Raw genomic sequence first — 57,671 nt, forward strand, 5'->3', positions numbered from 1 at the left:
GCGGCGACATTGGCCTATCGATCACCCCGCGTCCGGATCATGCCTGCTACCTCGCCAACTGGCTCAAGGTGCTCAAGGGCGACAACCGGGCAATCTTCACCGCCGCCAGCGCGGCGGCGAAGGCGGCGGAGTGGTTAGATGAAATATCTAAATAACAGATACTTGCTGGGGCGCGTTTGGGTGCGATGGGCGGCTCGTCCGCTAGCGGCAGCGAGGCTGGCAATGCCGGTATACGTGCCATCAAGATTATGATTAAAGGCCGCCATGCCCTCTCCGCCTTCAAAATCGATCATTAAGGCTCTCCCTAAAGACCTGCGCGACAAGCTGGCGATATGCCATGAGCACCCTGAGCAGGTTCTATTCCTTGATATCGAGACAACTGGCTTGAGCCATTTCTACGACGAGATCACCCTAGTCGGCTGGGCAAAAGGCGGAAGGTCAGGAACATTCATCAAGGGACAAGACCCAAGTGAATTGTTTGATGTCACCCGCGACGCCATGGCCGTTGTGACATTCAATGGCATTCGCTTCGACCAAAAATTTTTGAAGCAGGAGTTTCCTGAAGCCCAACTTCCGGCAGCGCATATCGACTTGATGTACCTGTGCCGTCGTGTGGGCTTAACGGGAGGTCAGAAAGCTATCGAGAATGAGTTGGGCTTGAATTTCCGTGAAGATTTGGACGGAGTCGACGGTTTCGCCGCAGTTTTGCTCTGGCACAAATATCTTCGCGGCGATGTTGATTCTTTGCGGCGCCTCATTTCATATAATCGCGCTGACATTGCTGCCATGGGCGGACTGTTCGATCATGCTCTAGCTCGTTTGGGCTATGAGCATGACTTGATCGGGCAGCCTGTGAAATTCGTTGAATGGTCGGCTCCGGCAGATCGCCATAAGCTACCCTTAGGTCTTAAGAAGCCGGACCCAGGACTGTCTCGCGCCCCAACCTTCCGCGAATTGTTTGGTGGTCTGAAAGCTGAGAAATCCAGAATCGTTGGCATCGACTTGACCGGATCAGAGGCGCGCCCAACGGGATGGTGTTTGCTGGACGGTTCGAGAGCGGAGACCGAAACAATTTCCACTGATGACGATCTCATTCGGCGCACAATCGATGCGTCACCTGATCTCGTGTCAATTGACTCGCCACTTTGTCTTCCGTTTGGTCGCCAAACAGTTTTTGATGATGATCCGACGCGCGACGAATTCGGCATCATGCGATTTTGCGAACGAGAGCTCAAGCGGCGGGGCGTGAACGTCTATCCAAGCCTTTTGCCGAGCATGCAAAAATTGACGGCACGAGGCATTCGTTTGGCCGGAATTTTTAGGTCACATGGATTGCCTGTGATCGAGAGTTACCCTGGTGCCGCCCAGGATGTCATGCGAATTCCTCGGAAGGGCGCGGGCGAAGAGTGGCTGAAACTTGGATTGAAGAATTTCGGTGTTCGCGGGAAGTTTGCGACGGCAAAAGTTACGCATGATGAGCTGGATGCGATCACTTCCGCTCTGGTCGGCACTTTTCATCTGGCGGAGCTATCTGAAGAACTGGGAACGACAAATGAACCGCCACTCATCATTCCACGCCTTGAGGTGAACCGAACGCCGTTTGTCGTGGGCGTGAGCGGACCCATCGCTGCTGGTAAAACGACCCTAGCGGAAATTTTGCAGTCGAGGGGCTATGCCTATACCAGATTCAGCTTGGTAATTGATGACCTGCTTCGTGAGCGAGGGCTGCCATTGGATCGACACCATCGCCAGCTAGTTGGTGCCGAGATCAACAGGGACGGTCGCCAGCGCGAGCTTGCCGAACGAACCCTCTCGCGTGTGTCTGGTGCACGCACCATTGTCGTCGACGGCCTTCGTTTTCCCGACGACCATGCGTTTCTCAAGGAGAAGTTCGGCTTCCGCTTTGTCCATTTATATGTCTCCGCACCTATGGACATCCGGCGAGAGCGCTACGCTGACCGATTGGGCCTAAAGCCTTCGGAAGTGAGCCAAGCGTTCGACGAAGCGATCACGTCTGAAGTCGAGCGGATGGTGCCGACATTAGAGCGCCTTGCCGATCAAACCTTCTTCAACAACGGGTCAAAGGAGGATATGGCTACCTCGCTCATGAGTCTTGCGGCTAAGTGGGAGAGGGAGAGCTAATGCCCGTATCAATCGTTGTGGGGGGTCAGTTCGGCTCGGAGGGCAAGGGTAAGGTTTCTCTCGAGCTTGTGAGAATGGCAACCGAGCGCCGGATTGCGGTGGTACGCGTCGGGGGGCCAAACTCTGGCCACACAGCCTATGATCGCGCGGGTCAAAAATTTGCCCTCAGGCAATTGCCCGCTGGCGCGGTTGATCGCAATGTCGATGTCGTTTTCCCTGCAGGATCGTTCATTGATGTCGACGTCTTGCAAAGCGAGATAGAACTGCTCAATTATCCGCGTGACCGGATATTTATCAGCCCATACGCGAACGTCATTACGCCTGAGCAAAAGGCATGGGAGCGAGAGGCGGGGCTCGTCTCTGGCATTGGTTCGACGGGAAGCGGTGTCGGCGCAGCCGTGATGGCAACCGTCGCTCGTGAAGCTTCGAACTTCCCCTTGCACCGCCATGATGCTGCGCACTGCGAGCCGCTCGAGCGCTATTTGTGTGATACCACGTTGTTAATGCGACGATGGCTGGACGCTTACGCACGGATTATTATCGAGGGAACCCAGGGATATGGATTATCCCTATCGGATGGTGGATTCTGGCCCAAGGCCACCTCACGAGCGACAACGGCCGCTGCGGCTTTGGCGGAAACGGGCCTAAGCCCAATGGACGTCGACAACGTTGTGCTTGTCATCCGCTCCTATCCGATCCGCGTTGCGGGAAATTCCGGACCACTGCCCGGTGAGACTTCTTGGGAGGCAATCTCGGATTGTATCGATACCAGAGCTGATCTTCGCGAATTCACAACCGTAACCAAGAAGCTACGGCGAGTTGGTCAATTCGATGCTTCATTGGTCCAGTCCGCGATCGCTTCCAACAATCCGACCATGCTTGTGCTGAATCATCTTGATTATATTGGAGTCGAGACTGATTTAAATGATGGCACCAGCAGACTTAGTCAGTTCGTTCAAGAAGTCTCGGAAGCCATCAGCTGTCCAATAACCCATTTCGGTTTCTCTGATCGCGGCATGATTCCCAACTTGAAGCCATCGACTCAATTTCTTGGGTCCTAAGCCAATGTTTCAACTCAACGACTCAGCTGCGTTGGCGCTCGCCGAGCCATTTAAAATGTCGGGGCAGACCCCCGCTGCCGACCCATTCCCAAGAATCCGATCAGCACTCTTGTCTGCAGATCACATCATTAAGTATGTTCAAAAGACAGGGATGATAGCTCCATTCAATGGTGGTGGAGGAGAAAAATCACCCCTCAAAGCTGCTTCATACGAATGCAAAATTGGAAGCGAAGCATTCGTATACAAGAAGGGAATAAACCACCCTCAAAAGATTTATGATGGATCTCAAGAATATTTAACGATTCCAGCCAACTCAATAGTATTTGTAGAATCAGAAATTTACTTTCGGCTACCTCCGTTTATTGCTGTTCGCTTTAATCTTCAGATTAATCACGTCCATCGGGGATTGCTTTTAGGAACAGGGCCTCTTGTCGATCCGGGTTTCTGGGGGAGACTTTGCATCCCTCTGCATAATCTGACGAACCAAGATTATCACATTTCAAAGGACGACGGTCTGATTTGGATCGAGTTCACAAAGACATCGTCAAGCCCCACCCATGGGCGACCGCCGTCAAATACAGATTTCCCAAACATCAAAAAGTTCATCGAAAAGGCAGCAAAACCTATTTTTGAGGATGCAGCGCCAATCGAAATTCTTAGCTCGATCCCTGACATGGTCAGCGAAGCGAACGCGAAGGCCCAAATCGCAGCAGACCTAGCGCAAAAATCCGAGAAGTCAGCGAAGTCGCTTCGCAATTGGAGCGTTGGTGGTATTATTGTAGGTGCGTTATCTGCCGTTGGCCTCACTGCTACCGTCGCTGGCCTGTCATGGCAGTACTATGACGATAATCAGACCGACATTGGCGGGATAAAAGACAAAACAACCAATCTAGAAAAATCGATTGATCAGCATATTCGCGACGTTGATCGATATGGCTCAACCCCAATCGAAGCTCGGGCATCATTGTACGTGCTGAGGGGAACGGTCGAGCAACAGCAAGGGAAAATCAAAAAACTTTCTGACCAAGTTGCAGAATTGAAAGCCGAACTGGACCGGATCAAACCCAAGCCCTGCGATACCAAGCAGACGGTCTGTTAGATATCCAGCGCGGCCCCATTAACCCTAAGCCATTCCTTCCGTTCGCGGTATCGTGGTAGCACCTTGTCTACCTCGTTCCAAAACGCGTCTGAATGGTCGCGGTGGCGCAGGTGGCACAGCTCATGGACAACGATGTAATCAATCACGGTTTGCGGGGCCATCAAGGTCTTCCAATGGAAGTTCATTGCGCCGCCCGTACCGCATGAGGCCCAGTGATATCCCAGCTCTTTAACAGCCACTTCACCAGGCTTGACGCCGACCAGTGGCGCGAGTTGCCTGAGGCGTTCGCTGAAAATCTGCATGCCTTTGGCAATATAGTAGTCGCGGAATGCCTTGCGTGCGGCAGCCTCGCCATCGCGGGCCACGAAGTCTTCCGATAGTTCCCAGCGACCGTTCTTCAAACGCAGTGGCACGTCACTATCCGGCACAAACTTCAGACGATAGGACCGCCCGAGATAGGCAAAGCCTTGCCCCTGAACCAAGGGACGGTGCCTTCGGCTAGCGTTCAGGTCTTCCCACTCCGCCAGCGAGCGATGCACCCATAGTGCCCGGTCAGCCACGACTTCACGAATCTTCTCGTCCTCAATACCAACCGGCGCACGCACGATGACATCGCCAGATCGTTCGATCACGATATCGGCCGTTTTCCGCTCGCTACGGATTAGCGTGAATTCGATATCTTGCGCGCACATCTTCATGGCCGCAGCAACTCCACATGGCGCTTTTCGGCCAGTTTGGTCAGTTCTACGGCTATCCGCTGATGGTGATCCTGAACAGCGCTGATGCCAGAGACCATCAATTCTGTGTCAATATTGGCCCGTAAACGTCGTACTTGATCCGGCTTGCGCCAGAAATCGACAATGGCAATGGCATCACGAATAAGGCTGACAAGACGAGACGACAGAGCATCCAGCATCGCTGCATCTTCAAGCGATAGGGTCGCGCTGTCTCCGATTAGGGCGAACAGATTGTCCTTGAACACAGCCACCTCGGCAGGTTGTTCGGCATCCCCTTTGCCGCGACCCGCCCGGATATCTGCGCGCAGGCCCTCATATGCTTCGGCCAAAAGCTTCCAGTCATCGCCATGCTTGGCGATCAGCGTGTCGAGCTTTTCGCTCATCCGTTTGAAGAAGGCCGGGTCTTCGTCGAAGTGGATGGTGCAGTGCTTGCGGATGGCGTGCTCCATCTCGCTAGCCTTGGCGCGGGTGCTGCCTTGGGCATGGCCCGTAACCTGCTCAACGAAATCGGGATCGAGCAGTTCGACGGGCGGTATCTGCGGATCGACGCCGAGTTCGATCAGATGCTTGTTGATCAGTGCAGCGACCTTTTGGCCCACCCCGGCAAAATCAATGGAATCGTCCTTGAACCGTTCCTTGGCCATGCGCATCAGATAGCCAAGCCGACGCGCTGGGCCGCGATAGCGGTGGGCTGCGGCACCAGGCAGGATCAGATCGAGGCTCATTAGGAATTTCTTGAGATAAACTTCAAAATCCGCCCGCGCCTTGATCCTTTCCAGCGCATCAACGGCCTTGTGGACCACGCGCACGTCATCCTCAGGAGAGGCCAACGTGCCTGTCAGGAACGCCTCGATGTCATGCACACCCAGCCCCTGAAAATGCTGAAGCAGCCGGCGGTAGCGTTCTTCAAGGATCGGAAGTTCGGACGTAAGGTTTTGGAACCCCGCCTTTAGGTCCTCTGGTTCCTGATCGGCATAGATTTTGAGCGCGGCGGTCAGATGTCCGGCAAAGCCGATATAGTCGACAATGAAACCGCGCTGTTTGCCGTGGGTCACTCTGTTTACGCGGGCGATGGCCTGAAGCAGGTTGTGCTCTTTCAGCCGCTTGTCGATATACATCACCTGCTCGATCGGGGCATCGAAGCCGGTCAACAGCATGTCGCATACGACGAGGAAGGCGATGCCCGTGTTGGCCTGATCGTAGTCATCCAGATTGAACGGCTTGCAGAAATTCTCGACTGCGTTCGATTCCCGCGCCTCCCGCCGGGCGGCAGTGATTTCGGCGGATTCGTTGGTGGCGTCAGAAGAAACGACGACCGCCACTTTCAGGAACGCGATGCGCCGCTTTGCTTCGGGATCGGTTTCCCGTTCCAACCGCTCAGCCAATGCTTCCCGCAACGCGCGCTGATACCGCACCGCGGCCAACTTGCTGTGGCACACCACTTGGGCTTTGAACCCATTCGGCAAAATGTTGTCGATGTAGTGCCCCACCAGATCACGGGCGATGGCTCCGATGCGGCTTTCCGCCTCCAAAATATCCCCGGTCGCACCGTATTTCTTTTTGATGGCGAGCAGGTCTTCGGCGGATCGTTCGGCGAACAGATCCTCGAACGCCTGATCAAATTCCGCCTTGTCGCGCAACGCGGTGTTGGCGGTGCGGCCTTCGTAGAGAATTTGCAGCGTCGCGCCGTCGGCCACCGCGTCCATGAGTTTGTATTTGTCGATGTATTCGCCGAACCGCTTCACGGTCTGCCGACCGGCGTGGCGTTCGGTGATCAGCGGTGTGCCGGTAAAGGCAACGCGCGCGGCGTTGGGGAAGGCTTCGAACAGGTTGTCACCCATGTCGCTGCCTTGGGTGCGGTGCGCCTCGTCCACCATGATCAGGATGCGCTCGGACGCGTTGACCACGCCGAAACTTTCCGCGCTGGGCGGGGGGGCATAGCGCCCCAGCTTTTCGCGGAAACTGTCCGGCAGATCGTCCTTCGTTTCCAGAAATTTGTGAACCATCACCATGTTCACGTCAGACGCGGGGGAGGACAGCACATCGCGCACCGCCGCGCGGCTTTCCACGAGGTTGATCTTTCCGCCAATCAGCCGCGCGGTGCCCGTCAATTGGTCTTCCAGATCGGCGCGGTCCACCACCATCAGGATTTTCATGTCGTTCAGATCACGACTGGCGCGCAGCATCCGCCCGACGAAAACCATGGTCAGCGATTTGCCAGAGCCCTGCGTGTGCCAAATCACCCCACTGCGCTCCATCGGGGCTTGCCCCGTGCGCAGCCGCTCGACGATGCGGCGGGCGGCGCGATGTTGCTGATAGCGGGCGAGCACCTTCACCCGTTTGCCGCTGTCGGTATCCTTGAACACGGTGCAGGTGCGCAGGATGTCGAGCAGGCAATGCGGGTTGAGCAGGCCCTGCACCAGTTCCTCTTGCTCCCGAACCACGCCAAGGGGCGGCGTGATCGTGGCATATTGTTCCGGCCAAACATTGCGCCAGCGATAGAAATGTTCGGGGGCGCTGCTGATGCTGCCGAACTCCGCAGCTTCGCCGCAGGTGCGGATCACCATCAGGTTGGGATAGAACAGCTTCGGCTCGCCTTCGCGCAAGCCGGCGCGTGCAGTTTCCGGCCGGGCGTCACGGTAGCGTTGCAACTGCACGAACGCCCCGTGCATCGGATTGGCGGTGTTAGCGTCGCCAATCTTGGCCTCAATCACCACCAGCGGAATGCCGTTCACGAACAACACAACATCGGGGATGATGAATGCCTTGATGCAGCCTGGCGTATCAACGCGGAACTGGTTGATCGCGTGGAAGGTGTTGCGCTCCGGATTGGCGAAGTCGATCAGGCGAACGGTCGGGTCTTTTTCGCCCGTCACTTCGTTGCGGTCCACTTGCGCCTTCATCAGCAGCGCATGCACCGCTTCGTTGGCATCGAGCAGGCCCTTGCCCGGTTGGCGGAATATATCGTCGATCAGCCCAGCGAGCTGCCGCTCGGTTAGCCAGTCCTGCCCGTCAGATGTCTGGTTCAGCGCACGAACGGAGTCGCGGAACACTTGCGGCAGGATCAGATCACGAAAGCTGGAGCGCAGCGATGCCGCCGGACTGTGCGGGATCATCTGGCTCCCTTGATCCACCACTGTCCAGCCCAGCGCGCCAAGCTGCGTCAGCAGCGGCGCTTCGACATGAGCATACTCGCTCATGCGGGCATGCTTTCGAGCAGCGGGGTGACGGGGATTTTGCCGGTGAGCAGGTCTTGCATCAGGCCGGATTTCTGGAGTGCTAGTTTTGCCAGTTCGCGCAGATGATCATCAATCAATCCATCGATCAATTTCATCCGGTCGAAAATCAGTTTCTGCTCCGTGACAGGCGGAAACGCCAATCGCAGTGAGCGAAAGTCAGCCAGTGTGATTTTAGGCCGAGTGACGCCACCCGTGATGGCGCGCACTTGGGCTAGCACCACTTCGCTGTTTAATGCACTAGCGACGAACTCCGGAATGGCTACGTCCCGTCGAGACACCCTCAATCTGATCATGTCAGCGGTTATTATTGCTGCCGGAAAATCCATTGGGTGAATGCAAGCGATACAGGGCGGGAAACCCATTTTTGTCGCGATCACATCGCCCGGTTGAGATTCATGCGCCGCGAGTGATTTAGCTTTGGCCGAGTCCACAAAGACATCGGACTTCCAGATGAAGCGCTCCGGTTTCACGTCACGAACGAAGATGACCGGCACACCAGAATTGCGGTAATCGGAGGCTACAAGGTTGCTGCCAAACGGGCCGATAGTTGCGTCAGAAGATGAGTTCACGCATTTCGTAATTCGATCGACCTCCCACCCCAAAGGCAGCCAGCCGAGTTCGGTTTGATGGTAGAGGTGCGGGGCTTGGTGGCGGGGTGGGCGGAGTTGGCCGTGTTCATCCACCCCGCGCGTGAACAGGTCTTGCATCAACCCGGCCCGCACCCGCTCCTGCTTGGCAATCAACCCCTCCGTCGCCTCAATCTGGGTGTCGAGTGCGTCGAGGATATTGCAGATGGTGTTCTGCTCTGATTCCGCTTCTGGAAAGCGCAGTTCTAGGATGCGGCCCAAGTCCTTGGGGACGTGCGGGACACCGGTTCCTGTCCGACGCGCCTGAATCCATTCAAAGCGATCTCGCAGACAATGCACGAGATAACGCCCCGTCATCTCCGCTTCCGGGCGCAAACGCATAACGGTCGATGAAATCACGCCGGACTTCCCCGGACCCACAAGCCCGCTCCGTTCGCCATCCCAAAGCATCAGGGCGTCACTGGCCACGCAAGAAATGCCGCCGTTTGGTAAAGCGAAACCGTCCTCCCCACCAGTTAGTGAGGACGCGCCAAGGTAAGGCAAAAAGCCGTCTAGCGCTAAATCTGACGTTTCGACTTTCTTGCCCTTTTTGAAGGATACAAGCTTGCCGAGGGGCCTCTCAACCCACTCAGACATAACCCAGCTTCCCCAGATAATCCTCCAGCTTCGCCGCCGCAGCGCTGCGCTGTCGCTCGATATCCCGCACTGTCACCGCATATTTGTCATGAAGGTTTTCGATGGCACTTGTCACCGCGCGGCGGTCTGCATCCAGATAGGCGCGGTAGGTGGCGAACAACTGTTCGCGGAACCGCAGCAGGATCTGCGTCTGCGCCGCAGCCGGTGTGATCTTGGCCCGCGCGGCGGCCACCAGTTCCTCACGCCGTTTTTCTGCTACGCGCAAGTCCGCCTTCAGCGCCTTGGCCTCATCATCCAGCGCCTTGTGCACCGCCAATTGCTTGCCAATGTCCGACAGGCGGGACTCGATATCCTTGCCTTCATCCACCAGCTTTTCGATCGGGATGCGCAGAAAGGGATCAACCTCCGCATCACGGGCGATGCTCAGGGTACGGCTTGCGCCGTCCAGATCAGGCTTTGTCTGCGTGCCGCCAATGCCGAAATCGCCCTTGGTCCAGCAACTAGGCCAAGCATCGCGAGCAATGATATCCGCCTTGATCGTGGTCAGCACCGCTTTGGCTTCCTTGACCAGATGCTTCATCTGGCCGTTCAATGCGGTCTGCTCGGCCTTTAGCGACGACAGCAAGGCCGATGGCAGGACACCGCTTTCGTCCTCGTCTTCATAGCCTTCCTCATCGGCGGCAGCGAAGGCAGCTTGTAATTCATCGATCCGCGCGCGCTTGCTCGCCAGTTCCTCGATCAGCTCGGGAAATTCGCTTTGCAGGATTTCGTCATCGGGGATCAGCTCCGCCCCCCAGCCGCTCGCCGCGATGGATTTCAGATCGATCTTCAGGCTATCGACATAGCGCGCAAGCCCGCCACGAATCTGGAACGGATTGAGCAGCGCCTGATCAGAGAAGGCCTGGGAGATGTCCGCCATTAGACCGCGCCGCAGGGCATAGACATTGTCTGCCTGCCCGTTGCCACGCGCGATCATCTCCATCTGCGGCTGGATGATGTTCCACCAATCCGACAGCCGGCTCATGAACGCCTGATGCGTCGCGATCACGCCGGGGTGCGCCTTCACCAATTCGGCAATGTCGCGTCGGTTGGTGATGGCGGAGGCGAAATCGCAATAGGCGGTATCGCCAGGACGCGGGGTGAAGCAGGCTTCGCGTAAATCCGGATAGTTCATCCAGTGGTGCTCGAGCGCATCCACTTCGGCCACGGGCACCCCGCCATGGATATGCGCGCGCACATCCTGCGGCTCTGGCGGCGGGGCATTGTCGACATAGCGGCGGATGTTGCAGTTATACCCCTCAGTCTCGATTTCCTTGATCGGGACCACGCGGGCATAGCCCGGCACATCCTCGCGACGCCGATAGACATCGACGATCTTGGCCATATCCTCGGGCCGCAGGAAATTCTGCGCCTTGCCCTCGCGGAATTCACGGTCAGCGTTTATGAACAGCACGTCCTCACGGGCTTCTGCGTTTTCCTTGTTCATGACCAGAATGCAGGCCGGAATGCCGGTGCCATAAAACAGGCTGGAGGGCAGGCCGATTACGGCATCCAGCCAGCCCTGTGTGATGAAAAACTCGCGTGCGTCCTTTTCCTCGCCTCCGCGAAACAGCACACCATGGGGCATGACTGTCGCCATGCGGCCATTGGATTTCAGAACCGCCAGCATATGCTGGACGAACATCAGGTCAGCCTTCTTGCCTTTTTCCGGCATCCATTTGGCAAAGCGGCCTTTGAAATCCATCTCCTTGGCGCTGTAGTTCTGGCTGAACGGCGGGTTGGCCAGCACACGGTCAAACCGGGTCAGCTCCCCATTGTCATCGCGGTGCTGCGGCTTGGTCAGCGTATCTTCCTGCTCGATCTTCGCGGATTGGATATCGTGAAGGATCATGTTCATCTTGCAGATCGACCACGTGGTGCCTTGTGATTCCTGGCCCGCCAGCGTCAGGTTGTTGGGGTCGCCGCCATTGTCGCGGATGTAATCGCGCGACTGGATCAGCATGCCGCCAGAACCGACGGTGGGATCGTAGACGCTCATGCCGGGTTGCGGATCGACGATCTCGACCATGGTGCGCACGACATCGGCAGGGGTATAAAACTCGCCTGCCTTCTTGCCCGCCGAGTCCGCGAAATATTTGATCAGATATTCGTAGGCCGCGCCCAGCAGATCGGGAAATTCGAAGTTTTCATCCCTCAGGGGGATTTTCTCGAACACCTGGATGAAGTCCACCAGCGTATCGTCGCTGAGAGTGCGCTGGCCGATTTTCTTGTTGAAATTGATATGTTCCAGCACGTCTTCGAGCTGGTCCTTGTTGTGGCGCTCCAGCTCTCCCAACGCCGCATTCAGGCCGTTGCCTACATCTTCCTTGAGGTGACGAACCGTCTCCCAACGCGATGCTTCGGGCACGTAGAAGGTGTACTGGTCTGGATTTTCCAGCATCGCATTCAGCCGGTCACCATCGAGCCCGCGCCCGCGCAAATCCGTGCGCAACTTTTCGCGCTGCTGATCGAACAAGTCGCTGCACCGCTTCAGGAACAGGACGCCGAAGATGTATTCCTTATACTCCGAGGCATCCATATTGCCGCGAAGCTCATCGCAGGCTTTGAAAAGCAGATTTGTAAGCTGGGATAGGGTCAGTTTGGCCATGATGGCAGATGGCACAAAACGTCTTGATTTGTCGACACACCTGAAGCCGTAGGATTGGAATGAGTTAGGGCTACCCTGCCGGGCGACCTGCTCTATCCGCTGGCGCGGACCGGACCTGTAGTCCCGGCCCATCCGGGTGACGATCATGAGCGGGTGCAAGCGGAGCGAGAGTTTCTGGAGGACGCGCTCTGTCCCGCATGGTCGGTGGCCATGCTCCTGAGGGCGCGGCGTTCCTGAGCTGACCCGCAGGCGCTCTTGCCTCTCTCATTGCCGGACGCCCGCTGGCCCACTTGGCCCGCGCGCAGGGCGTCCTGCGGCTTCGCGCCGTGCAAGGGTGCCGTTATTTGAGCGGATCGCTGCTGCGATCCTTGTGGGGGAACGCCAAGGGCTTTCCTGAGACCGCGATCTAGGTCGTGTTGACAAAAGACTTCAGCCATAGGCGCGAGGCGGCGAGGTTGAGGAAGCTCTCGAACGAGAGAAGTGTCTTGTCGTATCGGGTGGCGATCCGTCGTTGCTGTTTGAGCTTGCCGAACATTCGCTCGACGCGGTTGCGGTCCCGGTAGCGTCGATAGTCGGGATGCTCTGGCACCTTGCGGTTCGAGCGGGGCGGGATGATCGGCAGGATGCCCCGGACGAGCAGGCTGTCGCGGAAGCGATTACCATCATAGCCCTTGTCCGCGAGCAGCGCCTTGGGTGTGGCGACGGGGATCGCCATCAGCGGTTCGGCGGCCGTGTAATCAGAGGCCTCGCCGCCGGTCAGGATGAAGCCGACAGGCAGTCCTTGATTGTCGCAGCGGGCGTGGATCTTGCTCGTAAAGCCGCCGCGTGATCGACCAAGAGCGTTCGCACAAGCCCCCCTTTTCCGCCCGCTGCCGAGACGTGGCCGCGAACGCTGGTGCTGTCGATCATGTGTTGCCAGTCGTCGGTTAGACCCAGATCGACCAGCGTTTGCAGCAAGGCATCCCAGACACCCTGTTCGGCCCAGCGGCGGAAGCGCACATAGACCGAGTTCCATTTGCCGTACCGCTCGTGCATGTCGCGCCAGGGGCAGCCGACCCGCAGCACGTGAAGCATTCCATTGAGGAAGAGCCGGTTATCGCCCGCGGGCCGCGCCCAACGGCCGCGCTCAGGCGGCAGCAGTGGCCCGATCAGTTCCCACTCCGCATCCGACAAATCCCCGCGACCCATGACTGCTCCTCAAAAAGCAGTCTTGAATCAGAAGGAGGCGGGCTTGGGAATCCCTTTTGTCAACACGGCCTAGGCTAATTGGCGGCTTTGCCCGCCCTTAGATCATCGAGATAGTCGCTCCACCATTGCGCCATCTTGACCCGCTCATCCCAATACTGGCCCCGATTGTAGGTCCCGCGAATAGCATTGCTATCGCCGTGCGCCAGCGCACGTTCGATCGCATCGGGGTGCCAGAGACCGCTCTCGTTGAGCAGGGTCGAAGCCGTCGATCGAAATCCGTGCGCTGTCATGTCATCCTTGCTGTAGCCCATGCGGCGAAACGATGAGTTGATCGTGTTCTCGCTCATCGGGCGCAGGCGGGTGTGGAAGGCTGGGAAGATGTAGCCTTGCCCCCCGGTAATCGCTTTCAGCTCCGTGAGCAGTTCAAGCACCTGGCGCGATAGGGGCACGGCATGGGTGCGCCGCGCCTTCATCTTCCCTGCGGGGATTGTCCAAATCGCTTTCTCGAAGTCGATCTCCTGCCACTCGCCGTGCCGCATCTCGCCCGGTCGGACGAAAATGTGCGGGGCCACTTTGAGCGCCAGCTTTGTGATCGGGTAGCATTCGAATGCGTCGATCGCGCGCAGCAGCTCGCCGAGCTTCTCCGGTTCAAGGATCGCCGCATAGTGGCGCGCCTGCGGCGTCAGCAACGCACCCTTGAGGATGGCTGTGGGGTCCGTCGTGCAGCGGCCAGTCGCCGCACCATAGCGGAACACCCGGCTCGCGAAGGAGCGGCACTTCTTCGCGGTCTCCCGATTGCCTCGTGCCTCCAGCTTCTTGAGCGGGGCGAGCATCATCTGCGGGTCGACATCCGAAATCGGCATGTGCCCGATCGCTGGCTTGAGCAGATCAAGGAACCAGCGTGCCTTTAGCAGCGTAGCCTCAGCGCGGCCTTCGCCGACCATCTTGTTCTCGATGTACTCTCGGGCGACCGACTCGAAGGTGTTGGCGGCACTGATTTTTGCCGTCGCCTTGTTCTTCTTTCGCGTCAAAGCAGGGTCTTCGCCCTTGGCAATACGCAACCTGAGTTCATCGCGCTCGAGGCGGGCGGCTTGAAGACTAACTTCGGGCCAGGCACCAAGAGCGATGCGCTTTTCTATGCCGCCTACGTAATACTTCAGCCGCCAGAGTTTGGAGCCGTTGGGGAAGATTTCGAGGTAGAGGCCGCGCTCATCGGCGCGCTTGTAGGCGGTAGCACCGGGCGAAAAAGCTCGGATTTGCGAGGCTGTCAGTGACATTTGGGGGCATGACCTTTCGCCAGAAAGGGGCATGTGGGGGCATATGCCCCGCTCCATGCCCCTGATTGTGGGGGCACGGCCTGAAACAGCGTGAAACACGCGGCATCAAAATCCAGCCAAAAATGGCAGAATTCTGCGGTTTTCTCAAGGTTTTTGATGCCACTCCCGCAGGAGTTTTGGTGCCCAGAAGAGGAACTGAACTGGGCATCAAAGCGGCGGAAATCCGATGCAATCAACAACGAGATACCGCTGAAACCATCATAGAAACCATCACAAAATTTGGCAAGGGCTGGACGATATCGGAAGCCGATTTTTGGTTGCAAATTCGCTCGCGATCGCAGTCGCAGCTTTTCAAGCTCGCCGGCAGAAAAATCGCCGACCGAGTAATCATTTTATGAGCGTCGAATTCGAGCTGGCAACTTGCTAGCTATTGCGGCCCAGTCCTGTTGACGAGGCCAATAAGGTCGAGACCACGCGTTCGAGTTCGGCCAGTGCGGCAATTGCCCCCATTCCCAAGAACGACCGCGCGCGCCCGGCGCTGGCCAACGGGCCGCCTTGCGCCGATCGCCTCAGAGAGTTGCCGCACATCCGCCAAAGGACGACAAATGGAGGCTTTGAGCGTCGATCATAACGGTCGAGTTCGCGCCTCCCGCTGTCGCCCGGGTCGTCTTGCAACTATGTACGGTGCCCTTCCGACCAGGCCAAAACAAATCCCATAGCTCAATCCCAGAGCCCACGCGGGTTCCCCCATCAGAGGCTTTCGTACGCTAAAGCGCCCGAGCCCTTCGCGTTAGGATGTGGATTAGCGCCAGAATGGGGCTCTGACTCACTTTTGGTGCAAGTGCGTTGATAGTGGCGAGTTTTTCCCCGAAGGAGGAGATCGCCATGCATGGGAGAGGTTTTCGCGAAGCCATTGCGCCAACAGGATTGGTGATCGACAAGGTCGAGTATGCCGCCGATCAGATACGGATCACCCGGCGATCCCGATTTCGAGTTTCGATTTACCCGAACTGCTGCCGCCCATCTGCGCGTGTCCACAGTCGATATCACTGTACACTCGCCGATCTACTCTCTCATGGCCGACCGGTTCGGATTACTCTTGTCGCCCGGCGTTTTCGCTGCGCCACATCCCGCTGCACCACGCGGATCTTCGTTGAACGCTTTCCTCCAGATGTGACTGCAACATTTGCCCGGCGTACGGCCCGCCTGGATTCTATCGTACATCACCTTAGGCTGGCGCTGGGTGGGCGTCCGGCGGCCAGCTTGGCGCGCCGCCTTGAGGTGTTCATCGGCGCGGGCAAGCGGCGGGAGTGGCCGCCCGAGGTGGAGGCCTCGATTGTCGCGGAGTGCTATTCGGGCCGCAAGGGCGTCAGTCCTGTGGCGCGCCGGCATGGGCTGGATCCCTCGCAGCTATACGCCTGGCGGCGGGATTTGCGTAAACAGCTTGAGGCCGAGGGTGTGATCCTGCCATCGGCACATTCGGAAGATCGGCGAGGATGTGGCCGAGCGCCTCGATGTGGTGCCGACCACCTTCCGCGTCCTGGTCACCCGGCGGCCGCGTTATGGCTGCCGTTCGTGCGAGAGCGCGATCGTGCAGGCTCCGGCGCCAGCGCGGATCATCGAGGGCGGTACTCCCACCGAGGCACTGATCGCCCAGGTGCTGGTATCCAAGTATGCCGATCACCTGCCGCTTTACCGGCAGGCCCAGATATACGCCCGGCAGGGCATCCGGCTCGACCGATCCACTTTGGCCGACTGGGTCGGGCGAGCGGCCTGGTATCTGCGCCCCTTGCGTGACCACATTCTCGACGAGCTACGACGATCCGAGCGGTTGTTCGCCGACGAGATAACCGCCCCGGTCCTCGATCCGGGCGCGGGCCGACCAAGACAGGACAGCTCTGGGCCTATGCTCGCGATGATCGACCATGGGGCGGCTGCGATCCGCCGATCGTTGCCTATGTCTATGCGCCAGATCGCAAGGCAAAACGCCCTCACACGCACCTTGGTGATTTCGCGGGCATCCTGCAGGTCGATGGCTATGGCGGCTACGCCGCGCTCGCCCGGCGGCGCCAGCAGATCCGGCTCGCTTTCTGCTGGGCGCACGTCCGCCGCAAGTTCTACGAACTGGCCGACACGTCGCCGGTCGCCACCGAAGTGCTGCGCCGCATTGCCTTGCTCTATGGTGTCGAGGACGAGGTGCGCGGTTCACCCGCCGAGCAACGCTGTGCCGCTCGGACCGAACGCAGCCGCGTCATCGTCGGTGATCTTCATCAATATCTTGCCGCCCCTGGCCGCCAAGTCAGCGCCAAGAGCAAGCTCGGCGAGGCGATCCGCTATGCGCTCACCCGCTGGGATGGACTGTCCCGGTTCATCGACGACGGCCGCATCGAGCTCGACTCCAATACCGTCGAACGCTCGATCCGCCCCCTCGCATTGAATCGCAAAGATGCCCTGTTTGCCGGTTCCGACGAAGGCGGCGACAACTGGGCGGTGATCGCCACGCTCATCGAAAACTGCAAGATCAGCGGCGTCAACCCGCACGGGTGGATGACCCAGACCCTCGTGAAACTTGCCAACGGTCATCCCGCCAACAATCTCGCCCAACTCATGCCATGGTCCACCGTGGCCTGAAAACACCGGTTACATGCTTTCGCTGCTTGGCACTGTTTCGCCTTCCCGTTCTATCTGGTGCGGCGCGAACGATGGCTTGAACGCCGCAACGGCATGGCCGGCGAACGCTGAGTGGCAGCTCCCTTTCCCGGCAGGCAAGGTCTGGCAAGCACCGCACCTGCGGGAACCCGGGGCGAAGGACAACCAGGATCAGGCTGCAAGTGGCGGTGCAGTGTGCGTATCCCAAAGGGCAAGAATGCTGCGGAGTGCGGTTACAAAGGCCAAAGGCTGATCGAGCATCAGATGGTGACGGGCTTCAGGCACCGCGATGATCGGAATGTCACCTCCACCCAGCTCGCGGACGTATTCGGCCGATTCCGGGGTGAAGAGTTGGCTCATACCGCCGTGCACGATGGCCTTCCGGCCCGGTGCCTGCACCAGACGCTCGCCCATGGTGAGCCATTCGTTGGGCTTGTTGCTCCTCCGAAAGACCTCGGTTGAAAACTTCCACGTCCACTCGTCTCCATCCTGTCGCAGGGAATGATAGGCCATGTAGTCCAGAAGGAATGGCTCGCCGACCGGCTGGGGCGGGGAAAGGATGTACCGCTTACGTGCCGTTTCATAGCAAGGATAACGCTTGCTGGGCTTGTCCGGATCGCCGGAACCAGGGCTTGACCGCCTGAGGTTCCAGTACTCTTCCAGGAGAGCGGGCCGCATGATCATGAGATCGCAAACCACCACTCCGGCAAAGGCCTCGGGCCACTGGGTCACGGCTGTCAGGGCTGCGCCCGACCCGAAGCTGTGCGCGATGATTGTCGGCTTTTGGCCATCCGCAAACATATTCAGCGCCTCGGCAATCTCGCGAAACTCGCCCCCTCTCGCCAAGAGGTCGGCGCGACCACGCATGTCGCTGTCGCCCATGCCGGCCAGATCAAACGCCACCACGTCATAATCTTCTGCCAGAAACGGTGCAATGAAGGCAAAGCAGCGCGCATGTGCCAGAAAGCCATGGGTCATCAATACCTTGGGCTTGCTGGGGTCACCCCAGCGGAAATAGTGCGCCTTGGCCCCATCTATTTCCACATAACCTTCTTCGCGGGGCACCTTGAGCGCCGACACGAACCATTCGGGCAGATGTGAGCCGTCGCCAGCCCAAACAGGATCAATGTCCACTGGAAAGTCACTTATTCTGAACATCTCATTCATCAGGTTGCGCTGTCCTTGTTCGCTGGTGTGCTGGCGGCAAAGCCGCGGTAGGCATCGCGTGCCACATCGCCGCAAATCGCAGCATAGGTCGACACGCTTGGAAAATTGATGAGTTGGCGCTTCTTACCCGGGATGTTTGCGCCCATGTACCAGGAGTCCGCTTCGGGAAAGAGCGTCATAGCGCCAACCTGAGCGACCATTTCGGTCCAGTCCGCCTCTGCTTGCGGATCGGCGTCGAAAAGATCGTAACCGTTGTTTCGCAGCCAGACCATGAAATCGCAGATCCAGTCGCCCTGCATTTCCGCGCTTGTCGGGCCGTTGGAAAAACCCGAGGGGCTCAGGGGTCCGTAAGCGAACAGCATGTTGGGGAAACCCGATACCGCCATTCCCAGATAGGCGCGCAGCCCGTTGTCCCAAGCTTGCGACAGTAACAGGCCGCCCCTGCCGGTGATGTTCATGTCGATCAACCCGCCCCGCCCCGCGTCGAAGCCGGTGGCGAAAACGATGAGATCGCATTCGACCTCGCCGTCTGCGGTTGTGATTGCGTGCGGCCCGACACGGGTGATCGGGTTTGCCTTCAGATCAACCAGCGCAACATTGTCCTGCGCGAAAATCTCGTAATATCCCTGTTCCAGCGAAGGTCGCTTCGTGCCGAACGGATGCGGCGGTTCGGATGGGGCGAGTTTCTCGGCCAGATCGGGATCGGCGATCCGCGCGCGAACCTTGTCGCGCCAGAAATCGTAGGCGTGGCGATTGGCTGCGCGATTGGTAAGCAAGTCGGCGAAGTTGTGGTACCAGAACCTCAATCCGCCTCGCTGCCATAAATCTTCGAAGTGGGCATTGCGCTCAATCTCGTCGACTTCGAGCGCCGAGACTTCAAGTGACTGGCTTTCAAATCCTCCGCTCGTCTGCCTGCGCTGTTCGAAAAGGGCAGGATAGCTGTGCTTTTCGCGTTCCTGATCCTCCCGCGTCAGCCGCTCCTGCCGCATCGGCAGGGCCAGGATCGGGGTTCTTTGGAACAGGATCAGCGCTTCAGCCCGCTTGGCTGCTTCTTGGGCGACCTGCACACCGCTCGCTCCGGTTCCGATCAGGGCAACTTTGCGCCCATCGAGATCAATACCCTCCTGCGACCAGCGCGCCGTGTGGCACCATTCGCCCTCGAAATCCTCAATGCCCGGAATGTCGGGGATATACGGCTTCGACGCAAAACCGAGGGCTGGGAGCAAGAAGCGTGTCGATACGGATTGCCCGCCCTCAAGCTGTAGATTCCATAGTCCCCGCCCTGCATCAAAATCGGCGCTTTCGACCCTCGATCCCATCCGCATCAGCGGCCAAAGGTTCAGCGTATCGCAGACATGGCGGAAATAGGCCCTGAGTTCTTCCCAGCCGGGAAAGCGCTCACTCCAAGTCCATGTCCGCCACACTTCGGGGATCGAGAATTCATAGAGCGGAATCTGCGAATCCACGCGTGCGCCGGGATAGCAATTCCAGTGCCAGATGCCGCCCGGATCGGTCGCAGCATCGACCAGCAGCACGTTGAACCCGGCGTCCCGCAACTTGTGGAGCAAGTAGATCCCGCTGAAGCCAGCACCGATGATCACAGCGTCATAATCGGGCGAAGTCTGATTCGTCATGAAGCGGCAGTCAGGCTCTCGGCAATTGCCTTCGCCGTTGCATAGTCGGCCTTGCCGTTCGATGCGCGCAGGGGGATCTTCGTTGGATATATGGCCTTCGGTGTTTTGTAGCCTGCCAACTGCCCCCGCACATGATCCTTGACGGCTTGCTCGTCGAACGCAACGTCGCCGCTGAGGTGGACGACGGCGGTGACGGCCTGACCCCATTTTTCGTTTGGCACGTCCACGACCAGCGCGTCACCAATCGCGGGATGGGTCTTGAGAATCTCCTCGACTTCCTCGGGGTAAACTTTCTCGCCAGCAGTGTTGATGCAAACGCTGCCACGGCCCAGCAAGGTCAGGCTGCCATCGGCCTCGACCGTGCACCAGTCGCCCGGAATCGAATAGCGGACCCCATCGATTGTGCGGAAGGTCTTGGCGGATTTCTCGGGATCCTTGTAATAACCCGCTGGGATCGCACCCATGAGGGCGATAAATCCCGGTACGCCGCTTCCCGGCGTCACTTTCTGGTCGTTTTCATCAAAGACATGACAGAATTCGCCAATCGCAAATTTCGCGGTGTTGGTGCCCCCTTGCGCGGTTGTGATGGAGCGGCCGAAGCCGAGCCCTTCGGAAGCGCCGAAGCTGTCCATCAGCACCACCTGGGGGATATGCTTGCACAGCCCAGCCTTGACTTCCTTGCTCCACATCACGCCGGATGAAACGATGGTGACGAGGCTGCTGGTATCCCAGCGGCCGGGATTCCGGTCCAGCGCCTGCAGCATTGGCTTGGCAAAGGCATCGCCCACAATTGCGATGCTTTGCACCTTATGCTTATCAACTGTTTCCCACAACTCCGTCGCATCGAAGGACGAGTCTGCGAGTGTAACGATGGCGCCGCCCGACATAAGTGTGCCGATCGCGGTGATGAAGCCGGTCCCGTGCATCATCGGGCAGGATGGCAGGGTGCGGTTGCCGGGCCCTTGACTTGTGATCAACGCGACGTGTTCTTCGAGTGTCTGAGGAACGGGGGCGAGCAGCTTCTGGGCCTCGAGCTGTGCTTTGCGCATTTGGTCGTGATGCCACATCACGCCCTTGGGCATGCCCGTCGTGCCGCCGGTATAGATGAAGAGCTGATCTTCGGGAGAGCGCACTATGCCGAGCGCCGATCCGTCGCCTTCTTGCGCGAGTGTTTCGTAAGGGATCGCAAAAGGCGCGATTTGCGAAGCCTCGCCAATTTCCACAAAGGTGTGAACCTTCTCGAGCCGATCCTTGAGCTCGACGATACAGTCGCGGAATTCCGAGCTGTAGACGATCACTTCGCGATCGGAATCGTCGAAGATATAGAAGACCTCCTCGGCGACATAGCGGTAATTGATGTTCACATGGATCAGGCGCCCCTTGAAGCAGGCTGCCATCAACTCGCCATATTCGGGTCGGTTGCGCATATAAAAGGCAACCTTGGCCCCATTGCCGGCTCCGCGCTGCCGGAGCGCGCGGGCAACATTGTTCGAACGTCCCGACATTTCGGGCCAGGTGATGATCCGGTCGCCGTGTATCAGGGCCGGCGCATCCTTTGGCATGACGGGCTCGATAGCGTCGAGAATGTCGCCGAGATTCCAGTCGATCACATTAGTTCCCCTCTCCGAACGGGGTGGCGGCTTTGGCGCACTTCCCTTGGAAGAAACATCACGCAGCTTTGGTCCAGCCCTGAAGTGCCGCAGCCTCCGCCCGGACCGCTTCTGGCCCACCCAGAACCTGCCGGTCGAATCCGATCCGTTTGAACCAGTAATGCAGGCCAAGCAGGTCGGTGAATCCCATTCCGCCGTGCACTTCGGTGGAAGTGCGTGCGACAAATCGATAGACCTCGGCCGTGTGCGATTTGGCATGGCAGGCAAGCAGTGATGCCTCATTCGGCACCGCGTCGAAGGCGTGGGCGGCGTACCAGACGAGCGAACGGCACGGTTCATGCCGCGCGGCCATCTCGGCGCACATATGCTTTACGGCCTGGAAACTACCGATCAGGCGGCCGAACTGTTCGCGCTGACCAGCATAATCGACAGCCCTTTCGATCATGGCCTGACCTGCGCCAAGGCTGTCTGCGGCGAGGATCACGCGGCCCGCATCGCGCAGCCGGGCCACTGTAGCTCCGCCATCGTCAGCCAGTGGTTCCGCTTCGTCCCCGTCAAACCGCAATTCCCCGACGCTACGGGTGCGATCGATGGTCGTCAACGCGATAGCTTCCAGCCCGGACGCCTTGGCACCGACAAGGTGCAGCCTGCCACCGGAATCGGCGACGACGTAGGCATCAGCTCCTTCGAAATCGAGCGCGAACAGGGCGGTGCCGTTGAGCTTCCCGCCGGCAGAGGAAACTCCCGCGCCGTCGCGCACCTCGATCGTCTCGGAAATCGCGACACCGACACGCGCCTCGCCGCTCGCTATCTTTGGCAGCCAGTGGGCCTTTTGCTCCTCGTTGCCAGCTTCGCGCAAGGCGATCGGTGCGAGAACCTGACTGGCGAGAAACGGCACCGGTGCGACCGCATAGCCAAGCTGTTCCGCCACCACCGCCGCGTCGAGCAAGGTCATGCCGAGCCCGCCATGCTCTTCGGGGACGAGCATTCCGGCAACGCCCAGATCGTGGAGGGCGCGCAACACCTGGTCGCTCAACGGATTGTCCCGCTCCGCACATTCGCGGACGTGACTGAGCGGGCTGGTATCGGCGAGGCACCGCGAAACGGCGTCGCGCAACATCTGCTGGTCCTGCGAAAGTCCAAAGTCCATCAGTCTGCTCCCTGCTTCTGTCGCGCCATGTCCGCGGGGTTCGGCTCACGTGGCATTTCAAGGCCGCGTTCGGCGATGATGTTCTTCTGGATCTGAGCGGTCCCGCCGCCGATGATGAGACCGAGTTGGAACATATAGTTCCATTGCCACGCCCCGCCGTCCCGCTCACGCGGGCTGTGGTGATAGAGTATGCCCAGTTCGCCCATGGCGTCGATTGCCAGCGCGGATATCTGGTGAGCGAGTTCACAGCTTTGCAACTTGACGATCAGCTTCGCCATGCCGCCCGGCTCTCCCCTAAGGCTGTTCGAAAGGATGCGCATCCCATTGTATTTCATCGCCGCTACTTCGGCCTGAAGTGCCACTAGCCGGTCGCGCAGTACCGGATTGTCGATCGCGCGACCCTGGCCCAAACGCTCTTCCTGCATCAGTGCGATCAGCGCCTGCAGCCGGTTTTCGAGCGCGTCGGGATCGCCCAGCATTCCGCGCTCATGGCCTAGGGTTGCGTTCGCGACGAACCAGCCCTGGCCCCGCTGGCCGACGATCTGGTGCATGGGGACGCGCACATCGGTGAAGAACGTCTCGTTGAACTCGGCGTGACCGGTCATCGTCTTCAAGGGGCGAACCTCGATGCCCTGCGTGTCCATCGAAAAGATCAGGTAGGAAATGCCGCCATGTTTGGGTGCGTCAGGTTCGGTCCTGACCAGGCAAAAGATCATGTCGGCCTGCTTGGCGGTGCTGGTCCAGATCTTCTGGCCATTGATAACAAATTCGCCGTTTTCGATGTGCGCGCTGGTCTTGAGGTTGGCTAGGTCCGACCCGGCACCGGGTTCGGAATAGCCCTGGCACCATACGATATCGCCTTTCAACGTGGGTTCGATCCAGCGCCGTTTCTGTTCCTCGGTGCCGAGTTCAAGCAGGGTCGGCACGAACATCGAGATTCCCTGATTAGAAAGCCCGCCCGGCACCCTGGCCCGCGCAAATTCCTCTGCGATGATGCGCGATTGGAGAATGTCCGGCTCCGCTCCATAGCCTCCATACTCCTGCGGGATCGTTCGCGCGGTATACCCATGCTCGATCAACAGCTTCTGCCATTCGACTGCCTTGGACGAAGGTCGGGCCGCCCGGTCAGCAGAAGGCGGCGCGAGATGGCGGTGCGCTTCGATGAAAGCCCGCACTTGCTTGCGGAAGACATCGTATTCGGGCCCGTAATCAAGATCCATGACGCTTCTAACTTTCACGCAGGCGGAAAACAGGAAGGCGGAAGTCCTCACCGATCAATTCGAATTCCACTTCCACCGGAAGGTCGAGCGCTAGGCGCTCGTGATCGCAACCAATCAGGCGCGTGGCCATGCGTACGCCCTCTTCCAATTCCACCACCGCCGCCACGAAGGGAATTTCGTCGGCAAAAGCCGGGTGGAGGGCCTGGTGGGTAACGGTCCAGGAAAACAGCGTGCCCTTGCCACTGCTGCGTTCCCAGGAGAATTCCGGCGAGCCGCACTTTGCGCACATATAGCGCGGTAGGTGGCGGAAGCAGCCGCAGCCGCCGCAGCGCTGGAAATAGAGATTGCCGTCTTGGCACCGCTTCCAGAATTCCTGCTCAACCGGGTCTTGCGGGCGAGGTCGCGGTTTGGGCGGCGCAACCTGCGCGGAGGGCCGCATTTTGGGAGGCAGATCGCTCTCGCTGCTCATGCAAACCTCCTGAGAATGGCAATGCTTCCATCGCCAAGGTCACCCCAGCCGGTCACAAGACCAGTTTGGGCTCCCAGCACCTGGCGCTCGCCGCAGTCGTGACGAAGCTGGCGCACTGCCTCGACCACGTGGTTGAGTCCCCAGACATGCGCCTCACTGAGCAAGCCGCCATGGGTGTTGATCGGATAGCGGCCACCCAGCTCAATCTGGCCATTGGCGACGAATTCGAACTGTGCACCCGGTTCGCAATAGCCCATCGCTTCCAGTTGCAGCAGAACGACATAGGTAAAGCAGTCGTAAATCTGCAGGAAATCCATGTCCTCGCGCTTGACGCCCGCCATGTCGAAAGCGCGCGGGGCAGCATAGCTGAGGCCAATCTTGAAGGGATCGGGCCGCGAGGGGATGTCGTCGGCGGGATAGGGGTGGTCTTCCGCGGCACCGGCGATGCTGACGGGCACATGCGGCATATCCCTGGCCCGATCCATTCGCGATATGACTACCGCGCAGGCGCCATCGGTTTCAAGGCAGCAATCGTAAAGGCGGAAGGGCTCGGATATCCAGCGCGCCGAATGATAGGTTTCCGCGTCGAGTTCGCGCCCATAGGTAAAGGCGCGCGGATTCAACTGCGCGTGACGCCGGCAGGCTAGCGCTACCGCTGCCATCGCATCCGCGCCCACGCCGTAAAGCTTCGAGTGACGGGTCGCCAGCCAAGCATACATCTGCACCGGCAGGAACACACCATAGGGGATGTAATAGCCCTGGATGGTATTGGTCAGCGTGTTCATGTTCATCGCCCGAGTGGGCGGGGCACCCGGCTTGGGCCTGAGGGCGGAATAGCCGTTCCAACCGAGCGTCACCAGCACGTGATCGCAAAGCCCGCTGGCGATCGCCATTGCCGCGTTCTGCAGCGCCGTCGTCGGGCTGGCGCCGCCCATGTGAACGGTGGCCGCATAGCGCAGCACATCAATGCCGAGATTGGCGGCCATTTCCTCCGAGGTCGTATAGATCGGCGGCGGCACCATGCCGTCGATGTCGCAAGGTTTCAGCCCGGCATCTGAGATTGCGCGGCGCGAGGCTTCCAGCATCATGTCCACCGCGGTCCGTTCGGTGCCCTTGACGAATGCGGTTTCGCCCACACCGGTTATGGCGGCCTTGTCGGCAAAGGATAAGGTCTGCGAAGCGTTCATACAGCGTACCCGTCTTGCCGCAATTCAGGAATAGAATCTGGCATCGGCCAGCGCCCTTTCGGCCCCTTCGACAAGATCGCGCATGACCTCTGCCGCTGGACGGATCGAATGGATCAATCCAATTCCCTGCCCCGCGAAGCCGGGCATGATATCCTTGCGCTGAGCCTTTATGCCCGAAGCCATGACCGGCCCTGAAATCATCGACTGGTAAGGCATCGGAAGCGGCTCCTTGCCCGCCGCAACCCAAGCATCGGCCCATTTGTTGCGGATCATGCGCGCAGGCTTGCCGGTCAACGAACGGCTAACGACGGTATCTGCATCGCCGCCGTCGGTTATTGCTTCCTTTTGGAACCGTTCAATCCCTGCCTCTTCGGTTGCCAGGAACGCCGTTCCGACCCACGCGCCCAGAGCGCCCAGCATCATCGCTGCGGCGACTCCGCGGCCATCGGAGATTCCACCTGCTCCGATCACGGGAACCCGATCGCCCACCGCGTCGACTACCTGCGGAATCAGCGAGAAGGTTCCGATCGGGGAGTTGTGCCCGCCGCCATCGTGGCCCTGCGCCACAATCATGTCGATGCCGGAATCGACCACCTGCTGGGCGTGCTTGACCTTGCCGATCACCGCCATGACCCTGGTGCCATTGGAATGAAGGCGGTCCATCCACGGTCCGGGATTGCCGAGGCCGGCGGCATAGACTGGCACCTTTTCCTCGATTACCACTTCCATCTGCGCCTCGAAAAACTCCCGCGTGAACAGCTGCGGACCGCCCTTGCCCATTTCCGGCGCGCCAGCCGCGCGCATGGCCATTGCGGCATCCACTTCGGGCAGATCCTCGCGTTCCATGAAATCGCGGGTGAACTGCTGATATTCGCCAAGCAGTGCCATCGGGTTTTCGAGCGAGGCGCCGCCCTGCGGTGCCGAACCGCGCCTGACGGAGGCAGGCAGAAGGGTGTCGACCCCAAATGGCTTATCGGTCAGTTCGCGGGTCTGGCGGATCCAGCTGCGCAACTGGTCTGGCGAGCAGGCCGCAGCGCCAAGAACGCCAAGTCCCCCGGCATTCGATACTGCGGCCGCGAGCGCGGGGACACTCGCCCCGCCCATTCCTGCCAGAAGGATCGGGTATTCGATCCCGAGAATTTCGCATATGCGGCTCTTGAGTGCCATCGTAATACCCTCTCCATCCAGCGCCACCCACCGGCGCCCGTTTTTTACGTCTGTCCCCACCTGACCTTCTGGGACACAAGCTCAGGGCTTCTCTGTGCGAGATAGGAGGCGGAGCCCGCCACGAGACGCGCCATAGCCTGCCGCGCTCCTTCGGCATCGCCCTTGCGCACAGCTTCAAGGACGCGGCGCAAGAAACGCAACTGGACCGCACGCTCTTGCGCCGAATACCCCAGCGAGAGCGAGAATTCGCGGGTAAGCATATGCAACGCGGAAGTCAGAAGGCCGAAAAGCGGATTGCCGCTGGCCCAGCCGAGCATATCGTGAAAACGGCGATTCAGTTCCTCGAACTGGCTGCTCGCTTCGTTTCGCTCCAGCTCTTTGAGGCAATCGGCAAGTGCGCTCAGATCACCCGTGGTCGCGCGCTGGGCGGCATAGGCTGCAACATCCGCCGCAATCGCTTCGCGCAATTCGAGCAAGCCCCTCAAGTCCGCCTCCATGAAATGCAGGATCAGCGAGAGGCTGTTTGCGAAATCGCCAGTCTGCGGGCGAGCGACCACCGGCCCGCCACCGCGACCTAGTTGAAGATGGATAACGCCTTGGAGTTCAAGGAAGCGAAGCGCTTCGCGCAAGGTCGCTCGGGCGACATCGTATCGCGCAAGCATTTCGTCCTCGCGCGCCAACCTGTCGCCCGCAACATGCGCCCCGGCTTCGATATCGCGTACGATGTCCTGCGCAAGCGTGAGCGCACGCTTGGCCTTCCTCGAATCATCGACCTTCGGTTGCATCACTGGGAATCGCTCCTCTGATAAAACCTTATAAGAGTTTATCGGATGGCATGTCCAGCATCAGTCTATGAAGTTTGCAGTGCGGTCAAATGTCGCAACAATCCTTATAAGCTTTATTGACCACACCCTGCGAAACATCTACCTGTTTGATAGCAAGGTGAGTCTGCTTGCCTGGGATGGAGGACGAGACATGAGCATCGACACGATGGAGCTGGATACTGCCGGAAAAGTTGCAGCCATTCCGATCGACGAAATTGATGTCGCACGGCCGAGTCTTTTTCAGCAGGACACGATCGGCCTGTATTTCGACCGGCTGCGCAAAGAGGAGCCGGTCCACTATTGCCGCGAAAGCTATGTTGGGCCTTACTGGTCGATCACCAAGTTCGACGATATCATGGCTGTCGACACCAACCACAAAGTCTTTTCGTCGGAGGCAAAGCTCGGCGGTATCGCCATTCAGGACATGCATTCGGTGGAAGGCGCGCTCGAACTTGAAATGTTCATCGCTATGGATCCTCCAAAGCACGACCAGCAACGCAAGGCCGTCACCCCCGCTGTAGCGCCGTCCAACTTGCTGTTGCTCGAACCGACAATCCGCGAACGAGCGTGTCAGATTCTCGATGATCTGCCGATAGGCGAGGAATTTGATTGGGTTGACAAGGTCTCAGTTGAATTGACCACGATGACCCTTGCTACCCTATTCGATTTCCCGTGGGAGGAACGCCGCAAGCTCACGCGCTGGTCCGACGTCACAACGGCCGCCCCTGAAACCGGCATCGTCGAATCGTACGAAGCGAGGCGTGAAGAACTCATCGAGTGCGCGATGTATTTCAAAGGACTGTGGGAGCAGCGCATCAACGAAGAACCGAAGAACGATCTGATTTCCATAATGGCGCATTCCCCGGCGACACGGGATATGCCCTTCCTCGAATTTCTGGGTAACCTGCTGCTGCTGATCGTGGGCGGCAACGACACCACGCGCAATTCGATAAGCGGCGGTGTGCTGGCGCTCAATCAGAACCCCGATGAATATCGCAAACTGAATGACGACCCTTCGTTGATCGCCAGCATGGTGCCGGAAATCATCCGCTGGCAGACGCCGCTGACTCACATGCGCCGCACTGCGCTGCAGGACTGGGAGATTGGCGGCAAGCAGATCAAGAAGGGCGACAAGGTCGTGATGTGGTACCTGTCGGGCAACCGCGACGAAACGGTCATCGACCGGGCTGACCGGTTCATCATCGACCGCAAGAATCCGCGCCATCACCTGTCATTCGGTTATGGCATCCATCGATGCATGGGTAACAGGCTGGCAGAACTGCAGTTGCGGATCATCTGGGAAGAAATTCACAAGCGGTTCGCCAAGGTCGAAGTGACCGGCGAGCCCGAGCGCCTTTTCTCAAACCTTGTGCGCGGGATCACCAATCTGCCGGTGCGGCTGCACGCGCGCTGATTTGCTGAAGCAGAAATACGGAGTGTATGATGGTCAAAGTGACGTTCGTATCCAGCGATGGAACGCGGCGGGAAGTCGAAATTGCCGAGGGCGAAACCGCACGCGAGGCGGCGCTCTTCAATGATGTACCGGGCATCGACGGCGATTGCGGCGGTGTCTGCGCCTGTGCGACCTGCCATGTCCATGTCGATCCGGCCTGGATCGACAGGGTTGGTCGCCTGGTCGAAGGGGCAGCGGAGGCAGAGCTTCTGCAATTTGCCGAAGGTGCCAACGAATACAGTCGCCTCGCCTGCCAGATACCCATGGTGGAAGGAGTGGAAGGTTTGATTTTGCACGTTCCCGAGCAGCAATACTGACCAGACAGAGCGCAGCCCTGTCGTGCGCGTGCGGCGTCGCAAATTCAGTTTTGAACGGAGGTTTCAGTGCCAACTCAGCTAGAACCTGATGTCTAGGCCGCGTTGACAAAAGACTTCAGCCATAGCCGCGTGGCGGCGAGGTTTAGGAAGCTCTCGAACGAGAGAAGGGTTTTGTCATATCGAGTGGCGATGCGTCGTTGCTGTTTGAGCTTTCCGAACATGCGCTCGACGCGGTTGCGGTCCTTGTAACGGCGATAGTCGGGATGCTCTGGCACCTTGCGGTTCGAGCGGGGCGGGATGATCGGCAGGATGCCCCGGGTCAGCAGGCTTTCCCGGAAGCGATCACCATCATAGCCCTTGTCCGCGAGCAGCGCCTTGGGTGTGGCGACGGGGATCGCCATCAGCGGTTCGGCAGCGGTGTAATCAGAAGCCTCGCCGCCGGTCAGGATGAAGCCGACAGGCAGTCCTTGATTGTCGCAGCGGGCGTGGATTTTGCTCGTAAAGCCGCCGCGTGATCGACCAAGAGCGTTCGCACAAGCCCCCCTTTTCCGCCCGCTGCCGAAACATGGCCGCGAACGCTGGTGCTGTCGATCATATGTTGCCAGTCGTCGGTCAGACCCAGATCGACCAGCGTTTGCAGCAGGGCATCCCAGACACCCTGTTCGGCCCAGCGCCGGAAGCGGACATAGACCGAGTTCCACTTGCCGTAGCGCTCGTGCATGTCGCGCCAAGGGCAGCCGACCCGCAGCACGTGAAGCATGCCGTTGAGAAAGCGACGATTATCGCCCGACGGCCGCGCCCAGCGACCACGTTCAGGCGGCAGCAGCGGCCCAATCAGGTCCCACTCCGCATCCGACAAATCCCCGCGACCCATGACTGATCCTCAAAAAGCAGTCTTGAATCAGAAGGAGGAGGATTTGGGAATCCCTTTTGTCAACACGGCCTAGACGAGCGAAGACGCATTTCGCACCGAAATGCGGCAATTCCTCGCCGCCCATTTCCCTGACGAATTAAGGGGCGCGGGCAATATGCTGGCCGGGCCCATTGGCAGCTTCGGCTTGTGGATCATCCTGGCCGACGCGCATCCGGAAGCTTCGAGGGACAGCTCCAGCGTGTCGGTGACATCCCCGGCCCGCATGGTGGTACACAGCTTCCAAAGGATGACATAACGGGAGAAGTCGTCGAGCACGGTCGACAGGTACACCAAGCCCCAGCCGATGATCTTGAAGTAGGTGAAGTCGGTCTGCCACATCTCGTTCGACCGCGTCGTCTTGGTGTGGAACCCGTCGGCGGCCTTGATCACGATGAAGGCCGGACTGGCGATCAGGTCATGGGCTTTCAACATACGGTAAACCGTGGCTTCCGACACGAAGTAGCGCTTCTCGTCGGTGAAGCGCACCGCGAGCTCGCGGGGTGACAGGTCGGTTGTATCCAACGCCATGTCGATGATCTGCTGCTGGATATCATCGCAGATGCGGTTCCACACCCGCCTCGGGGCCGATGGCCGATCCTCCAGCGCCTCCGGCCCGCGCTCGAGGTAGCGGTCGTACCAGCGTTAGAAGGTCCGGCGCGGGATGCCCAACTGCTCCAGCGTGCGCTTGGCCGGCAGGTGCGACTGCTCGACGATCCGAATGATCTCCAGCTTCTCGGATGCGGGTTACCTCATTCGTCGTCGGCCCTATCCGCGATCATGCTTTTTTTGAGCAACCGGTTTTCCAGCGTCAGATTGGCCACGCATTCCTTAAGGGCACGGGCTTCGCGGCGCAGGTCGTGCACCTCGCCGGTGGTCGCGGCACGGGCGGTGTCGCCCGCCAAGCGCCGCTTGCCCGCCTCCATGAACTCCTTCGACCACGTGTAATACAAGCTCTGGGCGATGACATCCTTGCAGCACAGCTCGGCGATGCTGTCCTCGCCGCGCAGGCCTTCCAGCACGATCCTGATTTTGTCCTCTGCAGAGAAGTGCCGGCGCGTCGCACGCCGTATGTCCTTCACCAGCCGCTCAGCAGGGGCCTTCGGCGCCGATTTTTTCAAGGAGGATTGGGCTTCATCCTCGTTCCTTAGTCACTACGACGAAGCCCAAATCCTCCTTAAATCACAACCTCAAATCTGTGCCATTGGTGCTGACGGCGGACAGCACCGGCAATCCGCCCTCACATGAAGCGCTCGGGTTGAGCCATGTCGGTCTCCACGCAGAGGTTCGTTTCTTGGTAGACAACTCGTTGCACGAAATAGCTCGTCGGTCAATTGGCGCTGGCACGCGAAGCCAAGAGCGGCCCGCCTCGCGGGAGGGCGCTCACCGCCGAACGATTGCCGGCTCGATCGGACTATTCTGCAACACGGCGGGAGGCAGGTAGGGCTCCGTGCCGCGATATTCGCAATTAGTTAGCCGTCAGTGCTGGCAACCTGATGCAGCGGGGGCAGAACGGCCGCGGCGCGCCGCCTCAGACGCGAGCGGTGCCAGTTGGGGATATCGGCTTGCTGACGATGAATGGCGTCGGCCATTTCAAATCTTCCACGGCTCCTATCGAGGAGGCATGTCTTCCGATCCGCTTTCGAGATTGCCGGACATTTTCGTCAGCAATGAGCGCATCGCGCGTATCTCAGTTGGGGAAATCATATGGAGCAGTCGCGCGTAGATCATGTCGGCTTCGGCGCGCAGCTGAGGCAGGATTTCGATCGCTCGGGGCAAAAGATGAAGTTCCCAGACGCGCCGGTCGCCCTTGGCAGCGCGCCGTTCCGCGAGCACCATTCTTTCCAGCTGGTCGACAACATGGCCAACGCTGGCACGCTCCAGTTCGAGGCATTTGGAGAGGTCGGTTTGGGTCATGCCCGGGGTCCGATAGATATAGACGAGCGCGCGCCACTGGGTTCGCGTCAATCCGAAGCGCGCCGTTGAGGCATCAAACTTCCGACGCAGTTTGCGGGGCACTTCCTCGATGAGAAAGACAAACTCGTCTGAGGCCGTCAGAAGACTTTTCGCGGGAGAGATGCCGCTTGTATTGCGAGGTTCAACCATCGTCATGGACTGTAGAGCCAACATCATATTCTGAAAACCCTTTACTGTAAGATATGATATAGTATGATCGTGGAATGATTGATCAGTCGATCACGCTTGCCGGGAAAGCGGGCCATGAAATCGCAGCGTCGGTTGATGGCCCGGAACTCGGATTACCGGTAATCCTCGCGCACGGCGGCGGACAGACCCGAAGGGCATGGAGGGCGGTAGCCCACCGGCTCGCGAGCCATGGTTTCCGGACCATCGCAGTCGATATGCGCGGGCACGGCGAGAGTGCATGGGCCAGCGACGGAGCCTATGATATCTCCGATTTTGCGGCCGATCTCGTCGAGATCGCTGCGGCGACGGCGAGCAAACCGGCGCTGATTGGCGCGTCTCTTGGTGGCCTGGCCGGGATCATCGCCGAGGGAAAATGCGCACCGGGAAGTTTCGGATCGCTGACGCTGGTCGACGTCACACCTCAGATGGAACCGAGCGGCGTCGCCCGCGTGGTCGGTTTCATGGCGGCGCATGCGCGCGATGGTTTTGCGTCGGTGGAAGAGGCCGCACAGGTCATTGCCGACTATCTGCCCCATCGCCCCAGCCGGAAGGCTTCGGCCGGGCTAGCACACTATCTGCGCCGCAAGGACGATGAACGCTTCTATTGGCACTGGGACCCCGCCTTCATCGAAAGAGTGACGCAGCAGGGCGGCGGCGTTTCCAGCGACCATGGCCGCACCGAGCTCAGCGCGGCCGCTGCCTGCTTGACCTTGCCGGTGCATCTGATCCGCGGCGGGTCAAGCGATCTCGTCTCGCTGGAAGCCGTCAAGCATTTCCAGGGCCTTGTCCCTCATATGGCGTATAGCGACATTGCGAATGCGACTCATATGGTGGTGGGGGACGAGAACGACGCTTTCGGGCAATCGATCCTAGAGTTTTTGCTCGGCATCCATGAAGCGGAAATGAAATCATGAATGCCCCCGCCGTCCCGGGGCTTGAGGAATTACGTGACCTATTGGCGCTGGCCCCTTTTCACCGCTGGCTCGGGCTCAGCATCGCTGAGGTCGGCGCCAACGAGTTGGTGATCTCCATGCCTTGGCGAGACGAAATCATCTCAAATCCGACGGTCGGCGCGGCGCATGGTGGCATCGTATCGGCTTTGATCGATCTGACCGGCCTCTATACGATCATCGCGATGGGGGGTGCTGCGCGGGCGACGGCGGACCTCCATGTGGATTTTCACCGACCGGCCAAGCTGGGGCCGCTTCGCGCGATCGGCAGCCCGGTGAAATTAGGGCGGCAGATAAGCGTCGCGGCTACCCGGATCCTAGCCGCAGACGGAACCTTGGTGGCGAGTGGTAGAGGGGCCTACGTCGCCTGATAACCGCCCGAGGCGAGCCAATCTGCGCGGCCAGATGCATGCCCAGCAGCTTTCGGAGCCGAGGCAGTGGCGGCAGCGACACGCTTTTTGGCGACGTGTCCCTAGGCCGAACCCACGACCGGACGGCCGCGCATCGGCCATTCAGTCAAATCGGCTCCCTGCCGGTCACACGCGGGTTTGGCCGCTCGCCTTTGAGCCGTCGACTTTGCCTAGTCCGACAGGCCAGCCACGCAGCGCATGGAGATCAAGTTCTCCTGTGCTGCGTGACTAGACTGCTGGGTCAGGTCAGGGCGCCGGGGTGCGATTCGCGATCGCATCCTCGATCAGATCCTGCATGACCTGTTCGAGCTCGACGCCTTTCCGGTCGCCTCCGCTCGATATTTCGGTGGCGATCAAAGCGTAATAGCCGGTCTCGCGATCGATCCAGCCGGTCCAACCATAGGCACCCGGTGAGGAATTGATCTTGGACGTCGCGCAGGCCGAAGGCGTGTCGCATTCGACAAAGGAGCCGAGCGCATATTCCCAATTGCCCGCGCTCGCCGGCACGAAAACGCGCGGCAAGCCTGCGGTACGTTGCTGGGTGAAGCTTGTCATATCGGTAATAAAGCTGCCGCCAAGGAAGGCACGCAGAAGTTTCGCATAGTCGCGCGGCGTCGAATAGGCGCCGCCCGCGACCCACGGGTTGGTGGGAGCGCTTCCCGCAGGGTCATACCAGGTCGTGCTCGTCATCCCGAGCGGGGTCGTCACATGCTGCGCGAACAGTTCGTGAAAATTGCGCTGGCGTGCCGGTGACGTGCCGGGCGCAATGCTTATATCCTTTGCCTCCAGATAGGCAGCGGCGACCTGAAGGCCGTGCGGTCCATAGCTATATTGCGCGCCGGGCGCGTTGCCCGGGCGCAAAATATCATAGCGCAAATCGTGGATGCTCTTCGCGCAATTGTAGAGCGTCATGGCCGGAAGCAGCTGACAGCCGCCAACGAGCGGGCTCGCATTGAAGCCCGACGTCATCGACAGCGCATGCTTGAGTTGGACATCCTTCTTCGTTCCGATCGTGGTCCAGAAGGCAAGCGGCGGCCGCATCGGATCGTCGAGCGTCGCGATGCCAGCCTGCACCATGCGCATCCCCAGCGCGCCGGCGAACCATTTGGAGGCCGACGCAAGCGGGGTCACCCGATCGATACCAAAGCTGCCCTTCTCGTAAGCGAAGAGATAGTCGGGATCCGAAGCATTCCCGACGATGAAATAGCCGTTATCGACCTCGGTATCAGCGTCGATTGCCGACTGTAACGCGGTCCAGTCATAGGTATAACCGCCGACGGTGGCCGAAAGGCTGGCGGCCGCGGGCGCCGATGCCGCCGACGTCGACGCTTTAGCAGCGGGCGCCGCAGGCGGAAGCTGCACCATGGGACGCGCCTCGCCGCCGCCGTTGCCCCCGAACCCGCCCTGCGCCGCAAAGGCCGCAGCCCCAGCCATCGCCGCACCAGCGGCAAGCCACGTCCATTTCGTTCTTCCAGCCATTTTCTCTCTCCCAGCTTCGTTGCACATCGTCGAAACGGAGGGCCTAGCGCGGCCGGACGGGCTAGGGCCTGGGCTGGCCGTTCCCGAAGTGAACATTGAGCAGATGGTCGAGCTGCGCCTTGCGAAAGCCGGCGACGACGCCAGACTCGGGCGCAAATTTTGCGAGACGGTCGCTTGCCGCATCGTAACGCGGCCAGTCGCGAACGAGTGCGCAGCCAGGAACGCCCGTCTTGGCGAAGCCAACCCAGCAGGCGGCGATGCCTTCGCCGAAGCGGCGATCCTCGTCACCGACGGCGCCGGCGACCGACGCGAAATAGTCGAGCGTCCCGAACAGATAGGGGATTTCAGACCCGTGCGCGGCGCCCTTGGCGCGGTCGCGCCGCGCCGCTGCGACATAGTCGAAATGATAGAGATACGAAGGCGCCCCTCCCGCCGTCCGGGCCGCGAGCCAGCGCGCCGGGGCGACGAACCAGGCGTCGCCCAACACCTGGCGCGCCAGTTCATCATCGGCCAGCCCCATGCCATAGGCGGCCCGGCCCGCCGCCTGGTCGCGCCCTAGATAGGCGAGCGCGGCGGATGGCGGCACGCCCATGGCAAGGATGACGCTCGCCTCGTTGCTGTTCGCGCCGACGAGGAGCGGAACGTCGATCGGCTCGCTACGCGCAAAGACGCGCCAAGGCGCTTCGCGTACCAGGTCGCCGTCGAGGATGGGGCCGGTCATCGCGCCCGGCGTCCGGACCTCGCCAGCGGCAACGAGCGCGGCGGCGGGCAGCGCGCGAAGCGCGTCGAGCGATGCTGAAGGCGGCGCACCTGCGCGCGCTGCCAACGCCGCGCCTAGCGCTTCTTGCTCGCCAAGCGGGCGCGGATCGAGGAGACCAACGCCCGACTGAACGATCGCCTTGGCGAACAGGCCTTTGGCTTCGGGCTGGGCAAGGATCGTCGTCACTCCGATCGCCCCGGCGGATTCGCCGAACAAGGTGATCTGGCGCGGATCGCCACCAAATGCGGCGATATTTTTCTTCACCCACCGCAGGGCGGCCAATTGGTCCATCAGGCCGTAATTGGCGAGCGCCTCGCCGCGCGGCTTGGCCGCGCTGAGCGCGGGATGGGCGAAATAACCGAGCGCGCCCAACCGATAGTTGATCGTCACCAAAACCACACCTTGCCGCGCGAAGGCGGTGCCGTCGAAAACCGGGAAGGTGCCCGAACCGACCACATGGGCGCCGCCATGGATCCAGACCATCACTGGCAGCTTTCGCGCCCCCGCCGGGCGCCAGATGTTCAGCTGGAGGCAATCCTCAGACTGATGCTCGGCTACCCCGCCCGCGACAAGTGCGGGGCGCACCGTCTGCGGACAAGCCGGGCCGAGTTTTGCGGCATCGCGGACGCCCCGCCAGCGCGGCGGTGCCTGCGGCGCCCGCCAGCGAAGAGCGCCGACCGGTGCGGCGGCGAAAGGAATATCAAGGAAGCGCTCGACGTCCCCCGTGCGCGCGCCCGCAAGGCGCCCCTGCGCGATTGTCGCCGCGGGGGCCGTCTCCGCCGCCGCGACAGACACCGATCCGGTCAGCATCGCGGCACCGAACAGTGCTGCCATCACCAAATGCCGCATTGCGCCCTCCTACCCTTCCCGACCAGCGGCTGGAGGCCGCGGACGGGAGCGCGACCTAGAAAGAAATGCGTCCTTCGACGCCGACGACGCGAGGCTGGCTGTACCGGTTGATCGTCGGCGCCTGCGCGACGAAATAAACCTTGTCGAAGACGTTGTTCGCGAACGCGCTGACGCTGATCTTGCCGAAGTCGACGCCGACCCGAAGATTGACGAGGACATAATCATCGAGGTCGACCGAGGTCGCTGTCAGCTCCTGTTTGCCGCCCCATTGACCACTGATCAGGACATTGCTGGTCAGCGCGACATCCTTGGTGACCGGGTAGCGCAGATTGAGGTTGGCCGAGGCGAGCCAGTCGGGAACCTGCGCAAGGTCCAGCCCGTCATAGCGGCCGCTCTTGACCTTGCCCTCTTGCCGCGAGCCACTCAAGGCGAGGCGGCCATTGCCTTCGCCGAGATCGAAGCCCTGGCTATATTCGGCCTCGATACCCCAGCTTTTCGCATCGCCTGCGTTGGTTAGATAGGCGACCGCGGCGATCGGGCACGCCGGATTGGTGAGCGCGCAGCCATCGTCGACCTGCGCGATCAGGTCTTCAAGCTCGGTGTAATAGCCCGCGATTGCGAAATAGCCGCGGCGGATCGGACTGCCCTTGATGCCGACTTCGTAAGACGTGCTGTTTTCGTTGCCGAACAGCACCTGCACAGGACTCGGCGCGCGCGGATCGGAGAGGCGCGTGTTGAACCCGCCGGCCCGATAGCTGCTGCCGACCTTGCCATAGGCGAGGATGTTCGACGTGAGCTTGTACGAGAGGGTCGCATTGTAGGAGAGATTGTCGGCGTTGATGCTGTCGTCGATGATCCGCGATGGCCCGCCGGTGGGCAGGCCAGTCCCCAAATCGTAAAGCCGCGCCGAGATGCTCCGGCTGTCGCGGGTATAGCGCAGTTCGCCGGTCAGGTTGAGGCTGTCGGTGATGTCGAAACCGAGCGAGCCATAGGCCGCATAGCTTTCGAAATGCAGCCGCGCGGGCGCGATATTGCCCGGCGACGGATTGGCGAGCGTCGGCGTGCGCGTCGTCGCCACCGAGAAATCGCTGTCGAGCAACAGCATTTCGGCGCCGACCAGCCATGTGAAGCGATCGCTCGCCCCGCTGACATGAATATCCTGCGAAAAATTGTCGGTCGTGTCGACGACGTAGGACGCGGTGCTGGCATCGAGCGGCGTGAGAGCGCCGATCTGCCCCGCGGCGCGCGCACGCGCCAGCTCGGCGGGGCTGATCGCGTCATTGTCGAGATCATATTCGGACGTGCGCTTGCGAAAGGAGGTTGTCGACGTCAGGTCGGCACCGCCCAGATCCACGCGGACGAGCGCCTGAAGGCCGTCCACGTCCTGGCTGGCGCGCGGCGCGGTGTTCCAGGGGTAGCGAAAGCGATCCTGCGTATAACCGCCGGGAAAGCCTGGCGTGCCCGCGGGAATGGATATCTGGTAATGGATCGTCGGCGTGGTCAGCCGCTGGGTCTCGGCCGTGATGATCGCGTCGACCGGCCCGCGCTTCAGCCGGATCTGGCCGCGCAGTCCGTGGCCCTTCTGCTGGTCGAAATAGACGTCGTTGTCGGGATTGTAGAAGAAGCCCTTGTCCTGCTCGACGAGATCGCCGCTGATGCGGATCGCCAGGCCATCGGCGAGCGGGACATTGATCGCGCCCTGCGTCTGGAAGCTGTTGTTCTCGAAGCCATAGCGCGCGCTCGCCCAGCCCGAGAGATCGAATTCGGGCTCGGCCGAGATGATATTGATCGCGCCGCCGACCGCGTTGCGGCCGTACAGCGCGCCCTGCGTCCCGCGCAGAACCTCGACGCGGCCGATGTCGAGCAGGTCGAGCCGCGTGAAGTTGCGACCGCCCACCGGACCGCCGGCGATATAGGCACCGTTGCGATAGAGCCCGACGCTCGGGTCGCCATTGGTGGCACGCGCGGTCGACGAAGCGCGGATCGAGATCTCCGACGTGACGGACGAGTTCAGATTGTTGAAGCGAACGCTTGGCTGATCGGCGAGGAGTTCGCCGCTGCCCGTGGCGCCGCCGCGATCGGTGAGCGACGTGATATCGATGACCGACGCCGCGGTCGGCACATCGGCCAGCCGCTCTTCGCGGCGGCGCGCCGTTACGACTATGGCGCCGTCATCATCCGCTTCAGCCGCGTCCGGAAGAGCTTCGGACGGTGCGTCTTGAGCGAAAGCAGGCGGAGCGACGGCTACCCAAATCGCGGCCGTGCAGAAAAGAAGGTTCGCTCTGCGTCCCATGGTCACTCTCCCCATCTTGTTATCGCAATTATTATCGATAATTTTGTGCAAAACCGTCGGCAAGTCAAGCCGGAAAGCGCAATGTCTTTGCAGGTGGTTCGCTGGTCTAAGAGACGACGGCGCTCAGCAGGTCGCGGACGCCCCGCGCCGTAGCGGCAAGGGGGTCAGGTGTGACCGTCGATAAATCGTCGGTCACAGCGTGGTGATGACGGTGTGCGCCAAAGATGCCGGCATGACGCACGTAGCCGGCCTTTATCACTTCCGAGAGTTCGCCCGCTGTGCCTTCCGCCGAAGGATAGGCCATTTCCAACCCCGGCTGGCCTTTGAATATCTCGCGCGCACACGTCACGAATTCGGGCGATGTCATGAGAAAACGATAGGGATCGGCGCTTGGCAGCGGCAGCAAGCGCCCCGGCATTTCCTGATAGTCACGTGCTGCCGCATTGGCGCCGAGATGAAACCAGAAAGCGGTCTCGCCGGGGGCTGGACCCACCTTGTCGGCGATATGGCTCGCACCGAGATTCTCATATTCATGCCCGCTGTTGCACAGGAAGAGCAGGCTGTGTTGCGGAAACGCTCGGGGCATCCAGTCGGCAAGCGCGAGCCACATCGCGATACCCGGCCCCCGCTCGCCGGCGCAATCGGTCCAGCCTGAACGCGGCGTAGAGACGACGAGCCAAGGGCGACCGGAGCGAACGCGTCGCCCGATTATATTCTGCGCTGCCCGAATCCCACCGCGCCCGCGAAGCGCTAATTTCGCCGCGGCACCGTGGCGCGCGGCTTCAATCACCGGGGCGGCGAGTCGCGGCGCGAGCAAGGCAAGTGGCTTGTCCGATACAGGATGACCGGCCGGGACATTGAGGAGCAAGGCCTCGCCCGTCGGCCCAGTCGTAATGAGAATGACCCCGTTCGCACCGCGCGCAAGCGCATCGGCGAGCGGCTCGCGCACTGCACGATCTACGAGGCTCGACCAGCGGCGGAAAGGCAGGCGCACGACGGCGATCGCGCCGTCGAGGCGTTCAGGGATTTCTGCGAGGCGCAGCGGCGCAGCGAGACCGGCCTCGCCGGTTTCGACGGCGAGCGGCTGTGCGACGAGCGGTATCGTGTGGTCGCCGAGCGTAAGTTCGCAATGCGACGCCTCGAACCAAGGCACGTCAAACGTCTGGCGATCCACTTCGAATCCGGCACTGAACAGCCGCTTCGCTGTCCAGTCGGCGGTCCAGCGATCGCCCGCGCCGCCCGACTGCTTGTTGCCGGCCTCGGCATAGCTTTGGACGTCGGCGAAGAGGCGTCCGGGGCCGAACATGGTCAAATCCAGGGATACAGCGGCAGCGGAGTCAACCTGCAATGCGATCGGCGCCGCGAGGCCCGCCTTAAGCAAGGTGCGGCGGTCGGTCGGGAGACGGCTCATGTCACTTTTGCGCGGCGGCGGCTGGGCTTAGGCTTTGCGTGGCGGGCCTTATATTCCTCGAGTGCGCGCCCAAAACTATTCTGAGTAACCCCGATCAGATCGCGCGCCACCGCATCGGCGGCATCGCCATCGCGCGCGACGATATGGCGGCAAAGCGCGTCGTAGAGGATGGCCGATCGCTTCGCCGCCTCGTTGCCATGCGTCTCGATATAGCTGTCAGTATAGACATTGTGCTGCCAGCGCGCGAGCAGCGCGACCCGATCGAGGAGCTCGAGCGCGAGCGGCGCATTGCTGCGTTTGGCGATAAAGCGACCGATGCGGTTCGAGACCTTGATATGCTCGAACGTATTGTCGGTGCGCTGGGTGACATCCTTATATTCGACAAGCCGGTGCATCAGTTCGCGCCCGTCGCGGTCGGTCATTTCGGCGGCCGCAAGGCGACAAACGACGCCGAACAGCGATTTCCACAGTTCATAGACCTCGTTCGCAGCATGCTCGTCGATATCGATCACATAGGTGCCGCGCCACGGCACGACCTTGACAAGCCCGATCCGCGCGAGATGCCGGAACGCCTCGCGCACCGGCGCATGGCTCACTCCGAAGCGCGCGGCGATTTCGCGCTCGCGCAGCCACGATCCGGGCGGAATCCGCCATTCGACGATGTCGTCGGTCAAAAGGCGCGCGATCACGCGGTCCTGCGTCGGCGCGCTGTCGTCGTCGGTCTTCGTCGCGGCCATGTCTCTCCGTTCGGCTTTCCCTGCTCGCGGCGCCATCCTAATCGGGCAGCGCACACGAGCAATCGATGATTGCGAATGAATTTATTATCGATAATATGGAGAATGACAAGCATCGGAAAATCGGAGTCGGATCTTGAAGCGCACCATCCTCTTTTTCGCAGCCGCGGTTGCGGCACAGCCAGCCGCGGCAGGCGAACCCGCCCCTCTTCCCGGCTGTGCCGAAGCGATCGCCTATTCTGAGGCTAATTCCGGCGTTGCGCTGCTGATACTTGAAGATGGCAAAGTGCGCTGCCGATCGGCAGACATCGCGACGCCGCAGGAACTCTGGTCGGGCACCAAGAGCCTTGTCGGGCTGATGGCGGCGGCGGGCGCACAGGATGGACTTCTAACCCTCGACGAGCGGGCATCGGAGACACTCGCTGAATGGAGGGGCGACCCCAAAAAGGAACAGATCACGCTTCGGCAATTGCTGTCGATGACGGGCGGCCAGGCATCGACCGTCGGCAGGGCCCAAGGGTATCTGGACTCGGTGAAGGCACCGCTCACGGCGGCGCCGGGCAGCAAATTCCAATATGGTCCCGCCCCGATGCAAATCTTTGGAGAGATCATGCGGCGCAAGCTCGTTGCCAAGGGCCAAGACGGCAACGCTCGCCATTATGTGGAGCGGCGCATTCTCACTCCGCTTGGGGTTACCATAGGCAGTTGGCGCAGCGGCCCCGATGGCGCACCGCTCATGCCGCAGGGCCTCGTGCTGGCAGCGTCCGAGTGGGCGAAGATCGGCGAGTTCGTCCGCGGCGGTGGGAAGCTCGACGGCAAGCCGCTTGTCGATGAACTGGCGTTCGCCGAGCTGTTCAAGGGTAGCCAGGCCAATCCGGCCTACGGTCTCACCTGGTGGTTGCCCCGTAGCACGCCGGCTGTCGATATTGTTACCCGGTCCACCGATATCACCAGTCATGCCAACGAACTCCCGGCGGATATGGTCGTCGCCGCCGGCGCGGGCGATCAACGCCTCTATATCATTCCGTCGCTTCGGCTTACAATCGTTAGGCAGGCGAAACTCGATCTGGCGGCTTTGGCGGCGGGGGAAAAAGGCGATTGGTCCGATTGGCGGTTCCTGTCACTGTTGCTGAAAGCGGCGAGTGACTAATTTGAAACGCGGCCGAAAACATGTCGGGGCCGATCGAACCTAGGCCGTGCCGCTGCAATATGATCATTGAGAATTGCTGGCCGAATGGAAACGCGGCACGTGGAGTTTGCCGCTGGACCAAAATGATGACGGTTATTGACAGCCCGCGCGGCAATCATACCCGAGGGGCGGAACCTTGCACGCGACGCCGCAGTGGGGCGAAGAAGGATGCAGCATGTTACGGGGATTGATGCAGGACGCGCCGCTGCTGATCAGCGGAATATTGGAATATGCCGCGCGCGCGCACGGCGAGAGGGAGATCGTCTCGAAGGCTGTCGATGAGCCGGTTTGGCGGTATGACTGGCACCGCTGCGATCAGCGTGCGCGTCAGGCTGCGCAGGCCCTTGGTGTCCTCGGGATTGCAACGGGCGACCGCGTCTCGTCGCTCGCCTGGAACACGCACCGCCACCTCGAACTCTTCTATGCGGCGCCGGGCATGGGCGCTGTATTGCACACTGCCAACCCGCGTCTCAGCGACGAGCAAATCGCCTTTACTATCGCTCATGCAGGCAGCCGCATTCTCTTCTTCGAGCCCAATCTAGCCGAGCTCGTCGCACGGCTGCGCCCTCTCCTTCCAGGTATCGAGCGTTATGTCCTTCTCGCGGATCGCGGAGCGACCGCGCCAGATGTTGCTGACGCGTTGAACTATGAAGCGTTGCTGGCACGCCAGGACGGGGCCCTCACCTGGCCGAGCTTCGATGAAAAGGCAGCCGCATTTCTTTGCTACACTTCGGGGACGACGGGCGACCCCAAGGGCGTCCTATACAGCCACCGATCAATCGTTCTCCACGGGATGGCGGCCGGTCTGAGCAGTGCCTTCGGGTTCAGCGCTTTTGATGTCATCATGCCCTGCTCGTCCATGTATCATGCGACGGCATGGGGACTTCCGTTCACGGCAGCGATTAACGGCTGCAAGCTAGTGCTTCCTTGCGACAGGATGGACGGTGCCAGTCTCGCCGATCTGATCAACGAAGAGGGCGTCACCTTTTCGGGCGGTGTGCCCACGATCTGGACCATGTACCTCGCTCATCTCGACACCACGGGGACGGGGGTCGGCAATCTCAAGCGCCTCGTGATTGGCGGCTCGGCCGTCCCGCGGGCGATGGCCGAGACATTCCGCGCCAAATATGGTGTCACTGTGCTCCAGCTCTGGGGCATGACCGAAACCAATCCTCTCGGCGTGATTTCGACGCCCTCCCCGCTCCTGATGGCCGAAGGCGAGGATTTCGCGAACGATCTCCTGCTGACGAAGCAGGGTCGCATGCAATTTGGCATCGAACTGCGCATTATCGACGGCGATGGCACGCCGCTCCCCTGGGACGGTGAGCAGGCGGGTGCGCTCCAGGTCCGCGGACCGTGGGTCGTCGATCGCTATTTCCCCGATTTTGAGGGCGCCGGGAGCGATGGCTGGTTCGACACCGGGGACATAGGTACGATCGATCGCTTCGGCTTTCTCCGGCTGACCGACCGCGCGAAAGACGTGATCAAGTCCGGGGGCGAATGGATCAGCTCGATTGATATCGAGAATGCGGCGGTTGGGTACCCCGGCGTCCGGGTCGCCGCGGTCGTTGGCGTATATCATCCAAAATGGGAAGAGCGACCCCTTCTCGTGATTGAAACGCATGAAGGTCAAGCCGTCACAGCCGACGCAATTCGCGCGCATCTGGAGACGAAGGTTGTTCGTTGGTGGCTGCCGGACGACATCCTGTTCGCGACAGTACCGCTCACTGCAACGGGAAAGATCGACAAAAAGGCCTTACGCGAAGCGTATCGTAACCAACTCGCCTAGATGAGATCACACTGCGTCCATTCCCTGCGAACGGCAGCGATCCTTTCAGGCAGGCAAAGTTCAGCGGGCCTCGTGGGTCTTGCATAAGCCCGGGCAATCTCGCGGGGGCGGGCTATACAATGCAAAGCGCTCTACGCTTGCAGCGCGGACAAGGTATGGCCAAGATGAGGCATGACGTCGACCCAAAAAACCAAAGAACAAGCTTCCGGACGAACAGGGAGGCCTACTCGACAAGCCTCGCAAGCACTTTCGAGGAAAATTCTCCGTGTCGCCCGCGATGTCTTCTTTGCCGACGGATTCGGTCGTTCAACGGCGGAACGGATTGCTGCAAAAGCAGGCATCTCCAAGCGCACTTTGTACGCCCGTTACGGGAGCAAAAAGCTGCTTTTCGAGGCGGTAATACTCAGGGAAATCGAGGATCGGCTCTCCTTCCTCGAACAGCACGTTCCCGAACATGGCGACGTTCGGCCCGAGCTTGAAGAGCTGTCCGATGAACTGCTATCCTGGATGCTTACCGACATTCATGTCGCGTTGGAACGCGTTGTAATGGCTGAGGCTGCACGTTTTCCCGCTTTAGCGCGAAACCTTTACGAATTCGGCGTAGGACGCACGACGAGATTGGTGGCAGAGGTTTTGCGCAAAGCCGAGGAGAGGGGAGAAATCAGGGTGTCAGACGCGAATTTTGCTGCGGAGCAGTTTATATCCAGCGTCATTTTGTCACCTTTTCGTCGGGCCGCTCTTGGAGTGGGAGTGACCAGTCACAATGAAACCTCTTCAGCCCGAATGAGGCAAGCTGTGGATCTATTTGTGTACGGCTGCCGCCCCTCCCAGAAGGGGAGCCATCCATAACATTCCCGCTTCATCTCGGGCTGGGCAGTTGTCACGACTAGGTGTTTAGTCCCAGCATGTGATGGTGTAAGCTTGTCATCGTCACAGCGGGAGGGATTATGGGCCAGCTTCTACACGGCAGCGCCAAGACCACGCACGCCGTTCGAGCGGAGCTACAGCGATCGCAAGCTCCGGTCGCGCAGCTCGCGAAGCGGTACGGGATCAACGAGAAGACGGTGATCAAGTGGCGCAGCCGGCCGTCGGTCGAGGACATGCCGGTGGGGCCGAAGGAACGGCGCAGCACCGTGCTGTCGCCGATGGAAGAAGCCGCGATCGTGGCGCTCAGGGTGCAGGCCCGGCTGCCGCTCGATGACGTCTTCATCGCGTTGAAGGACGTGATCCCGAACCTGACGCGCTCGTCGCTTCACCGCTGCCTGCAGCGGCACGGGATCAGCCGATTGCCGAAGGCGGATCGCGAGAAGCCGAAGAAGTTCAAGAAGTACGAGATCGGCTATTTCCACATCGATATCGCCGAACTGCGCTACGAAGGCGGCAAAGGATTCCTCTATGTCGCGGTGGACCGCACCTCGAAGCTGGTGTTCGCCCGCATCTATCGACGGGCGACCAAGCTCGCCGCGGCAGCCTTCCTGCGCGTGCTGATCAAGACGGTTCCCTACAGGATCCACACCATCCTGACCGACAACGGCGTGCAGTTCGTGCAGCGTGACCAGGGCGGCACACTGGGATGGATCGGCCATATCTTCGGCCGTGTCTGCGAGCAGAACGGCATCGAGCATCGCCTCACCGTAACCGGTGTTTCCCTGCCACCTTGCGGGAGTGAAGCGTGGCGTCGATTTTCGCTAGCCCGATCAGGCTGGAGGATGCTGATGCTATGATGATGACATGTGATGATGCTGGCACCAGCGTGGTTCGGCGTTTTGAGGTTTTCACAGGTGCGGGCCAGCGTCGGGAGTGGTCGCCTGAGGTAAAGGCGTCGATCGTCGCGGAGAGCTATTCGGGTCAGGAGACGGCCTGCGCGGTGGCGCGCCGTCATGGGCTTGCTCCGTCGCAACTATTCGCTTGGCGCCGGGATCTGCGCAAGAAGCTGGAGGACCAAGGGCTGACGCTTCCAGCGACGCCTGCGTTCGTGCCGGCGGTGATCGAACCGCTCCCTTCGGGTGATCCAGCCCCTGTCGCCAGGCGCGGCCGTCGCCGTCGGCGTCCCACAGTCAGTGCTGTCGAGCTGGAGATTGACGGCGTGGCGGTGAAGATCGGACGCGGGGCCGATGCGGCTGTGATCGCAGCGGTGATTGAAGCACTCAAGGCAACGCGATGATCGGACCTGGCGCTGGCGCGCGCGTGATGGTGGCGACGCGTCCGGTGGATTTTCGCAAGGGACCTGACGCCCTGGCCGCGCTGGTCGGCGCCGAGTATGGCGGCGACCCATATTCAGGCGTGATCTACGTGTTCCGGGCAAAGCGTGCTGACCGGATCAAGCTGGTCTGGTGGGACGGCACTGGCCTGTGCCTGATGGCCAAGAAGCTGGAGTCCGGCGGCTTCCGGTGGCCGGGCATCCAGGACGGCGTGATGCGTGTGACCTCAGCGCAACTCGGCGCGCTTCTGGAGGGTCTGGATTGGCGCCGGGTGCATGGCGGGCGCCGCCCGCAGGCCCCGCAGATTGCCTGTTGACGGGGCGTTCCCAGACTGATTCACTGCTCCCATGCTCATGGAAGCGGACCTGCCGGACGATGTTGACGCGTTACGCGCGCTCGTCCTCGAACAGGCCCGCAAGCTCGAGAGTGCCGACGCGGAAGCCGAACGCCTGAGGGCGATCATCGAGGCTTTTCGGCGTCATCGGTTCGGCCGCCGTTCCGAGCAGCTCGATCAGGATCAGTTGCAGCTGGGCCTTGAGGATGCCGAGACGGCGCTCGCGGAAGCCGAGGCCGCCAGCGAAGCGAAGGCCGGACGGCCTCGCAGTGATCCTGTGCGCAAGACCAACCGCGGTTCGCTGCCCGCGCATCTCGAGCGGATCGAACAGATCGTTGACGTCGAGAGCAATGCTTGCCCCTGCTGCGGCGGCGCCCTCCACCAGGTCGGCGAGGATGTCGCCGAGCGCCTCGATGTGGTGCCGACCACCTTCCGCGTCGTGGTCACCCGGCGGCCGCGTTATGGCTGCCGTTCGTGCGAGAGCGCGATCGTGCAGCCGCCGGCGCCGGCGCGGATCATTGAGGGCGGCATTCCGACCGAGGCACTGATCGCCCAGGTGCTGGTATCCAAGTATGCCGATCACCTGCCGCTTTACCGGCAGGCCCAGATATACGCCCGGCAGGGCATCCGGCTCGACCGATCCACTTTGGCCGACTGGGTCGGGCGAGCGGCCTGGTATCTGCGCCCCTTGCGTGACCACATTCTCGACGAGCTACGACGATCCGAGCGGCTGTTCGCCGACGAGACGACCGCCCCGGTGCTCGATCCCGGACGCGGGCGGACCAAGACCGGCCAGCTCTGGGCCTATGCCCGCGACGACCGACCATGGGGCGGCTGCGATCCGCCGATCGTCGCCTATGTCTATGCGCCAGATCGCAAGGCCGAGCGTCCCCAGTTCCATCTTGGTGATTTTGCGGGCATCCTACAGGTCGATGGCTATGGCGGCTACGCCGCGCTCCCCCGGCGGCGCCAGCAGATCAGGCTCGCTTTCTGCTGGGCGCATGTGCGTCGCAAATTCTACGAACTGGCTGATACATCCCCGGTCGCTACCGAGGTGCTGCGCCGCATCGCCTTGCTTTACGCCATCGAGGACGATGTGCGCGGCCTCTCGGCCGAGCAGCGTCGTGCCGCTCGGGCCGGACGCAGCCGCGTCATCATCGACGATCTTCACCAATATCTTGCCGCCCGTGGCCGCCAGGTCAGCGCCAAGAGCAAGCTCGGCGAAGCGATCCGCTACGCACTCACCCGCTGGGACGGCCTCTCACGCTTCATCGATGACGGTCGCATCGACCTCGACTCCAATACCGTCGAACGATCGATCAGGCCGCTGGCTCGCAATCGCAAAAATGCCCTGTTTGCCGGTTCCGACGAGGGCGGCGACAACTGGGCGGTGATCGCCACGCTCATCGAATGTTGCAAGCTCAGCACCATCAACCCCCACCAATGGCTGACCGAAACCCTCACCAGCCTCGCCAACGGTTATCCCGCCAACAGCGTCGGTGATCTCATGCCATGGACCGTCGTAGCCTGAAAACACCGGTTACGCCTCACCAAACCCTATCACCCATGGACCAACGGTCAGGCCGAAAGGATGGTGCGCACCATCAAGGAGGCCACCGTCAAATCTTTCCATTACACGTCGATCAACGAGCTGCGCCGCCATGTCCGCGACTGGTTGGTCGCTTACAACTTTGCCAAGCAGTTGAAGGCACTGCGCTTCAAGACACCCTATGAGGCCATCGAAGAACTCTGGAAATCCAAGCCGGATATCTTCAATTTGGAGCCACACCATCACATGCTGGGACTAAACACCTAAGTTTCCATTGGCTACCCGCTAATTGATCACCGCAGCCGTCCAACTCGCGATTTTGTCGGCCATTTCAAGGCTCGCGCGATCAAAGGCTTCGACGATACTCGAAACGCTGTTTGCGCTTGCTGTCCTATCAAGGACGATGCGCGTGACTGCCAGTGGTTCCGATTCTTTGGATCGGCTTAGTTCCACTTGCGCGGCGATGCGAATGATCGGGGCCGCGTCGGGCCCCTGCTCGTAATAGGCTGCAAAAGAAGAAAGCCGTGCGGATAGGACGTAATGATCGGAAGCCACGCTCTGGACAGGGATATATGCGTGATCGATTTTGCGCGCTACGCTTCCGGCAATAGCCTCGCGGATCATCTCGGGCGCAGGCCTCATCCACCGTGCTTTGGCCAGCTACGTGACTTCGCGATTCTCGATCGTGAGGATCCTGTCTCCATCGGCCCCAGGCGGAAGCGTCGGTCGCGTAATATACACCGGAATCCACTGTCGTGCAATTTCACGCTCCGGTACGGGCGTGCTGCTGATCCGGTACAACGTCGATTTGCCGCCAGTTCCCAGAATATTCCCGCAACCAGAAAGGCAAATTAGCGCGCCCGTCAGCAAAAACATTCTTGCAGAGATCGTTTTCATTGGGGGAGCTTCCTTTCACGAGGGGTCCGTCGTAGCTGGCCGGCGAGCTGCTCGATTTCCTGCGCCGCGCTATCGAGCGATTTCAAAGTTGCAGCAATCCCGGAGCCGTCGGGCGCCGCCAATCCACTCGCGGCGTCATCAAGCCTGTGAATGACCACCCTCGCCTCGGCGATCCCCTCTCGAAGATCTCGAGCAGCTGCCGAGACATCGGCAAACGTCTTGCGACCGTCGCCATCGATCGCCGTGCGCGCCGATGCGGCCGCGGCCTCGATATCGGCCGCCGCCCGGTCCAGGCGTGCAAACGCTTGTTCAGCCTTGCTGAACATTCCGCGACTAGATCGCAATTCCGCCGTGGTAGCTCTTACATCCGCAATAGCAGCCGAAACATTTTCGATATTCTCGTCGGACAAGGTCCGGTTGACCCTTTCCAGGGCCTGCGAAGCGTCCGCCAACAATGCGCCACCTCCATCCATCAGGGATTGTAGCGAACTTTTTTCCGCCTTAATCACTGGGAGCGTTTCCTTGGAAACCTCCTTCAACAACGGCTTAGAGGGCGTCCCCGCACTGATCTGGATGTAGCTTCCGCCGGTTATGCCTTGCGACTCCGTCGCGGCGGTAGAATCGACGCGCACAGGCGTATCCTCGCGCAGGCGCACCCCTGCAAGCACCCTGTTTGGATTTCTGGGATCAAGACTAATACGCGTGATTTCTCCCACCGGAATTCCGTTGAACTGCACCTCGCCTCCCTCGCTAAGACCGCGGACGGGACCATCGAAAATGATCCGATACTCGTCGAAATTACGGGCGAATTGGGATTGACCGAGCCAGAGGATGAAGCCGAAAGCCGCCGCTAGCAGAGCCAGCGTCAGGCCCCCAATCAGACCGTAGTTCGCGTCGCGTTCCATTAACGGTTCCTTTCCTTGGCGCGCTCCGCCCGCCCTCCCAAAAACGCCCTGATCCAAGGATGGTCAGACCTCTCAAGTTCCGCGATTGGCGAAACCTCGACAATTTTCTGATCCGCAACCACGGCCACGCGGTCGCTGATGGAATACAGGCTGTCGAGATCATGGGTCACCATCACGACAGTAAGCCCCAGCGTGTCGCTCAGCGTCCGTATCAGCTGGTCAAATTCGGCGGCGGCGATCGGGTCGAGGCCCGAAGTGGGTTCGTCAAGGAACAGCAATTCTGGATCGAGCGCCAAGGCCCTCGCTACGCTTACACGTTTTCGCATTCCGCCTGAAAGTTCAGCGGGCATTTGCCGGCCCACCTCGGCATCGAGTCCGACAAGGCCGATTTTCATCAGAGCCACGGCCTCGAGCCACGGCTCTCTAAGACGGGTATGTTCGATGAGAGGAGCCTCGACATTTTCTTGCACACTAAGAGAAGAAAAAAGCGCGCCATTTTGAAACATGACGCCAATTCGGTGATCAATTTCCGTACGATCAAAGCGACTCCCAATTTTTTTCTGAAAGATTTCGATTGTCCCATGGCTAGGCGCAATCAGGCCCAAAATGGTGTTCATCAGGACGGATTTTCCACTACCGGACCCTCCGACGACACCAAGAATCTCGCCACGATGGACTTCTAGGCCGCGTTGACAAAAGACTTCAGCCATAGCCGCGTGGCGGCGAGGTTTAGGAAGCTCTCGAACGAGAGAAGGGTTTTGTCATATCGAGTGGCGATGCGTCGTTGCTGTTTGAGCTTTCCGAACATGCGCTCGACGCGGTTGCGGTCCTTGTAACGGCGATAGTCGGGATGCTCTGGCACCTTGCGGTTCGAGCGGGGCGGGATGATCGGCAGGATGCCCCGGGTCAGCAGGCTTTCCCGGAAGCGATCACCATCATAGCCCTTGTCCGCGAGCAGCGCCTTGGGTGTGGCGACGGGGATCGCCATCAGCGGTTCGGCAGCGGTGTAATCAGAAGCCTCGCCGCCGGTCAGGATGAAGCCGACAGGCAGTCCTTGATTGTCGCAGCGGGCGTGGATTTTGCTCGTAAAGCCGCCGCGTGATCGACCAAGAGCGTTCGCACAAGCCCCCCTTTTCCGCCCGCTGCCGAAACATGGCCGCGAACGCTGGTGCTGTCGATCATATGTTGCCAGTCGTCGGTCAGACCCAGATCGACCAGCGTTTGCAGCAGGGCATCCCAGACACCCTGTTCGGCCCAGCGCCGGAAGCGGACATAGACCGAGTTCCACTTGCCGTAGCGCTCGTGCATGTCGCGCCAAGGGCAGCCGACCCGCAGCACGTGAAGCATGCCGTTGAGAAAGCGACGATTATCGCCCGACGGCCGCGCCCAGCGACCACGTTCAGGCGGCAGCAGCGGCCCAATCAGGTCCCACTCCGCATCCGACAAATCCCCGCGACCCATGACTGATCCTCAAAAAGCAGTCTTGAATCAGAAGGAGGAGGATTTGGGAATCCCTTTTGTCAACACGGCCTAGGTGTCGATGCCACAAAGTTAGCGTTGAACGACTGCGGACTGGAGTGGTCGAATGTCGAAGCAGCATTCGGGGGATCGTCAGCCTCGGGGAATGCCGATGCCTTGATGCCGCGAATGGGTCTCACGGGAATTCAGTTCATAAATGTAGCGAATGGCTGCGCAACCGGTGGTTCTGCCGTGCTGTCTGCGTACTGGGCGATCAAGGCCGGTGAGTTTGACACGGCTTTGGCGGTAGGGTTTGATAAGCATCCTCGCGGCTCCTTCAATCCCGATCCAGAGAAATATGGGCTCCCACAATGGTACGGCGATACCGGCCTTATGTTGACGACCCAGTTCTTCGCCCTGAAGATTCAGCGCTATATGCACGATCATGGTATTTCGGCTCGGACGCTCGCCCGGGTCGCGTCCAAGGCATTCGAGAACGGTTCGCGCACTCCCCACGCCTGGCGGCGCGCGGCGATGGACCAGGGCGCAATCCTGGCTTCCCGCATGATAAGCGATCCTCTAACACAATATATGTTCTGCAGCCCCTCGGAGGGCGGCGTGGCGCTGATCCTTGCTTCCGAGAAAAAGGCTCGCGAATTGGGACGGACGCAGGTCAGGTTGAGGTCGGCAGCGGTAAAAACAAGGCCAGAAAACAGCTTTGAAGTGTTTTCTCCTTCTCTTTCTGTCGAGAGGGGCGAAACGCCGACAATGCTTGCAGCTCGCGCCGCCTTTGATAAGGCGGGTCTCGGTCCGAAAGACATTGATGTTGCCCAGTTACAGGATACCGAAAGCGGCGCTGAAATCATGCATATGGCGGAAAACGGCTTCTGCCGTGATGGCGATCAGGAACAATGGCTTGCCGACGGACTAACCGCTCTTGGCGGGCAACTGCCAATCAATACGGACGGTGGATGTATTGCCTGTGGGGAACCGATTGGCGCCTCCGGCTTGCGTCAGGTTTATGAAAATGTTCTGCAGTTACGCGGGAAGGCCGAAAACAGGCAGGTCGAAAACGCCAGACTTGCTTATTCGCAAGTATATGGGGCTCCAGGACTTGCTGCAGTTGCGATCCTAGAAAAAATTTAATTTGCTGCGAAGCGCAGCTGTATTTAAGTGTTTGTTCTAATATTGGATATGATAAATATTGGGAACAATAATAGGTGCTAAAAATAAAAACAACATATGATAGCGTCACGATGGCTGAACGGCGTCAGCGGATCCTTTATGAAGTTCGGAAGCTCGTCAATGAGGAGGGGTTGGAAGGCTTCAGCATGCGCGAGATCAGCAAGAGGGCGAACGTCGCGCCCAAGACTCTCTATAATGCCTTTGGAGATCGTGATCGCTTGATCGGTTGCGCCATTCGAGAGGTGTACGATGCGGTTCGACAGAATGTCCAATTCAGGACTTCAGACAGAACGCTTGAGGGTTTGTTGGATCGCGCCATAGTGCTTAATCGAGGAAATCTGAAGGCGCGAAATTACGCACAGGCAGTGGCCACAATCTACTTCTCGCCTAGTACAAATCCATACTTGCGCTCGTTGCTACAGGAAATGGCGGTTGGCAATACGCGAGAGTGGTTGGAAGATGTTCGTGCCAAGGGTGGGCTTCACGATTGGGTGAATATCGATCATCTGACCCGCCACATGGCAAACATGGAATATGGCCTAATACTTGAATGGGCGACGAGCAGCGTGAAAGATTCGGATTACCTTTTTCACTTCGTCGAGATTATTCTCTTCAGTGCGTTGGCGGCAACGCGAGGAGAAGTCAGAGAAACAGCAAATTCCATTCTTACAAAAATGGTAGCTACAGGCGAGCTACCTAAGTTCGAGAACCCAATTATTCGCCCGATTGACGTGCCAAAGTAGACTGCAATGGCGTGCCCTAGGGTCAGGACCCATTGATTTGCGGTGATGGCTGTGATTCAGGCGGCTGCGAAGGAGCCTGAATTTGAGCGATTTATTCTGGCTGACGGACGAGCAGATGGCTCGGCTTCAGCCCTATTTTCCCAAGAGCCATGGCCGCGAGCGCGTTGATGATCGGCGCGTTTTGAGCGGGATCATCTTCGTCAACCGCAATGGGCTGAGGTGGCGCGATGCGCCGAGGGAATACGGCCCGGCGAAGACGCTCTACAATCGCTGGAAGCGGTGGAGCGACAAAGGCATCTTCATCCGCATGATGGAAGGCCTGGCGACACCTCAGGCTCCCGAGCGCAAGACGATCATGATCGACGCGACCTATCTTAAAGCGCACCGCACGGCGTCGAGCCTGCGGGTAAAAAAGGGGGTCCAGGACGCCTGATCGGCCGGACGAAAGGCGGCATGAACACCAAGCTTCATGCCGTGAGTGATGCGAATGGTCGTCCAATCAGCTTCTTCCTGACCGCCGGACCGGTCAGCGACTACACTGGCGCGGCCGCTTTGCTCGACAGTCTGCCCAACGCGCAATGGATGCTGGCCGACCGAGGCTATGATGCCGACTGGTTCCGCGACGCCCTGCAGGAGAAGGGTATCACGCCCTGCATCCCGGGCTGAAAAATCCGGAACACGACCGTAAAGTACGACAAACGCCGCTACAAACGCCGTAACCGCATCGAGATCATGTTCGGCCGCCTCAAAGACTGGAGGCGGGTCGCAACACGCTACGATCGCTGCCCGAAGGCCTTCTTCTCCGCCGTCGCACTCGCCGCAACCGTCATCTTCTGGCTCTGATCAATGAGTCCTGACCCTAGACTATGCGACAAGAAATACTGGGATAAAACAAGCCATTCCCCCAGTTACCCGGCTACGGATCGTAAGAGTTTGCCCCCGCTTGCTTGCTTCTATCTCAGCTGATAACTTCGAAGGCTGTGCCGTATCCCACGTCGGCGGGGATAGTGAGGATGTTCTTGCCGTCTCGCTGGATGACTTCTGGAAGGACCGGCACGATTTCGCGAGCCTTGGCCCGCGCGACGCAATCGTCTGCGCTCGCAGCTTCGGCTAGCAGTTGCAGGTTCAATCGCGTGGGAAAGATGATCGTTCGTTCACCGCTGACACCCAGTTTCAGGGCTTTGCTTGGCGAAAGCCATTCCGCATCAACGGTTTCATATCCATCACATGCTGCGATCTGGCGCTCTGGGGCGCGAACGACGAAGAAATGAGTGTCGAAGCGCTTTTGCATAAAGCTGGGCGTGATCCACCGCGCGAACTCGCTCAGGCGATCAAGGCGCAGTTGCACATCGGCCTCGCGCACAATGTCGAAAAATTCGCGCTCGCCTCGCTCGACGGCTTTGCGGCTTTCAAGATCGCAAATATCCTCGAACTCGCTACCGTCGCGATGATCGGCCAGCAGGATGCCTGCTTCCTCAAAGGCTTCACGAATCGCGGCAATCCGAAGGGTGCGCTGCGTAGGATCTAGCGTTTTCCAGCCCCTGCAATAATCGGCCCATTCAGGCGCTTCATCGGCAGCAGAAGGCTTTCCACCGGGAAAGACCAGCGCGCCGGATGCAAAATCGATCTGGTGATGCCGCTTGACCATCAGCACCTGGAACTCCGGCTCGTCGCGAAGCAACAGCATGGTGGCTGCGGGGACCGGATCGACTGGCTTCTGCAGTGTCATCATAAACTCCAGTTCTCAGTTGGCCTGATATTGGACGCTGGCCCGTTCAAGCTGAGCAACGATCTTATCGCCATTTGCGCAGAAGAACCAACCCGGCAAGAGCCACTGCAACACTTGCAAGCACCCAGGATTGATTCGCAAGCAGCGCCGCGGAGACGATAAGTGCGGCCGCCACAGGACCTTTGACAGGCTGGCTCGCGCGGCGAATGGCTGCGAGCTTCTCAAAACTTGCCGGATCAATCTGGACAGGCACATGCCCGGACTTGGCTATAGCGGCGGCGTTATCGAGAAGGTCAGGCATGATCGCCGCTAGGGCGAGGAGTTGTCGGCGAACTTTTTTTAAATTGGCGCGATTCCTGCCAAGGGAGAATCTTTCTGCGAACAGCTCCAACATGATGGGGCGTGTTTCCTCCCCGATATTATAGTCAGGCGCAAAGGAACGCGCAAACCCTTCCGCCGTGAGCAATGTTCGAAGAAGGATCGCCAGATCAGGCGGAAGTGCGAGCTGATAGTCTCGCAGGAGATCGAACACGCGGCTGAAAATATGCGAGAACTCAATCCCCGAAAGGACCGTTCCCCTGAACTCACCGATCAGCTGGTCCAAATTCTGGGTGAGCCCATCACGGTCAACTTTCGGATCTCCAGCCCATTCGAGCAACACGTTCGCGACGTCTGCTGTGTCTTCGTCGGCTATAGCCATGACAAGTCGTACCAGTTCCTCGCGCCTCGCCTTTGTGAGAGTGCCGACCGATCCGAAGTCGATAAAGCCCACATCCTGTTCCCCGATAAGGAAAACATTGCCTGGATGCGGATCGCCATGAAATTCGCCATTCAGAATGATCATGCGCAGGACTGCATTCGCATATTGTCTCGCGAACGCCGCCACGCGTGGGTCGGTCGATTCGGCCTCGATCGCAGACGCGGGCGTTCCATACAGCCGCTCCTGGACGTTGACCCGTATCCCCGTCAGTTCCCAATGAATTGTTGGAGTCTTGATCCCAAGCGTATCAAGATAGCCACCGATACGCTCGCATGCACGAGCTTCTGCTGCCAGATCCATTTCCCAGGCAAGATTTCTGCCAAAGGTTCGCAGGAACTCTACGGGGCGATAGCGGGCGATTTCAGGGGATCGATCCTCGGCAACGGCGGCGAGGCGCGTCAGGAGCCGCACATCGGCCTCCATTCGCGCAGCAGTGCCCGGACGCCGCACCTTTATGATAACGTCGGCGCCGTCGAGCAGCGAAGCAGAGTAGGTCTGCGCTACCGAAGCCGAAGCCAGTGGTTGTTCATCGAATTGGGTGAATTCCCCTCGCCAGTCAGCTCCCCAGCTTGCGGCAAGGATGGGCTCGATTTCTTCGAATGGCACCGGAGAAACCTGATCGTGGAGCGTCGCGAAGGCAGCAATCCAGGACCTGGAAAACAGATCGCTGCGCGTCGCCAGCAGCTGTCCAAGCTTTATTCCGACCGGACCAATGTCGCGCAGGAGTGCGACGACCGCCGCCGGCCGCAATTCACCTGGATCGATTGACTTGGCCGGATGCGGAATGACTCCGAGAGCGCCCGCCAGGCTTTTGGCGCCGTGCCGGACAAGAATCTGTCCTATCTCGGCGGCGCGTGCGATGTCTCCTATCGGTTTATCTCGGAACCCAGGCATATGTCCTATTCCGCATCGGTCCGGCTCTGATCGAGATTCGACGCAATCCGCACAAGAATGTCCAGCAACGTCCGTTTTTCGTCGCGCGTGGCGTTCCGCCATAGGACCCTATGCAGCCCGTCCGCGGATTCTCTCAGTTGGGGCAACAACCTGTCGAGCTCCTGGGTCAGGATGAGCTGCCATGCCCGGCCGTCCGTTTTGGCTCGTCGCCTTTCCATCAATCCTTTCCCACAAAGGCCAGCGACGGCTTGACCGATCGTGGCGGATTCCAACTCTAGTCGCTTGGCAATTCCGGCCTGCGTCAACGATGGTTCGCGGAGAAGTTGTCCGATGATGCGCCACTGCGTCTGATTGAGGCCAATCTTGGCAATCCGTGCGTCATAAGCGCGCCTCGCCCCCCGACTAATCTCGTCCATCAAATATAGCATACGGTCGTCGTCGGTGAGGGCGCCTTCGCGAAGCCGTGGCGGCATTGTGTCGAGATTTGCGTTCATACCGCTGCCTAGTCCGTTTCGTGGGAATGCCAAAACGCAAATTACTAAACGATTTTACTAACCGGATGGAACGGTCTACGCCACGCCATGAAGCGACTTAGCACATGTCCAAAATCCTTCGAAAGAGGCAGATGACCGACGAA

The 57,671-nt window shown here is 60.0% G+C and carries 45 protein-coding genes and 10 pseudogenes (2 of these 55 only partly in view); 23 read left to right on the forward strand and 32 right to left on the reverse strand.

The window, feature by feature from the left end:
• Positions 1–155, forward strand: the end of a protein-coding gene (locus AOA14_RS00530; protein WP_238929700.1) for an ArdC family protein. 496 nt of this gene lie to the left of the window's left edge; only the last 155 of its 651 coding nucleotides appear in the window; its start codon lies beyond the left edge, outside the window; it ends in the stop codon at positions 153–155.
• On the opposite strand, the gene AOA14_RS19510 is transcribed toward AOA14_RS00530, so the two are convergent.
• Positions 135–293 (reverse strand): hypothetical protein, encoded by a 159-nt coding sequence (locus AOA14_RS19510; RefSeq protein WP_202988344.1) that lies wholly within the window; start codon positions 291–293, stop codon positions 135–137. The genes AOA14_RS00530 and AOA14_RS19510 overlap by 21 nt on opposite strands.
• A 91-nt stretch (positions 294–384) precedes the next feature.
• Here AOA14_RS19510 and AOA14_RS00535 point away from each other — a divergent pair, with 91 nt between their 5' ends.
• The 3 genes from AOA14_RS00535 to AOA14_RS19515 are packed head-to-tail and all read left to right on the forward strand — an operon-like array spanning position 385 to position 4,302.
• Positions 385–2,142 (forward strand): ribonuclease H-like domain-containing protein, encoded by a 1,758-nt coding sequence (locus tag AOA14_RS00535; RefSeq protein WP_202988345.1) that lies wholly within the window; start codon positions 385–387, stop codon positions 2,140–2,142.
• A complete protein-coding gene (locus AOA14_RS00540) occupies positions 2,142–3,203 on the forward strand; it encodes an adenylosuccinate synthetase (RefSeq protein ID WP_062900406.1) in 1,062 nt (353 codons plus the stop codon). Before AOA14_RS00535 ends, AOA14_RS00540 begins: the two co-directional genes overlap by 1 nt.
• 4 nt (positions 3,204–3,207) lie before the next feature.
• Positions 3,208–4,302, forward strand: a complete 1,095-nt coding sequence (locus AOA14_RS19515) for a dCTP deaminase/dUTPase family protein (RefSeq protein WP_202988346.1) — start codon at positions 3,208–3,210, stop codon at positions 4,300–4,302.
• Here AOA14_RS19515 and AOA14_RS00550 read toward each other — a convergent pair.
• From AOA14_RS00550 to AOA14_RS00580, 6 genes and pseudogenes are all read right to left on the reverse strand, one after another.
• Positions 4,299–5,000 (reverse strand): M48 family metallopeptidase, encoded by a 702-nt coding sequence (locus tag AOA14_RS00550; RefSeq protein WP_062900408.1) that lies wholly within the window; start codon positions 4,998–5,000, stop codon positions 4,299–4,301. The genes AOA14_RS19515 and AOA14_RS00550 overlap by 4 nt on opposite strands.
• The gene (locus AOA14_RS00555) at positions 4,997–8,239 is read right to left on the reverse strand and encodes a type I restriction endonuclease subunit R (RefSeq protein ID WP_062900409.1); all 3,243 of its coding nucleotides are present in this window, start codon (positions 8,237–8,239) and stop codon (positions 4,997–4,999) included. Before AOA14_RS00555 ends, AOA14_RS00550 begins: the two co-directional genes overlap by 4 nt.
• Positions 8,236–9,501: a restriction endonuclease subunit S gene (locus AOA14_RS00560; protein ID WP_062900410.1), complete on the reverse strand. Its 1,266-nt coding sequence runs from the start codon at positions 9,499–9,501 to the stop codon at positions 8,236–8,238. The genes AOA14_RS00555 and AOA14_RS00560 overlap by 4 nt, the downstream gene beginning before the upstream one ends.
• Positions 9,494–12,148: a type I restriction-modification system subunit M gene (locus tag AOA14_RS00565; RefSeq protein ID WP_062900411.1), complete on the reverse strand. Its 2,655-nt coding sequence runs from the start codon at positions 12,146–12,148 to the stop codon at positions 9,494–9,496. The genes AOA14_RS00560 and AOA14_RS00565 overlap by 8 nt, the downstream gene beginning before the upstream one ends.
• 406 nt (positions 12,149–12,554) lie before the next feature.
• Positions 12,555–13,336: pseudogene (locus AOA14_RS19520) on the reverse strand (IS5 family transposase).
• 74 nt (positions 13,337–13,410) lie between these two features.
• Positions 13,411–14,613 (reverse strand): tyrosine-type recombinase/integrase, encoded by a 1,203-nt coding sequence (locus AOA14_RS00580; RefSeq protein ID WP_062900412.1) that lies wholly within the window; start codon positions 14,611–14,613, stop codon positions 13,411–13,413.
• A 65-nt stretch (positions 14,614–14,678) separates the two neighbouring features.
• Here AOA14_RS00580 and AOA14_RS19525 point away from each other — a divergent pair, with 65 nt between their 5' ends.
• The 3 genes and pseudogenes from AOA14_RS19525 to tnpC (AOA14_RS00585) form a co-directional block, all read left to right on the forward strand.
• Positions 14,679–15,011, forward strand: a complete 333-nt coding sequence (locus AOA14_RS19525; protein WP_202988347.1) for a hypothetical protein — start codon at positions 14,679–14,681, stop codon at positions 15,009–15,011.
• Positions 15,012–15,498: 487 nt separating this feature from the next.
• Positions 15,499–16,008, forward strand: a pseudogene (locus AOA14_RS20335) (transposase family protein); the annotation flags it as partial.
• 70 nt (positions 16,009–16,078) lie between these two features.
• Positions 16,079–17,244, forward strand: a pseudogene (tnpC, locus tag AOA14_RS00585) (IS66 family transposase); the annotation flags it as partial.
• Positions 17,245–17,433: 189 nt separating this feature from the next.
• Here the strand turns inward: tnpC (AOA14_RS00585) and AOA14_RS00590 are convergent.
• Genes AOA14_RS00590 through AOA14_RS00630 form a run of 9 tightly spaced genes read right to left on the reverse strand, consistent with a single transcriptional unit; the run spans position 17,434 to position 27,651 of the window.
• Positions 17,434–18,429: an alpha/beta fold hydrolase gene (locus AOA14_RS00590; RefSeq protein WP_039575348.1), complete on the reverse strand. Its 996-nt coding sequence runs from the start codon at positions 18,427–18,429 to the stop codon at positions 17,434–17,436.
• Positions 18,429–20,063: a flavin-containing monooxygenase gene (locus AOA14_RS00595; RefSeq protein ID WP_054588684.1), complete on the reverse strand. Its 1,635-nt coding sequence runs from the start codon at positions 20,061–20,063 to the stop codon at positions 18,429–18,431. The genes AOA14_RS00590 and AOA14_RS00595 overlap by 1 nt, the downstream gene beginning before the upstream one ends.
• Positions 20,060–21,673, reverse strand: a complete 1,614-nt coding sequence (locus AOA14_RS00600; RefSeq protein ID WP_062900413.1) for an acyl-CoA synthetase — start codon at positions 21,671–21,673, stop codon at positions 20,060–20,062. The genes AOA14_RS00595 and AOA14_RS00600 overlap by 4 nt, the downstream gene beginning before the upstream one ends.
• A 58-nt stretch (positions 21,674–21,731) precedes the next feature.
• A complete protein-coding gene (locus tag AOA14_RS00605) occupies positions 21,732–22,823 on the reverse strand; it encodes an acyl-CoA dehydrogenase family protein (RefSeq protein WP_054588686.1) in 1,092 nt (363 codons plus the stop codon).
• Positions 22,823–24,043: an acyl-CoA dehydrogenase family protein gene (locus AOA14_RS00610; RefSeq protein WP_054588687.1), complete on the reverse strand. Its 1,221-nt coding sequence runs from the start codon at positions 24,041–24,043 to the stop codon at positions 22,823–22,825. Before AOA14_RS00610 ends, AOA14_RS00605 begins: the two co-directional genes overlap by 1 nt.
• 7 nt (positions 24,044–24,050) lie before the next feature.
• Positions 24,051–24,512 carry a Zn-ribbon domain-containing OB-fold protein gene (locus AOA14_RS00615; RefSeq protein WP_054588688.1) on the reverse strand — a complete coding sequence of 154 codons (462 nt, stop codon included), beginning with the start codon at positions 24,510–24,512 and terminating at the stop codon, positions 24,051–24,053.
• Positions 24,509–25,699, reverse strand: a complete 1,191-nt coding sequence (locus AOA14_RS00620; protein ID WP_062900414.1) for a thiolase C-terminal domain-containing protein — start codon at positions 25,697–25,699, stop codon at positions 24,509–24,511. Before AOA14_RS00620 ends, AOA14_RS00615 begins: the two co-directional genes overlap by 4 nt.
• Positions 25,700–25,723: 24 nt before the next feature.
• A complete protein-coding gene (locus AOA14_RS00625; RefSeq protein WP_062900415.1) occupies positions 25,724–26,866 on the reverse strand; it encodes an NAD(P)H-dependent flavin oxidoreductase in 1,143 nt (380 codons plus the stop codon).
• 44 nt (positions 26,867–26,910) lie between these two features.
• Entirely contained in the window at positions 26,911–27,651 is a 741-nt protein-coding gene (locus AOA14_RS00630; protein WP_039575369.1) for a FadR/GntR family transcriptional regulator, read from the reverse strand.
• A 190-nt stretch (positions 27,652–27,841) separates the two neighbouring features.
• On the opposite strand from AOA14_RS00630, the gene AOA14_RS00635 reads away from it, so the two are divergent.
• Both AOA14_RS00635 and AOA14_RS00640 read left to right on the forward strand, forming a co-directional pair.
• Positions 27,842–29,104 (forward strand): cytochrome P450, encoded by a 1,263-nt coding sequence (locus AOA14_RS00635; RefSeq protein ID WP_039575372.1) that lies wholly within the window; start codon positions 27,842–27,844, stop codon positions 29,102–29,104.
• 26 nt (positions 29,105–29,130) lie between these two features.
• Positions 29,131–29,460, forward strand: a complete 330-nt coding sequence (locus tag AOA14_RS00640) for a 2Fe-2S iron-sulfur cluster-binding protein (RefSeq protein ID WP_228383639.1) — start codon at positions 29,131–29,133, stop codon at positions 29,458–29,460.
• Positions 29,461–29,552: 92 nt separating this feature from the next.
• On the opposite strand, the pseudogene AOA14_RS19015 reads toward AOA14_RS00640, so the two are convergent.
• The 3 genes and pseudogenes from AOA14_RS19015 to AOA14_RS00665 form a co-directional block, all read right to left on the reverse strand.
• Positions 29,553–30,334: pseudogene (locus tag AOA14_RS19015) on the reverse strand (IS5 family transposase).
• Positions 30,335–30,508: 174 nt separating this feature from the next.
• Positions 30,509–31,491 (reverse strand): annotated as a pseudogene (locus AOA14_RS19020) (helix-turn-helix domain-containing protein); the annotation flags it as partial.
• 490 nt (positions 31,492–31,981) lie between these two features.
• Positions 31,982–32,482, reverse strand: a complete 501-nt coding sequence (locus AOA14_RS00665) for a MarR family winged helix-turn-helix transcriptional regulator (RefSeq protein WP_223181259.1) — start codon at positions 32,480–32,482, stop codon at positions 31,982–31,984.
• A gap of 68 nt (positions 32,483–32,550) precedes the next feature.
• Between AOA14_RS00665 and AOA14_RS00670 the strand changes: the two genes are divergently transcribed.
• Together AOA14_RS00670 and AOA14_RS00675 are read left to right on the forward strand one after the other, a co-directional pair.
• The gene (locus tag AOA14_RS00670) at positions 32,551–33,429 is read left to right on the forward strand and encodes an alpha/beta fold hydrolase (RefSeq protein WP_039575377.1); all 879 of its coding nucleotides are present in this window, start codon (positions 32,551–32,553) and stop codon (positions 33,427–33,429) included.
• Positions 33,426–33,836 (forward strand): hotdog fold thioesterase, encoded by a 411-nt coding sequence (locus AOA14_RS00675; RefSeq protein ID WP_054588691.1) that lies wholly within the window; start codon positions 33,426–33,428, stop codon positions 33,834–33,836. The genes AOA14_RS00670 and AOA14_RS00675 overlap by 4 nt, the downstream gene beginning before the upstream one ends.
• Before the next feature lie 285 nt (positions 33,837–34,121).
• Here AOA14_RS00675 and AOA14_RS00680 read toward each other — a convergent pair whose 3' ends face one another.
• From AOA14_RS00680 to AOA14_RS00700, 5 genes are all read right to left on the reverse strand, one after another.
• Positions 34,122–35,354: a serine hydrolase domain-containing protein gene (locus AOA14_RS00680; protein ID WP_202988348.1), complete on the reverse strand. Its 1,233-nt coding sequence runs from the start codon at positions 35,352–35,354 to the stop codon at positions 34,122–34,124.
• A gap of 61 nt (positions 35,355–35,415) precedes the next feature.
• Complete coding sequence (locus AOA14_RS00685; RefSeq protein ID WP_082665267.1) at positions 35,416–36,963, reverse strand: carboxylesterase/lipase family protein; 1,548 nt, start codon at positions 36,961–36,963, stop codon at positions 35,416–35,418.
• Positions 36,964–37,018: 55 nt separating this feature from the next.
• Positions 37,019–39,256, reverse strand: a complete 2,238-nt coding sequence (locus AOA14_RS00690; RefSeq protein WP_054588694.1) for a TonB-dependent receptor — start codon at positions 39,254–39,256, stop codon at positions 37,019–37,021.
• A gap of 106 nt (positions 39,257–39,362) precedes the next feature.
• The gene (locus AOA14_RS00695) at positions 39,363–40,667 is read right to left on the reverse strand and encodes a hypothetical protein (RefSeq protein WP_054588695.1); all 1,305 of its coding nucleotides are present in this window, start codon (positions 40,665–40,667) and stop codon (positions 39,363–39,365) included.
• Positions 40,664–41,404 carry a GntR family transcriptional regulator gene (locus AOA14_RS00700; RefSeq protein WP_052208263.1) on the reverse strand — a complete coding sequence of 247 codons (741 nt, stop codon included), beginning with the start codon at positions 41,402–41,404 and terminating at the stop codon, positions 40,664–40,666. The genes AOA14_RS00695 and AOA14_RS00700 overlap by 4 nt, the downstream gene beginning before the upstream one ends.
• Positions 41,405–41,537: 133 nt before the next feature.
• Here AOA14_RS00700 and AOA14_RS00705 point away from each other — a divergent pair, with 133 nt between their 5' ends.
• From AOA14_RS00705 to AOA14_RS00740, 8 genes and pseudogenes are all read left to right on the forward strand, one after another.
• Positions 41,538–42,551, forward strand: coding sequence for a serine hydrolase domain-containing protein (locus AOA14_RS00705; RefSeq protein ID WP_052208266.1), 1,014 nt, complete (start codon positions 41,538–41,540; stop codon positions 42,549–42,551).
• Positions 42,552–42,765: 214 nt separating this feature from the next.
• Positions 42,766–44,379 carry a long-chain fatty acid--CoA ligase gene (locus tag AOA14_RS00710; RefSeq protein ID WP_137865749.1) on the forward strand — a complete coding sequence of 538 codons (1,614 nt, stop codon included), beginning with the start codon at positions 42,766–42,768 and terminating at the stop codon, positions 44,377–44,379.
• Between the two features lie 171 nt (positions 44,380–44,550).
• A complete protein-coding gene (locus AOA14_RS00715; RefSeq protein ID WP_039575391.1) occupies positions 44,551–45,228 on the forward strand; it encodes a TetR/AcrR family transcriptional regulator in 678 nt (225 codons plus the stop codon).
• Between the two features lie 98 nt (positions 45,229–45,326).
• Positions 45,327–46,013: pseudogene (locus tag AOA14_RS00720) on the forward strand (DDE-type integrase/transposase/recombinase); the annotation flags it as partial.
• Positions 46,014–46,099: 86 nt separating this feature from the next.
• Positions 46,100–46,543, forward strand: a complete 444-nt coding sequence (gene tnpA, locus AOA14_RS00725) for an IS66-like element accessory protein TnpA (protein WP_052208271.1) — start codon at positions 46,100–46,102, stop codon at positions 46,541–46,543.
• A 26-nt stretch (positions 46,544–46,569) separates the two neighbouring features.
• Positions 46,570–46,896: an IS66 family insertion sequence element accessory protein TnpB gene (tnpB, locus tag AOA14_RS00730; RefSeq protein WP_202988349.1), complete on the forward strand. Its 327-nt coding sequence runs from the start codon at positions 46,570–46,572 to the stop codon at positions 46,894–46,896.
• A 31-nt stretch (positions 46,897–46,927) separates the two neighbouring features.
• On the forward strand, positions 46,928–48,445 hold the full coding sequence (tnpC, locus tag AOA14_RS00735) for an IS66 family transposase (RefSeq protein WP_054588696.1): 1,518 nt from the start codon (positions 46,928–46,930) through the stop codon (positions 48,443–48,445).
• Between the two features lie 12 nt (positions 48,446–48,457).
• Positions 48,458–48,730 (forward strand): annotated as a pseudogene (locus AOA14_RS00740) (integrase core domain-containing protein); the annotation flags it as partial.
• Positions 48,731–48,748: 18 nt separating this feature from the next.
• On the opposite strand, the gene AOA14_RS00745 reads toward AOA14_RS00740, so the two are convergent.
• The 5 genes and pseudogenes from AOA14_RS00745 to AOA14_RS19025 form a co-directional block, all read right to left on the reverse strand.
• Positions 48,749–49,087, reverse strand: coding sequence for a hypothetical protein (locus tag AOA14_RS00745; protein WP_054588697.1), 339 nt, complete (start codon positions 49,085–49,087; stop codon positions 48,749–48,751).
• Between the two features lie 36 nt (positions 49,088–49,123).
• On the reverse strand, positions 49,124–49,360 hold the full coding sequence (locus AOA14_RS19530; RefSeq protein ID WP_202988350.1) for a hypothetical protein: 237 nt from the start codon (positions 49,358–49,360) through the stop codon (positions 49,124–49,126).
• Positions 49,357–50,265: an MlaD family protein gene (locus AOA14_RS00750; RefSeq protein WP_054588698.1), complete on the reverse strand. Its 909-nt coding sequence runs from the start codon at positions 50,263–50,265 to the stop codon at positions 49,357–49,359. Before AOA14_RS00750 ends, AOA14_RS19530 begins: the two co-directional genes overlap by 4 nt.
• Positions 50,265–50,975, reverse strand: a complete 711-nt coding sequence (locus tag AOA14_RS00755; RefSeq protein ID WP_062900419.1) for an ABC transporter ATP-binding protein — start codon at positions 50,973–50,975, stop codon at positions 50,265–50,267. The genes AOA14_RS00750 and AOA14_RS00755 overlap by 1 nt, the downstream gene beginning before the upstream one ends.
• Positions 50,945–51,726: pseudogene (locus AOA14_RS19025) on the reverse strand (IS5 family transposase). Before AOA14_RS19025 ends, AOA14_RS00755 begins: the two are co-directional and overlap by 31 nt.
• Before the next feature lie 72 nt (positions 51,727–51,798).
• Here AOA14_RS19025 and AOA14_RS00770 point away from each other — a divergent pair.
• The 3 genes and pseudogenes from AOA14_RS00770 to AOA14_RS19030 form a co-directional block, all read left to right on the forward strand.
• Positions 51,799–52,869, forward strand: a pseudogene (locus AOA14_RS00770) (thiolase family protein); the annotation flags it as partial.
• A gap of 110 nt (positions 52,870–52,979) precedes the next feature.
• Positions 52,980–53,651, forward strand: coding sequence for a TetR/AcrR family transcriptional regulator (locus tag AOA14_RS00775; RefSeq protein WP_039575427.1), 672 nt, complete (start codon positions 52,980–52,982; stop codon positions 53,649–53,651).
• 82 nt (positions 53,652–53,733) lie between these two features.
• Positions 53,734–54,494 (forward strand): annotated as a pseudogene (locus tag AOA14_RS19030) (IS5 family transposase).
• Positions 54,495–54,609: 115 nt separating this feature from the next.
• Here the strand turns inward: AOA14_RS19030 and AOA14_RS00790 are convergent.
• The 3 genes from AOA14_RS00790 to AOA14_RS00800 form a co-directional block, all read right to left on the reverse strand.
• Positions 54,610–55,383, reverse strand: a complete 774-nt coding sequence (locus AOA14_RS00790; protein WP_082819772.1) for an NUDIX hydrolase — start codon at positions 55,381–55,383, stop codon at positions 54,610–54,612.
• 61 nt (positions 55,384–55,444) lie between these two features.
• Positions 55,445–57,034: an ABC1 kinase family protein gene (locus AOA14_RS00795; RefSeq protein ID WP_039575416.1), complete on the reverse strand. Its 1,590-nt coding sequence runs from the start codon at positions 57,032–57,034 to the stop codon at positions 55,445–55,447.
• A gap of 5 nt (positions 57,035–57,039) precedes the next feature.
• Entirely contained in the window at positions 57,040–57,528 is a 489-nt protein-coding gene (locus AOA14_RS00800) for a MarR family winged helix-turn-helix transcriptional regulator (RefSeq protein ID WP_052208277.1), read from the reverse strand.
• 131 nt (positions 57,529–57,659) lie between these two features.
• On the opposite strand from AOA14_RS00800, the gene AOA14_RS00805 reads away from it, so the two are divergent.
• On the forward strand, positions 57,660–57,671 hold the 5' portion of the coding sequence (locus tag AOA14_RS00805) for an HlyD family secretion protein (RefSeq protein WP_054590305.1). The gene runs 1,116 nt beyond the window's last position; only the first 12 of its 1,128 coding nucleotides appear in the window; it begins with the start codon at positions 57,660–57,662; its stop codon lies off the right edge, out of view.

The sequence above is a fragment of the Sphingopyxis terrae subsp. terrae NBRC 15098 genome, from assembly GCF_001610975.1.
GTDB classification, from domain to species: Bacteria; Pseudomonadota; Alphaproteobacteria; order Sphingomonadales; family Sphingomonadaceae; genus Sphingopyxis; species Sphingopyxis terrae_A.

Bases quoted from the DNA above. Each gene is read 5' to 3' on its own strand.
- AOA14_RS00775 (WP_039575427.1), top strand. From the start codon at position 52,980: ATGGCTGAACGGCGTCAGCGGATCCTTTATGAAGTTCGGAAGCTCGTC.
- AOA14_RS00690 (WP_054588694.1), bottom strand. From the start codon at position 39,256: ATGGGACGCAGAGCGAACCTTCTTTTCTGCACGGCCGCGATTTGGGTA.
- AOA14_RS00710 (WP_137865749.1), top strand. From the start codon at position 42,766: ATGTTACGGGGATTGATGCAGGACGCGCCGCTGCTGATCAGCGGAATA.
- AOA14_RS00700 (WP_052208263.1), bottom strand. From the start codon at position 41,404: ATGGCCGCGACGAAGACCGACGACGACAGCGCGCCGACGCAGGACCGC.
- AOA14_RS00595 (WP_054588684.1), bottom strand. From the start codon at position 20,063: ATGACGAATCAGACTTCGCCCGATTATGACGCTGTGATCATCGGTGCT.
- AOA14_RS00605 (WP_054588686.1), bottom strand. From the start codon at position 22,823: ATGGACTTTGGACTTTCGCAGGACCAGCAGATGTTGCGCGACGCCGTT.
- AOA14_RS00685 (WP_082665267.1), bottom strand. From the start codon at position 36,963: ATGCGGCATTTGGTGATGGCAGCACTGTTCGGTGCCGCGATGCTGACC.
- AOA14_RS00665 (WP_223181259.1), bottom strand. From the start codon at position 32,482: ATGACGATGGTTGAACCTCGCAATACAAGCGGCATCTCTCCCGCGAAA.
- AOA14_RS00615 (WP_054588688.1), bottom strand. From the start codon at position 24,512: ATGAGCAGCGAGAGCGATCTGCCTCCCAAAATGCGGCCCTCCGCGCAG.
- AOA14_RS00630 (WP_039575369.1), bottom strand. From the start codon at position 27,651: ATGCAACCGAAGGTCGATGATTCGAGGAAGGCCAAGCGTGCGCTCACG.
- tnpA (WP_052208271.1), top strand. From the start codon at position 46,100: ATGATGATGACATGTGATGATGCTGGCACCAGCGTGGTTCGGCGTTTT.
- AOA14_RS00590 (WP_039575348.1), bottom strand. From the start codon at position 18,429: ATGAATGAGATGTTCAGAATAAGTGACTTTCCAGTGGACATTGATCCT.
- AOA14_RS00580 (WP_062900412.1), bottom strand. From the start codon at position 14,613: ATGTCACTGACAGCCTCGCAAATCCGAGCTTTTTCGCCCGGTGCTACC.
- AOA14_RS00540 (WP_062900406.1), top strand. From the start codon at position 2,142: ATGCCCGTATCAATCGTTGTGGGGGGTCAGTTCGGCTCGGAGGGCAAG.
- AOA14_RS00550 (WP_062900408.1), bottom strand. From the start codon at position 5,000: ATGAAGATGTGCGCGCAAGATATCGAATTCACGCTAATCCGTAGCGAG.
- AOA14_RS00610 (WP_054588687.1), bottom strand. From the start codon at position 24,043: ATGGATCTTGATTACGGGCCCGAATACGATGTCTTCCGCAAGCAAGTG.
- AOA14_RS00565 (WP_062900411.1), bottom strand. From the start codon at position 12,148: ATGGCCAAACTGACCCTATCCCAGCTTACAAATCTGCTTTTCAAAGCC.
- AOA14_RS19530 (WP_202988350.1), bottom strand. From the start codon at position 49,360: ATGAAAACGATCTCTGCAAGAATGTTTTTGCTGACGGGCGCGCTAATT.
- AOA14_RS00625 (WP_062900415.1), bottom strand. From the start codon at position 26,866: ATGGCACTCAAGAGCCGCATATGCGAAATTCTCGGGATCGAATACCCG.
- AOA14_RS00675 (WP_054588691.1), top strand. From the start codon at position 33,426: ATGAATGCCCCCGCCGTCCCGGGGCTTGAGGAATTACGTGACCTATTG.
- AOA14_RS00670 (WP_039575377.1), top strand. From the start codon at position 32,551: ATGATTGATCAGTCGATCACGCTTGCCGGGAAAGCGGGCCATGAAATC.
- AOA14_RS00695 (WP_054588695.1), bottom strand. From the start codon at position 40,667: ATGAGCCGTCTCCCGACCGACCGCCGCACCTTGCTTAAGGCGGGCCTC.
- AOA14_RS00745 (WP_054588697.1), bottom strand. From the start codon at position 49,087: ATGATCCGCGAGGCTATTGCCGGAAGCGTAGCGCGCAAAATCGATCAC.
- AOA14_RS00620 (WP_062900414.1), bottom strand. From the start codon at position 25,699: ATGAACGCTTCGCAGACCTTATCCTTTGCCGACAAGGCCGCCATAACC.
- AOA14_RS19515 (WP_202988346.1), top strand. From the start codon at position 3,208: ATGTTTCAACTCAACGACTCAGCTGCGTTGGCGCTCGCCGAGCCATTT.
- AOA14_RS00800 (WP_052208277.1), bottom strand. From the start codon at position 57,528: ATGAACGCAAATCTCGACACAATGCCGCCACGGCTTCGCGAAGGCGCC.
- AOA14_RS00715 (WP_039575391.1), top strand. From the start codon at position 44,551: ATGACGTCGACCCAAAAAACCAAAGAACAAGCTTCCGGACGAACAGGG.
- AOA14_RS19510 (WP_202988344.1), bottom strand. From the start codon at position 293: ATGATCGATTTTGAAGGCGGAGAGGGCATGGCGGCCTTTAATCATAAT.
- AOA14_RS00635 (WP_039575372.1), top strand. From the start codon at position 27,842: ATGAGCATCGACACGATGGAGCTGGATACTGCCGGAAAAGTTGCAGCC.
- AOA14_RS00750 (WP_054588698.1), bottom strand. From the start codon at position 50,265: ATGGAACGCGACGCGAACTACGGTCTGATTGGGGGCCTGACGCTGGCT.
- AOA14_RS00640 (WP_228383639.1), top strand. From the start codon at position 29,131: ATGATGGTCAAAGTGACGTTCGTATCCAGCGATGGAACGCGGCGGGAA.
- AOA14_RS00555 (WP_062900409.1), bottom strand. From the start codon at position 8,239: ATGAGCGAGTATGCTCATGTCGAAGCGCCGCTGCTGACGCAGCTTGGC.
- AOA14_RS00795 (WP_039575416.1), bottom strand. From the start codon at position 57,034: ATGCCTGGGTTCCGAGATAAACCGATAGGAGACATCGCACGCGCCGCC.
- AOA14_RS00560 (WP_062900410.1), bottom strand. From the start codon at position 9,501: ATGTCTGAGTGGGTTGAGAGGCCCCTCGGCAAGCTTGTATCCTTCAAA.
- AOA14_RS00680 (WP_202988348.1), bottom strand. From the start codon at position 35,354: ATGGCTGGAAGAACGAAATGGACGTGGCTTGCCGCTGGTGCGGCGATG.
- tnpB (WP_202988349.1), top strand. From the start codon at position 46,570: ATGGTGGCGACGCGTCCGGTGGATTTTCGCAAGGGACCTGACGCCCTG.
- tnpC (WP_054588696.1), top strand. From the start codon at position 46,928: ATGCTCATGGAAGCGGACCTGCCGGACGATGTTGACGCGTTACGCGCG.
- AOA14_RS00755 (WP_062900419.1), bottom strand. From the start codon at position 50,975: ATGGCTGAAGTCTTTTGTCAACGCGGCCTAGAAGTCCATCGTGGCGAG.
- AOA14_RS00790 (WP_082819772.1), bottom strand. From the start codon at position 55,383: ATGATGACACTGCAGAAGCCAGTCGATCCGGTCCCCGCAGCCACCATG.